The 56,344-nt window shown below is 72.2% G+C and carries 41 protein-coding genes, 2 tRNA genes and 1 riboswitch (1 of these 44 only partly in view); of the genes, 35 read left to right on the top strand and 8 right to left on the bottom strand.

Annotated elements, in window-relative coordinates:
* The first annotated feature begins 192 nt into the window (after nt 1–192).
* From F8568_RS31425 to F8568_RS31350, 16 genes are all read left to right on the top strand, one after another.
* On the top strand, nt 193–1,650 hold the full coding sequence (locus F8568_RS31425) for an N-6 DNA methylase (RefSeq protein ID WP_328601111.1): 1,458 nt from the start codon (nt 193–195) through the stop codon (nt 1,648–1,650).
* A gap of 4 nt (nt 1,651–1,654) precedes the next feature.
* Nucleotides 1,655–2,707, top strand: a complete 1,053-nt coding sequence (locus F8568_RS31420) for a restriction endonuclease subunit S (protein ID WP_151597301.1) — start codon at nt 1,655–1,657, stop codon at nt 2,705–2,707.
* Entirely contained in the window at nt 2,704–2,865 is a 162-nt protein-coding gene (locus tag F8568_RS31415) for a hypothetical protein (RefSeq protein WP_202125574.1), read from the top strand. The genes F8568_RS31420 and F8568_RS31415 overlap by 4 nt, the downstream gene beginning before the upstream one ends.
* Nucleotides 2,866–3,028: 163 nt before the next feature.
* Entirely contained in the window at nt 3,029–5,254 is a 2,226-nt protein-coding gene (locus tag F8568_RS31410) for a hypothetical protein (RefSeq protein ID WP_151597300.1), read from the top strand.
* Between the two features lie 125 nt (nt 5,255–5,379).
* Nucleotides 5,380–5,886, top strand: a complete 507-nt coding sequence (locus F8568_RS31405) for a hypothetical protein (protein WP_202125573.1) — start codon at nt 5,380–5,382, stop codon at nt 5,884–5,886.
* A complete protein-coding gene (locus F8568_RS31400) occupies nt 5,886–7,292 on the top strand; it encodes a hypothetical protein (protein WP_151597299.1) in 1,407 nt (468 codons plus the stop codon). The genes F8568_RS31405 and F8568_RS31400 overlap by 1 nt, the downstream gene beginning before the upstream one ends.
* Entirely contained in the window at nt 7,289–8,728 is a 1,440-nt protein-coding gene (locus F8568_RS31395; RefSeq protein WP_151597298.1) for a VWA domain-containing protein, read from the top strand. The genes F8568_RS31400 and F8568_RS31395 overlap by 4 nt, the downstream gene beginning before the upstream one ends.
* A 142-nt stretch (nt 8,729–8,870) precedes the next feature.
* On the top strand, nt 8,871–9,992 hold the full coding sequence (locus F8568_RS31390; RefSeq protein WP_151597297.1) for an ATP-binding protein: 1,122 nt from the start codon (nt 8,871–8,873) through the stop codon (nt 9,990–9,992).
* Entirely contained in the window at nt 9,989–12,808 is a 2,820-nt protein-coding gene (locus F8568_RS31385; RefSeq protein ID WP_151597296.1) for a DUF5682 family protein, read from the top strand. The genes F8568_RS31390 and F8568_RS31385 overlap by 4 nt, the downstream gene beginning before the upstream one ends.
* 326 nt (nt 12,809–13,134) lie before the next feature.
* A complete protein-coding gene (locus F8568_RS31380) occupies nt 13,135–13,653 on the top strand; it encodes an ATP-binding protein (RefSeq protein ID WP_160573816.1) in 519 nt (172 codons plus the stop codon).
* The gene (locus F8568_RS31375) at nt 13,650–14,477 is read left to right on the top strand and encodes an SAM-dependent methyltransferase (RefSeq protein ID WP_151597294.1); all 828 of its coding nucleotides are present in this window, start codon (nt 13,650–13,652) and stop codon (nt 14,475–14,477) included. Before F8568_RS31380 ends, F8568_RS31375 begins: the two co-directional genes overlap by 4 nt.
* A gap of 118 nt (nt 14,478–14,595) precedes the next feature.
* The gene (locus F8568_RS31370) at nt 14,596–15,642 is read left to right on the top strand and encodes a hypothetical protein (RefSeq protein WP_151597293.1); all 1,047 of its coding nucleotides are present in this window, start codon (nt 14,596–14,598) and stop codon (nt 15,640–15,642) included.
* A gap of 99 nt (nt 15,643–15,741) precedes the next feature.
* Nucleotides 15,742–16,524: a class I SAM-dependent methyltransferase gene (locus F8568_RS31365; protein WP_151597292.1), complete on the top strand. Its 783-nt coding sequence runs from the start codon at nt 15,742–15,744 to the stop codon at nt 16,522–16,524.
* Nucleotides 16,525–16,710: 186 nt separating this feature from the next.
* Complete coding sequence (locus F8568_RS48805; protein ID WP_236009585.1) at nt 16,711–17,322, top strand: class I SAM-dependent DNA methyltransferase; 612 nt, start codon at nt 16,711–16,713, stop codon at nt 17,320–17,322.
* Between the two features lie 186 nt (nt 17,323–17,508).
* A complete protein-coding gene (locus F8568_RS31355) occupies nt 17,509–18,645 on the top strand; it encodes an FKBP-type peptidyl-prolyl cis-trans isomerase (protein ID WP_151597291.1) in 1,137 nt (378 codons plus the stop codon).
* A gap of 237 nt (nt 18,646–18,882) precedes the next feature.
* Complete coding sequence (locus F8568_RS31350; protein ID WP_202125572.1) at nt 18,883–21,618, top strand: transglycosylase domain-containing protein; 2,736 nt, start codon at nt 18,883–18,885, stop codon at nt 21,616–21,618.
* 96 nt (nt 21,619–21,714) lie between these two features.
* Here F8568_RS31350 and F8568_RS31345 read toward each other — a convergent pair whose 3' ends face one another.
* On the bottom strand, nt 21,715–22,098 hold the full coding sequence (locus tag F8568_RS31345) for a hypothetical protein (protein ID WP_151597290.1): 384 nt from the start codon (nt 22,096–22,098) through the stop codon (nt 21,715–21,717).
* A 50-nt stretch (nt 22,099–22,148) separates the two neighbouring features.
* A riboswitch (SAM riboswitch) is annotated at nt 22,149–22,265 on the top strand.
* A 44-nt stretch (nt 22,266–22,309) separates the two neighbouring features.
* On the opposite strand from F8568_RS31345, the gene F8568_RS31340 reads away from it, so the two are divergent.
* The 4 genes from F8568_RS31340 to F8568_RS31325 all read left to right on the top strand — a co-directional run bounded on the left by F8568_RS31340 (nt 22,310) and on the right by F8568_RS31325 (nt 28,714).
* Nucleotides 22,310–23,608 (top strand): aminotransferase class V-fold PLP-dependent enzyme, encoded by a 1,299-nt coding sequence (locus F8568_RS31340; RefSeq protein ID WP_151597289.1) that lies wholly within the window; start codon nt 22,310–22,312, stop codon nt 23,606–23,608.
* Between the two features lie 148 nt (nt 23,609–23,756).
* The gene (locus F8568_RS31335) at nt 23,757–27,215 is read left to right on the top strand and encodes an SseB family protein (protein WP_151597288.1); all 3,459 of its coding nucleotides are present in this window, start codon (nt 23,757–23,759) and stop codon (nt 27,213–27,215) included.
* The gene (locus F8568_RS31330; protein ID WP_151597287.1) at nt 27,212–27,580 is read left to right on the top strand and encodes a hypothetical protein; all 369 of its coding nucleotides are present in this window, start codon (nt 27,212–27,214) and stop codon (nt 27,578–27,580) included. The genes F8568_RS31335 and F8568_RS31330 overlap by 4 nt, the downstream gene beginning before the upstream one ends.
* Before the next feature lie 267 nt (nt 27,581–27,847).
* The gene (locus F8568_RS31325; protein ID WP_151597286.1) at nt 27,848–28,714 is read left to right on the top strand and encodes a hypothetical protein; all 867 of its coding nucleotides are present in this window, start codon (nt 27,848–27,850) and stop codon (nt 28,712–28,714) included.
* Nucleotides 28,715–28,754: 40 nt separating this feature from the next.
* Here the strand turns inward: F8568_RS31325 and F8568_RS31320 are convergent, their stop codons facing one another.
* The gene (locus tag F8568_RS31320) at nt 28,755–29,570 is read right to left on the bottom strand and encodes a TrmH family RNA methyltransferase (RefSeq protein WP_151597285.1); all 816 of its coding nucleotides are present in this window, start codon (nt 29,568–29,570) and stop codon (nt 28,755–28,757) included.
* Nucleotides 29,571–29,900: 330 nt separating this feature from the next.
* Between F8568_RS31320 and F8568_RS31315 the strand changes: the two genes are divergently transcribed.
* From F8568_RS31315 to F8568_RS31305, 3 genes are all read left to right on the top strand, one after another.
* On the top strand, nt 29,901–32,213 hold the full coding sequence (locus F8568_RS31315; protein ID WP_151597284.1) for a substrate-binding domain-containing protein: 2,313 nt from the start codon (nt 29,901–29,903) through the stop codon (nt 32,211–32,213).
* Nucleotides 32,214–32,478: 265 nt separating this feature from the next.
* Nucleotides 32,479–33,987 carry an RNA polymerase sigma factor gene (locus F8568_RS31310; protein ID WP_151597283.1) on the top strand — a complete coding sequence of 503 codons (1,509 nt, stop codon included), beginning with the start codon at nt 32,479–32,481 and terminating at the stop codon, nt 33,985–33,987.
* Between the two features lie 213 nt (nt 33,988–34,200).
* Nucleotides 34,201–35,691: an RNA polymerase sigma factor gene (locus F8568_RS31305; RefSeq protein ID WP_151597282.1), complete on the top strand. Its 1,491-nt coding sequence runs from the start codon at nt 34,201–34,203 to the stop codon at nt 35,689–35,691.
* 21 nt (nt 35,692–35,712) lie between these two features.
* On the opposite strand, the gene F8568_RS31300 is transcribed toward F8568_RS31305, so the two are convergent.
* Complete coding sequence (locus tag F8568_RS31300) at nt 35,713–36,798, bottom strand: phosphotransferase family protein (RefSeq protein WP_151597281.1); 1,086 nt, start codon at nt 36,796–36,798, stop codon at nt 35,713–35,715.
* Between the two features lie 456 nt (nt 36,799–37,254).
* On the opposite strand from F8568_RS31300, the gene F8568_RS31295 reads away from it, so the two are divergent.
* Nucleotides 37,255–37,989, top strand: coding sequence for a hypothetical protein (locus F8568_RS31295; protein ID WP_236009583.1), 735 nt, complete (start codon nt 37,255–37,257; stop codon nt 37,987–37,989).
* A gap of 45 nt (nt 37,990–38,034) precedes the next feature.
* Here the strand turns inward: F8568_RS31295 and pdxR are convergent, their stop codons facing one another.
* Nucleotides 38,035–39,459, bottom strand: a complete 1,425-nt coding sequence (gene pdxR / locus F8568_RS31290; RefSeq protein WP_328601110.1) for a MocR-like pyridoxine biosynthesis transcription factor PdxR — start codon at nt 39,457–39,459, stop codon at nt 38,035–38,037.
* 69 nt (nt 39,460–39,528) lie between these two features.
* Here pdxR and F8568_RS31285 point away from each other — a divergent pair, with 69 nt between their 5' ends.
* The 5 genes from F8568_RS31285 (at nt 39,529) to F8568_RS31265 (ending at nt 41,389) form a co-directional block, all read left to right on the top strand.
* Nucleotides 39,529–39,708 carry a hypothetical protein gene (locus tag F8568_RS31285; protein WP_151597280.1) on the top strand — a complete coding sequence of 60 codons (180 nt, stop codon included), beginning with the start codon at nt 39,529–39,531 and terminating at the stop codon, nt 39,706–39,708.
* A gap of 56 nt (nt 39,709–39,764) precedes the next feature.
* Nucleotides 39,765–40,361, top strand: coding sequence for an oligoribonuclease (gene orn, locus F8568_RS31280; RefSeq protein WP_151597279.1), 597 nt, complete (start codon nt 39,765–39,767; stop codon nt 40,359–40,361).
* Between the two features lie 70 nt (nt 40,362–40,431).
* A tRNA-His gene (locus F8568_RS31275) sits at nt 40,432–40,507 on the top strand.
* A gap of 152 nt (nt 40,508–40,659) precedes the next feature.
* Complete coding sequence (locus tag F8568_RS31270; RefSeq protein WP_151597278.1) at nt 40,660–41,232, top strand: response regulator transcription factor; 573 nt, start codon at nt 40,660–40,662, stop codon at nt 41,230–41,232.
* Between the two features lie 84 nt (nt 41,233–41,316).
* Nucleotides 41,317–41,389: transfer RNA gene (locus F8568_RS31265), tRNA-Lys, on the top strand.
* Between the two features lie 455 nt (nt 41,390–41,844).
* Here F8568_RS31265 and F8568_RS31260 read toward each other — a convergent pair.
* Nucleotides 41,845–42,993 carry an alpha/beta hydrolase gene (locus F8568_RS31260; RefSeq protein WP_151597277.1) on the bottom strand — a complete coding sequence of 383 codons (1,149 nt, stop codon included), beginning with the start codon at nt 42,991–42,993 and terminating at the stop codon, nt 41,845–41,847.
* Between the two features lie 520 nt (nt 42,994–43,513).
* Here F8568_RS31260 and F8568_RS31255 point away from each other — a divergent pair.
* Genes F8568_RS31255 through F8568_RS31240 form a run of 4 tightly spaced genes read left to right on the top strand, consistent with a single transcriptional unit; the run spans nt 43,514 to nt 48,754 of the window.
* On the top strand, nt 43,514–44,926 hold the full coding sequence (locus F8568_RS31255; protein ID WP_151597276.1) for a CapA family protein: 1,413 nt from the start codon (nt 43,514–43,516) through the stop codon (nt 44,924–44,926).
* A gap of 8 nt (nt 44,927–44,934) precedes the next feature.
* Nucleotides 44,935–46,041: an extracellular solute-binding protein gene (locus tag F8568_RS31250; RefSeq protein WP_236009642.1), complete on the top strand. Its 1,107-nt coding sequence runs from the start codon at nt 44,935–44,937 to the stop codon at nt 46,039–46,041.
* A complete protein-coding gene (locus F8568_RS31245; RefSeq protein WP_328601109.1) occupies nt 45,933–47,723 on the top strand; it encodes a thiamine pyrophosphate-binding protein in 1,791 nt (596 codons plus the stop codon). The genes F8568_RS31250 and F8568_RS31245 overlap by 109 nt, the downstream gene beginning before the upstream one ends.
* A 53-nt stretch (nt 47,724–47,776) precedes the next feature.
* Nucleotides 47,777–48,754, top strand: a complete 978-nt coding sequence (locus F8568_RS31240; RefSeq protein ID WP_151597273.1) for a LysR family transcriptional regulator — start codon at nt 47,777–47,779, stop codon at nt 48,752–48,754.
* Between the two features lie 212 nt (nt 48,755–48,966).
* Here F8568_RS31240 and F8568_RS31235 read toward each other — a convergent pair whose 3' ends face one another.
* The 3 genes from F8568_RS31235 to F8568_RS31225 all read right to left on the bottom strand — a co-directional run bounded on the left by F8568_RS31235 (nt 48,967) and on the right by F8568_RS31225 (nt 53,505).
* The gene (locus F8568_RS31235) at nt 48,967–50,220 is read right to left on the bottom strand and encodes an ABC transporter ATP-binding protein (RefSeq protein ID WP_151597272.1); all 1,254 of its coding nucleotides are present in this window, start codon (nt 50,218–50,220) and stop codon (nt 48,967–48,969) included.
* Between the two features lie 23 nt (nt 50,221–50,243).
* The gene (locus F8568_RS31230) at nt 50,244–51,980 is read right to left on the bottom strand and encodes an ABC transporter permease (RefSeq protein WP_151597271.1); all 1,737 of its coding nucleotides are present in this window, start codon (nt 51,978–51,980) and stop codon (nt 50,244–50,246) included.
* A gap of 130 nt (nt 51,981–52,110) precedes the next feature.
* Nucleotides 52,111–53,505 carry a CapA family protein gene (locus F8568_RS31225; RefSeq protein WP_151597270.1) on the bottom strand — a complete coding sequence of 465 codons (1,395 nt, stop codon included), beginning with the start codon at nt 53,503–53,505 and terminating at the stop codon, nt 52,111–52,113.
* Between the two features lie 723 nt (nt 53,506–54,228).
* On the opposite strand from F8568_RS31225, the gene F8568_RS31220 reads away from it, so the two are divergent.
* Together F8568_RS31220 and F8568_RS31215 are read left to right on the top strand one after the other, a co-directional pair.
* Nucleotides 54,229–55,845, top strand: coding sequence for a carboxylesterase/lipase family protein (locus F8568_RS31220; RefSeq protein ID WP_151597269.1), 1,617 nt, complete (start codon nt 54,229–54,231; stop codon nt 55,843–55,845).
* On the top strand, nt 55,833–56,344 hold the 5' end (the start) of the coding sequence (locus tag F8568_RS31215) for an MFS transporter (protein ID WP_160573815.1). Its footprint extends 730 nt past the window's final position; 512 of the gene's 1,242 nt are visible here — the first part of the coding sequence; its start codon is at nt 55,833–55,835; its stop codon lies off the right edge, out of view. Before F8568_RS31220 ends, F8568_RS31215 begins: the two co-directional genes overlap by 13 nt.

The raw sequence follows: 56,344 nt of genomic DNA, 5'->3' as shown, positions 1-56,344 counted from the left end.
TGCTCCCGGCGCCCTGACCAGCTTGAACCGTCCCATCAACACCAGGAAGGAGAACCCCCGGGCCCGTGGAACCCCGCCCACCCGACGCGACAGTCGGGCCCAACGGCTGACCCACCGCCGAAATCGACGCGTCGGTTGGGTCGCTCCGCGACCCAACCGACCTCACGAAAGATCGAGGCTAGAGTCGCCGATGTGACGGAGACGGGGATCGCGGAACTGCAGGACGTCCTGTGGAAGGCCGCGGCGAAACTGCGCGGGTCCATGGACTCCTCCCAGTACCGGGACTTCGTGCTCGGGCTCGTCTTCCTCAAGTACGCCTCGTCCGCGTTCGGCGCCGTTCCCGAATCGGCGCGGTGGCCCGCCGTCGTGTCCGGTCCCGGGCCGATCGGCCCGCGGATCGACGCGGCCATGGCCGCGGTGATGCGGGCGGAGCCGTCGCTGGACGGCGCGCTCCCGCTGATCTTCGGCGCGGACGGCGTCGACCAGCGGCGGCTCGCGGACCTGGCGGCGGTCATCGGCGACGCCCGCTTCACCGGCCGCGACGGACCGGACGGCGGCGCGGCCGCGCGGGATCTGCTCGGCGAGGTGTACGAGTACTTCCTGGAGACGTTCGCCCGCGCGGAAGGCCGCCGGGGCGGCGAGTTCTACACGCCGAAGAGCGTCGTGAAACTGCTGGTCGAGGTGCTCGAGCCGTACAAGGGGCGGGTGTACGACCCGTGCTGCGGTTCGGGCGGGATGTTCGTCCAGGCGGAGAAGTTCGTGCTGAGCCGGCGGGGCCGCAGCGGCGACATCGCCGTGCACGGGCAGGAGGCCAACGCCCGGACGTGGCGGCTGGCCCGGATGAACCTCGCCATCCACGGGATCGCCGGGGACCTGTCCGCGCGGCACGCCGACACCTTCTACGAGGACGCGCATCCCGGTCTTCTCGCCGACCATGTGCTGGCCAATCCGCCGTTCAACATGTCGGACTGGTACCGCGATCCCGCCGATCCGCGCTGGCGGTTCGGCGTGCCTCCGGCGGGCAACGCCAATTTCGCGTGGATGCAGCACATCGTCGCCAAGCTCGGCCCGCGCGGCGGCGCCGGAGTGGTGATGGCGAACGGCTCGATGTCGTCCCGGCAGTCCGCCGAGAGCGGGATACGCACCGCCTTTGTCGAGGCCGATCTGGTCTCCTGCGTGGTCGCGCTGCCGCCGCAGTTGTTCCGCACGACGCCGATTCCCGCGTGCCTCTGGTTCTTCTCCAAGGACAAGGGGCCGGACGGCGGCCGTGACGACCGGCGAAGGCAGGTGCTCTTCGTCGACGCCCGTTCCATGGGGACGCTGCTCGACCGCACCGAACGCGTCCTGACCGGCGACGACATCGCCAGGATCGCCGGCGCCTACCATTCCTGGCGCGGCGGCCCGAGCGCCCGCGGACCCTATGCGGACGAGCCCGGTTTCTGCCGCTCGGTCGCGCTGGAGGAGATCCGCGACCACGGCCACGTCCTCACTCCCGGCCGTTACGCCGGTGCGGCGGAAACGGCGGACGCGGCGGACGAGCCGGTGCGCGACCGGGTCGAGCGGCTGACCAAGGAACTGCTCTCCCGGCTGGAGGAGTCGGCGCGGCTCGACGGCGTCGTCCGGGCGCGGCTGGAACGGCTGGACGGCTGAGGGAATGGTCCGGCTCGGCGAGGTCGTCGCCTTCACGAACGGCAAGGCGCGGCCTTCGCCCGGCACCGGTTACCCGACGTACGGGGCCAACGGCGTCATCGGCACGGCGGGGAGTTTCAACGCCGAGAAGGAGAGCACCATCGTCGGGCGCGTCGGGGCGTATTGCGGCGCCGTCCATTACGCCCGTGAACGGTGCTGGGTCACCGACAACGCCATCATCGCGACGGCGCGGGAGGGCGTGCACCCCCGGTACGTCTATTACCTGCTCAAGGGGCTCGGCCTCAATCACCACCGCATCGGGTCGGGGCAGCCGCTGCTCACCCACGCCATTCTGAACGGCCTCCCGGTCCGGGAGGTGCCGCGTCCCGGCCAGGAGGCCGTCGCGGAGATCCTCGGCGCGCTCGACGACAAGATCGCCGCCAACGACGGCGTCGCGGCCGCCGCGGACGACCTGGTCAGGGCCCGGTACACCGAGCTCGCCGCGGCCGCGCCCGGTTCGGTGCGGCTGGCGGCGATCGGCCGGCCGGTGACCGAGAACGTCGCGGCGGCCGACCTTCGCTCCGGCGAGCACTACATCGGGCTCGAGCACATCGCGAAACGGCACATGTGGCTCTCCCAATGGGCGGGCGCGTCCACCGTGCTGAGCACGAAGAAGCGGTTCCGGGCGGGCGACGTGCTCTTCGGGAAACTGCGTCCCTATTTCCACAAGGTCGGCCTGGCGCTCGTCGACGGCGTCGCCTCGACCGACGTCCACGTCGTCCGCCCGGTGGACGCCCGCCACCGCGGCTGGCTGCTGGCGGCGCTGTCCAGCGACGAGGTGGTGGCGCACGCCTCCGCGCTCGGCGACGGCACCCGGATGCCGCGGGTGAAGTGGCCCGACCTCGCCCGCCGCGAGGTCCCGTGGCCCGGCGAGCCGCGGGCCCGCGAGTTCGGCGCGCTGGTGGACGCGCTCGCCTTGCGGGTCGAGGCCGCCGCGGCCGAGAGCGCCGCGCTCGCCGCGCTGCGGGACGCGCTGCTCCCCGACCTGCTGACCGGAAGGATCGAGGCGACCACATGACCGATGACCGCGGATACCTGCTGGACAACCGGCGCGCCGAGGCGGGGACCCGGTTCGAGGCGATCTCCGAGCTGTTCGACCCGTGGACGTTCTGGCACCTCGACGCCCTCGCCGGCGGGCGGCTCGACATCACCCTCGCGCCGCTGATCTCCGCCTGAGGTGTGAAGGCGGTGTGAGCGGCGTTCCGGCATCGCGGCGGACTAATCCTTTGCGCCGAAATGGCGGCGGTCTCTAATCTGGGGCCCGACAGCGTGTAGCTCAGCAGTAGAGCATCGGGCTTCAGACCCGAAGGGCGCGGGGGCGGAACCCGCCACGCTGGCTATGAACAAGGACGTACAGGCGAATCCCGGTTACGCCGCGGGACAGCTGGCGAAGGCCTTCGCGACCGCACTCACGCACGAGAACGCGGAGACGCGCGAGCGGGCGGAAAAGCGCCTGGAGCGCTGGCGCCGCGTCCTTTCCGGAATGGTGTCCGGGTCCCTGTCCATCGGATCGCGGACGCCCGTCGAGGGACTCCCCGCGTGGGTGACGCCCGAGGTCGTCAAGGGCGGATTCGCGACCGGAACAGCCGCTGCGGGCGGCCCGGCCCTCCCGCACGAGCAGGACGCGGCGCGGCGAGCCGGCATCGCCTTCGACCGGCGCTCGCTGTTCCTGCATTACCTGACTGACGAGGGCCTCAACGAGCTGTATTCGCTTCTGGACAGCGGCGAGTACGACGTCGTCCTTCCCGAAGAGGGCGCGCTGCTCGCGGTCGCCTGGCTGCTGCGCGCGGGCGACCGCGCGGGCGCACTGGAGATCCTCGAGGCCATCGGCCCATTCGCCGGCCGGCTCCGTTTCTCGCCCCGTCCGGGAAGCCCGCTCGGCGACGCCTCGCTCGTGCACCGGCAGACCGTCGGCGAGGTCCGCGCGCGCATCGAGGCGAAGCCGAAGAACAAGGCCGTCGCCGCGATGAACGAAGCGCTCACCGTGTGGAACCCGTTCGCGGACGAACTGCTGGAGCACTGGCTCGAGACCGTCGAGGACGGGCGGGTCTTCGCGGTGCTGCCGGACGGCTGGGGAGAGCGCGGAGCGGAGCTTCTGGCGCGGTACCGGCGGCTGGCGCGGTACCACACGCTCTGCGGAAAGCACCGCAATCCCAAGGAGAACCTCGCCATTCTCCGGTCGTCCCTGGAGAGCCTTTTCGCGGGCAAGAGCGTGCCCGGTCTGCTGCAGCACGCCGTCGACTCGATGGTCGCCAAGCGCGGCCTGCCCGGATCCCCGGAGCACGCGGCGCTGCGCGCGCGGCAGGCGGCCGACGGCGCGCACCCCGCGCACCACACGGTCGCGCAGATCGTGCTGGCGCGGCTCGCGGACGCCCGCGAGGACTCCGGCGTGCCGTCCATCGACCCGTTCGTCGCGCCCATCACCGAGGACGAGGCGCGCCGTACGGGCGTCGCGGCGGGCGCGGAACTGCCCGGCTGGCTGCGCGACATCGTGAAGAACGCGCTCCGCGCCCCGGTGCCGACGCTCATCGAGCGCGGGATCGTCCCGTCGGCGGAGGTGCTTGCGGAGCTCACCCCGCAGCTCGTGGCGGCCACCACCGCGTCCGCCTATCCGGACCCCGCGCTTCGCCGCCTGATGGCGGCGCAGTACACCGCGTTCCGCAACAGGCGCACCCTGCTCCTGCTGAACCTGGAGAGCCAGGTGCGGATGGAGGAGCTGCCGTGGGTGCGCGCCGTGCAGCGCTACCGCCGCACGGACGCGACGGGTGAGCGGGAGGCGCGCGCCGTCCTCGTCCAGCTCGCCGAACTGGCGCTGCAGGGCTTCCCCGGCACCGCGCTGCCCAACCCGCTGCTGAGCGAGCTGGGCGCCCTCGCCGAGCGCGCGGGCCTGCGCGTGCCGTTCGTGGAGGAGCTGGCGGCCGACATCTTCATGGGGACGTTCTCCACCAAGTACCTCCGGGCCGCGCAGCTCGCCGCGGACGTCCTCGAAGGCACCCTCTACGAGCGCTACTACGGCATCGACTACGCCGCCGTGCGCGCGCTGAGGCGCGGCGGGCGCACGTCCGACGCGTTCGACGCGCTGTGCCGGACCCGCGCCGGCGACCTCTCCCGGGGCTCGTGGGTCGCCGCGAACGGCAAGGTCATCGAGCAGGCGCAGATCCTGACGACCCACAACCTCGCCGCGCTCGTCCACCCCGTCGGGGTGAGCCCGTCGCCCGGCTGGGACGACCTGGCGCGCCGCGCGTTCGGCACCGCCTGCCGCCTCGTCCAGCGGGTGCACGGCAACCCGCGTCCGCTGAGCACGGTCAAGGACGCGGCGTACGCGTGGCGGCAGGCGGTCTTCTTCCTCGCCCTGTGCGGGCTCAAGGAGCAGATCTCGGCGATCGCGTGGATGCAGGACGAACTGGACCGCCGGCCGCCGCACACCGCCGCCCGGCTCGACCCGGCCCTCGCGGGGCTCCGGCACGTCCTCGCCGGCGGGAGCCTCGACGACGGGACGGCCCCCGCCGCGCGCCGGTTCACCGGCTGGACAACGGGCCGCCACTGGCTGCTCAAGGCGCACTGACCTGCGGGTTCTCTCGTCGCGCCGGATTGTCGGTGGCCGGTGCAAGGCTTTCACCGCCTGCCCGCTCCGGGCGGGGGAACTGTGCGCGGACCATGATCATCCGCGCCGAGGTGGAGGTCGATGCGTTGGACGCGGAAGCAGCCGCCGAGCCCGCGCCGGACGGCGGGGAGCGGCGCAGCGTGGTGCGGGTGGTGCGGCCGGTCCGGCCGCGCAAGCTGGCTAAGGTGCCGTTCGTCGAACTGGCCGAGGGCCGCCTGCAGGGGGTCGTGTCGAGCGGGTCGGACCTCGCTCGGGTGTACGTGTCGTCCATCGCGGCCGGCACCCACGACTTCAGCTGCAGCACCAACAACAACCGGCCGTGCGGCGGGCTGGGCGGCTCGTCGATGTGCAAGCACCTGCGGTCGCTCGTCGACGAGGCCGTCATCCAGTACGGGCTCGAGCGGATCGCGCGCTACCTGAAGGCGGAGGCCGCCGACGACCTCGCCGGGGCGCTGCGCGGATCCAGGGCGTCCGCGCCGGCGGCCGGGGTGTTCAGCCGGTTCCTGCGCCACCTGTCCTACCTGGAGGTGCCGGGCGTGACAGAGCCGCTCCCGGAGATGCACTGGTTCCCGGCGATGGGAGCGGCCCGCTGATGCTCGCAACGCACCTGGGCGAGCTGCTCGGCGCGAATCCGCCGGGCGTCGGCGAGGCCCTCGACGTCGTCGCCGGGTTCGACCGCGCGCTCGTGGACGGCTTCGGCCGCCTCGGCGAGGACGGCACCGCCGCGCTGGCCGCGCTCGCGGGCGCGCTCGGCGGATCGCCGCTCGGCGGGCCCGCCGCCGAGGCGGCGGAGAAGATCGCGGCCGGCTCGGTCGCGGACGCGCACCTGGCCGCGCTCGCCGGCGGGCGCGCCGCGCTGCTCGGCGCCGTCCACGACGCGCTCCTCGCCCACCTCGACACCGCCCTCGGCCGCTCCCGGGCCGGCTTTGCCCCGGGCGGCGACGTGCCCGCCGCGGCGCCGAACCTGCTCGCCGGATGCCGGTCCTGGCTCGCCGAACTCGCCATCGCCGGATGGCGCGGCGTCGACCACGACCTGGTGTCCGCGTCGGACCAGGCGATCGAGGCGCTGCTGGCGGAGCCCGCGCTGCGCCGCCAGGCCGTCCTGCTCGACGGCCTGGCGGCCGAGCTGCGCGCCTGCTCCCCCGTCGCGACCATGGCCGAGATCCCGGCGCGCCGCTGGGCCGACCTGTGGACGCGGGGCGTGCTGCTGGCGCAGCCGGGCGGCACCGCGTCCGAGCGCGAGACCGCCACCGCGCCCGCGCGCGAGACCGTCACCGGGCGGCTGCTGCTGCTCGGCGTCGACGTCCACGAGCACGGGACGGCCGTCCAAGTGCAGGCGCACTGGCTGCTGGAGCCGGACGGCGACGGGCCGCATCGCACCGTCCGCACCAGCGCCTCCGCCGCGAAGGTCGACACCATCGCCGGCCCGGCCGTCTGGCGCGTCCTCGCCGACCGCCCCGTCCTGCTGCGGGCGCTGGCCGAGCAGCGCGCCGTGCAGGTCGACGGCGTCGCGCTGGCGGGCGGCGACCTGCTGTGGGAGGAGGACAAGGCCCGCCTCGGCTTCGTCGCCGACCCGTTCGCCACGGCCCGGCTGCACCTGGCCGGCGCCGTCGCGGCGGCCGTCCCGCCGCTGGAACGGCATCCCGCCCGCATCGGCGAGCCCGTCTTCCTCGAGAACTACACGGTGGACGGGGCGTCGCTGCGGCTCGGCGAGCACGCCCTCGAGATCGACATGGACCGCTTCCCGGCCTGCGGCCCCCTCACCCCCGACCTGGTGACCGCGTCGTCGGCGTGCATCGGGCTCGTCCGCTGGGACGCGGGGCGGTGGGCGCTGCAGCCCCTCGCCGTCCAGGCGACCGTGAAGAAGAAGCAGGTGGACGCGCACAACGGCGACTGGGCCCTCGGCCCCACCGATCCCAAGGTCGAGAAGGCCATGGCGAGGTCCGGCGACACGGTCCTCGTCCTCCAGGAACGAGCGGGACGGCTGCTGCGCGCATGACCGCGATCGAAGCGAAGGCCCACGAGAACCGGCGGCAGGTCCTGTACTGGCGGCTGCTCGCCCGCCTCTTCGACCCCGAGGAGCAGGCCTCGCTGGAGGCCGCGAGCGTCGCCGTCGTCGACGACCTCGGCCTGCCCGCCGCCCTCCTCGACCCGTCGGTCTCCGTCGACGCCCTCGTCCAGCGCTTCCCCGACCTCGCCGCCGGCTTCGACGGTCTCTTGGCGTCCACCGAAGCGCCCGATTCCTCCTTCCAGGAGGACGGGGGCGAGCAGGTGCGGCGGGCCGCGCTGGTCTCGAAGCTCCTGCTCAACGTGTTCGCCGCCAGGCCGGGGAGCATCACCGCGGCCCAGCTGTCGCAATGGCAGCGCGACGCGGGATGGCTGCGGCGGGCGCTCGGCGACGACGGCGGAGCCGGAGCCTGCGGCGCACCCGGAGCCGGCGACGGAACCGGCACCGGAGCCCCGGCCGCCGGGGATTCGGGCGCTGGAGCCCCGGGCGCCGGCGCCACTGGCCCGGGTGCCGGTGGCATCGGACGCGGTCTCGAGCCCGGAAGCGGGCTGCGACCGGTGCTCGCCGAGATCGAGGGCGATCTCGTCCGGCGGATGCGGCTGCGCGAGGTGCTGTCGGACAACCGGCTCGCCCGGCAGCTCACCCCGAGCATGTCGCTGATCGAGCAGCTGCTGCGCGACAAGGCGAACCTGTCGGGCGTCGCGCTCGCCAACGCAAAGGCGCTGATCCGCCGGTTCGTGGACGAGGTCGCCGAGGTGCTGCGGACGCAGGTGCAGCAGTCCAGCGCGGGCACGATCGACCGGTCGGTGCCGCCGAAGCGGGTGTTCCGCAACCTCGACATCGAGCGGACGATCTGGAAGAACCTGACGAACTGGAGCCCGGAGGACGAGCGGCTCTACGTCGACCGGCTCTTCTACAAGCGCACCGCGAAGCGCACCACGCCCGCGAAGATGATCGTGGTGGTGGACCAGTCGGGCTCGATGGTCGACTCGATGGTGAACTGCACGATCCTCGCGTCGATCTTCGCGGGGCTGCCGAAGGTGGACGTCCACCTGGTCGCCTACGACACGCGGGCGCTGGACCTGACGCCCTGGGTGCACGACCCGTTCGAGGTGCTGCTGCGCACGACGCTCGGCGGCGGCACCGACGGGACCGCCGCGATGGCGCTGGCCCGCCCGAAGATCACCGACCCGCGCAACACGGTGGTCGTGTGGATCTCCGACTTCTACGACAACCGGGCGCTGATGACCGACTTCGAGGCGCTGCACCGGTCCGGGGTGCGGCTCATCCCGGTCGGGTCGGTGAACGGCTCCGGGCAGGCGATGGTGGACGGCTGGTTCCGCGACCGGCTGAAGAGCCTCGGCACGCCGGTGATCTCCGGCCGCATCCGCAAGCTCGTGGTGGAGCTGAAGACCTTCCTCGCGTGACCGGCGCGAACCGACCGACCTGACGAACGAACGACCTGCCGGCCGAACGAACGGGCCGGACGACCGCGCGCGAGCGCGGGTTCCCGACGACCTTCCGGCCGCGCGGCCTCCCTCCGCGCGGCGGCGACCGATGAGGAGAGCGATGACCGACGACATGCTGCGCGCCCCGGCCGAGGTGAAGTACGCCGAGGAGCTGGACTACCTCGAGTCGATCGACGACGGGCCGAAGCCGTTCTCGTGGCGGCTGAGCCCGCGGATGGTGCGGCTGTTCGTGCTCGGCTCCGAGCGCGCCGACGGCCTGGACCGGGAGATCCCGCAGAAGTGGTTCGGCGACCGGAGCTTCGTCGAGCGGAGCATCGTGACGCTGGCGTCCGACCGCGGCCTGCTGCTGATCGGCGACCCCGGCACCGGCAAGAGCTGGCTCGCCGAGCTGCTGGCCGCGGCGATCTGCCGGAACTCGACGCTGGTGGTGCAGGGCACCGCGGGCACCACCGAGGACCACATCAAGTACTCCTGGAACGTCTCCATGGTGATCGCCAAGGGGCAGTCGCGGGAGTCGATGATCCCGTCGCCGATCATGACGGCGATGGAGGCCGGGATGATCGGCCGGTTCGAGGAGCTGACCCGCTCGACCAGCGACGTGCAGGACGCGCTGATCTCGATCCTGTCGGAGAAGTACGTCTCGATCCCCGAGCTGGACGAAGACAACACCGTGTTCGCCAAACCCGGGTTCTCGATCATCGCGACGGCCAACAGCCGCGACCGGGGCGTCAACGACCTGTCGTCGGCGCTGAAGCGGCGGTTCAACTTCGTCCGGATCCCGGTGGTGACGAACAAGCGGAGCGAGGCGGAGATCGTCCGGTTCCGCACCGCTGAGCTGCTGCGCCGGCACGCGATCGAGCTAGAGGTGCCGCCGTCGCTGCTGGACGTGCTGCTGCAGAGCTTCGCCGACCTGCGCGCCGCGGCGGCGTCCGCGACCAGCGACGACGAGCGGCTGGAGTCGGCGCTGTCGACGGCGGAGCAGATCGGGGTGCTGGAGGACGCGATCCTGCACAGCCAGTTCTTCGGCGACCGGACGCTGAGCTCGCAGACGCTCGGGAGCTCGCTCGTCGGGTCGCTGGCCCGCCGCAGCCCGGAGGACCTGGCGATCCTGAACAAGTTCTGGCACGGGGTGGTGGAGCCGCGCAGCCGGGACGACGACGGCGACGGCCCGTGGCGCGGCTTCCTCGACGGCGGCCGCCAGGCGATCTCGACCCTGTCGTGACCGTCTTCGAGCCGCTGCGGGAGCAGCTGACCGATGCGGCCCGCGCGTTCGGCGGGGACGCGGTGGCGGGGATCCTCACCGGGATCGTCGACGACGTGGACCGGGCGCTCGCCGAGGAGCCGGAGATCTTCCCGGTGTGCCACCACTCGCCCGCGTCGGCGCTGGCGATGGCGCGGCGGCTGCGCGAGAAGCGGCCGTCGGTGGTCTACCTGGAGCTGTGCGAGGACCTCGCGCCGCTGCTGGCGGAGCTGCGCAACTGCCGGCTGCCGGTCGCGCTGCAGGCGTTCGCGAGCCGGGTCGAGGGGTTCCCGGCCGCGTGGGCGCCGCTGAGCGTCGTCGCGCCGATCACCGAGGCGTCGGCGGAGTACCAGGCGATCGCGTACGCGCTGGACACGCCGGGCGTGGAGATCGTGCCGGTCGACCGGTCCACCGACCACGTGTTCCAGTGGGCACCGCGCGACGGCGACGCGGCCGCGCCCGCGTCCGAGCCCGCGTCCGGGTCCGGCTCCGGGGAGGGCGGGGAGCCGAAGGAGGCGCTGCACGGCGACGCGGTCGGCATCGAGATCGGCGGACTGCGGCCCGGCTTCGCCGAACTCGAGGAGCACCTGCTGCGGCACGGGAAGGTGCGGCACTGGTCCGAATGGTGGGACCAGTACGTCGAGCAGCCGCTCGCGGGCGCCGACTACGCCACGTACCGGCAGGTCATGGTGCTGATCGGCAGCCTGTTCCGGCGGCTGCGCCCGCCGGACGCCGAGCGCCGCGACCGCGACGAGGACCGCGAGCGGTACATGTGGACGCGGATGCGCGAGCACCTCGCCGCGACCGGCGCCGACCCGGCGGACTGCCTGTACGTGTGCGGGGCGTTCCACGCGGCGAGCCGCGTCGAGCAGTTCGGCCTCGCCGCCGACGCCGAGCCGTTCGAGATCACGCCGCGGACGGCGACGAGCTGGCGGTACGGGCTGATCCCGTCCAGCCATTCGGCCATCGAGGCGCAGTTCGGGCTCGCGCCCGGGTCGGTGTCGATCGCCGCGGCGACCTGGGAGAAGGCGGTCAAGCGCAGCGGCGTGAAGCCGTTCCGGCTCAGCGGGCAGGCGGGCAAGGCGCCGCGCGGCAGGAAGACCCCGCAGGTCAAGGGCGGGGCGGTGCAGGACGGGCCGCCCGCCGACCGGCTGACGGGGTTCCTGTCCGGGCCGCCCGCACTCGACGGCCTGGACGAGGCGGAGCTGCTCGGCTGGTGCGTCGACATCGTCCGGCTGGCACGCCGCAACGGATACCTGGCCGGCACCGCCGACGCGATCGCGGTATTCGAGACGTCGGTGCTGCTGGCGGGGATGCGCGGGCGGGCGTGCCCGACCCCGTACGACTTCCAGGACGCCGCCGTCACCTGCATCGAGAAGGACCGGGTGCCGGGCCGCCGGGACGTCGCGCGGCTCTGCGAGATCCTGCTCGGCGGCGACCGGATCGGCGCGGTCGGCTACGACGCGCTGCCGCCGCTGGCCCGCGACGTCCACGACCGGCTCCAGCCGCTCGGCCTGGACCTGCAGAAGCGGACCGTGCAGCGGGCGCTGCTCGACCTGCACGCCGAACCGGACCTGCTGCCGTGCTCGGAGCTGCTGTGGATCCTGCGCCGGCTGCTGCCGGACGGCGCCGTCCGCCCGATCATGGGGTCGCGGGAGCTGGGCGACCGGCCGATCCAGGAGAGCTGGGACCTCGCGATCGGCCGGCACCAGCGGGCGCTGGTCGAGCTCGGCTACGAGGGCGTCAGCGTCGAGCAGGTGCTCGAGCAGCGGCTGCGGCGCGCCGCGTGGGGGCCGGACGCGACGGTCGTGACGGCGCTGGAGGCGGTCGAGGACGCGGTCCTGTACCTCGGCGGCGGCCGGTTCGCGGGCGAGCTGGGCGCCCGCGCGGTGGAGCTGCTGGCCGCGGAGCGGACCGTGGACGAGGCGCCCGAGGTGGTGCGGCGGATCCGGCGGCTGCTCGCGCACTACCGCGCCGCCGAGCCGGCGCTGCCGCGCTGGTGCCAGGCGTTCGTCGTGGAGGGGTACGCGCACTACTGCACGCTGCTGCCGACGGCGTTCGCGGACGAGGCGGGCGGCGTCCGGCAGGTCGCGGCGATGCTGGGGTTCCTGTTCGGGATGGAGAGCCTGGCGCTGTCGCTCGGTTGCGACCACGCGCAGCTGGAGCTGGCGGTCCGGCAGTCGCATCCGGAGGCGCCCGCGAAGGTGGCGCTGCTGTGGGCGGCGAAGGCGCAGCTCGGCCTGATGACGCGGGACGAGCTGCGCGCCCGCTGCGACGAGCTGCTCGCCAATCCGCTGGTGGTGCCGTCGTTCCCGCTGTACATGAGCGGGTTCGTGCAGGCGCTGGACCCGGCGCCGGCGCTGGCGCCGCTGGTCGTGGAGGCGATGTCGAAGGCGTTCGGGCGGCTGCCGGACGCGGTGCTGCTGCCGTGGCTGCCGAACCTGGTCGCGACGCTGCGCGAGCACGCGCGGGAGCTGGTGCCGACGCTGGTGCGGGAGGCGGCGCGGACGTTCCCGGCGTCGCTTCCGGCGCTGGACGCGTGGACGCCGCCGTGGGAGTCGCGGGCGGCGCCGGCGGCATCCGCCGCGCCGGCCGCGTCCGGCCCGGTCGCGGACCTGCTCGCCGCGCACCCGATGGCCTGCGACGCCGTGGCGGCGCTGCTCGGCCACCCGGTGGAATGGGACGAGCCCGCCGGCGGGGACGGCGGCGGCGAGGCGCGCGGCCTCCTGGAGCGCCATCCGGCCGCCGCCGAAGCGGTCGCCGAGCTGCTCGCCCGGGCGGGCGCCGCCTCCCGCTAGCGGACCGCGGCGGGACGGGCCGGGCCGCCCGTCCCGCCGCCGACCCGCTGTCCGGCGGCGGCCTGACAGCGCGTCCGCACCCGCCGTGACGTGGCGGATCTTGGACGGACGGTGACGGCCCGCAGCGTGGCGCAGGGCCCTTGCACGCGCGCAAGCGACGGTGACTGCCCACCGCTCCCTGCGTAAGAGTGTCAGTCGTGTGAGGCGTGCCACGGTGCTCGACGGCCGCGGCATCTCGCGCGTTCCACGTCCACGACCGACTCCCACCAGGCCGAGAGCACATGTTCGCTTACAGCCCGACACGGAGACGTGAAGCCGCCGCCGCCATGAACGCAACCGACGCGGGGACGCCCGCGCTCCTCCCGGCCGCCTCCCCCGCGCCCTCGCTGGAGCTCGGGAGCACCGCCGCCCGCAACGGCACGGCCGCCGGCCGGCTGCTCGGCGAGATCGACCTCGCCGCGACGCCCGCCGCCGTCCGGCTCGCCCGCGGCTACGTCCGCGAGCTCGTCGGCCAGTGCTTCGGCGCGAGCCGCTCCGAGCTGGCCGACCTCGAGCTGCTGACCAGCGAGGCGATGACGGAGTCGGTGCTGCGGTCGCGGCCGCGCCGGGACGGCACCGTGACCGTGGCCGTGGTGCACCTGGACCGGTTCGTCCGGGTGGAGATCACCGACGGGGGCGCCCCGCCCGGCCCGCCCCGGCCGCCGGACGAGCACTCGCCCGGCGGCGGGCGGGGACGGGTGCTGATGCAGGCGCTGGCCGCCGACCTGGGCGTCCACCGCAACCGCAACGGGACGACGACGTCCTGGTTCGGCGTGCCCGTAGGGGAGCGGTGGAGGCGGCCGTGATCCCGGGACCGGTGCCGGGCCCGAGCCGGTGGGCGGAGGCCCCCGGCGACGGGCCGGACGGCGCCGCGTCCGCCTTCCCGCGCTTCCCCAGCGTCGCGCGGATGTACGACTACTTCCTCGGCGGCAAGGACAACTACGCCGCCGACCGCGCCATGGCGGACAAGGCGCTGGACCGGGCACCGGTCGTCGCGCGGCTCGCCCAGGTGAACAGGGGCTTCCTGGAGCGCGCCGCGACCGTTCTCGCCGAGTCCGGGCTGCGGCAGTTCGTGGACGTCGGGTGCGGGCTGCCGGCGCGGCGCAACGTCGGCGACATCGTCCGCCGCGTCGAGCCGTCCTGCCGGATCGCCTACGTCGACAACGACCCGCTCGTCCTCGTGCACGCGCGGGCGCTGCTGGCGGGCGGCGCGGGCACGGGCGCGTTCGGCGGGGACGTCCGCGTCCCGGCGGCGCTGCTCGGCCATCCGGGGCTGCGCCGGCTGATCGACTTCGGCCGGCCGGTCGCGCTGCTGCTGCTCGGCGTGCTGGACTTCGTGGCGGACGCCGACGACCCGCGCGGGATCGTCCGGACGCTGCTGGACGGCCTGCCCGCCGGCAGCCACATGGTCATCACGCACACCGAGCGGACGGCGGAGCTGGCGGCGCTGGCGGCGACGGCCCGCCGCGCCGGGCTGGCGTTCACGCCGCGCGGCCGCGGGGAGATCGCGGAGATCTGCGCGCCGCTGGAGCCGGTGGGCCCGTACCCGGCGGCGCTCCCCCTCGCGGACGCCGCGGGCGCGGCCGGCCCGCTGCCGCTCGTCGGCTGCATCGGGCGCAAGCCGGGCTGATTCCGCGATGCTCACCACCCTCGGTCACAACGCGGCCGCATATCCCCGCGAACCGGTCCCGCCGCCGCGCGTTTCGCTACGATCGGACCGTCGGCGACCGGCGGTTCTGGGGCGAGTGATGACAGCGGACGGCGAGCCGAAGTCCCTCTCGGAGATCACCAGGGACATGGGCTTGAACATGTCCGACGTGGCCGCGTTCTCGGGCCTCGACGAGAGCACCGTCTTCCGACTCTGGGACAACGCGGAATGGCTCGACCGGGTCAGCGGGCGGTCCCTGCAGAGCCTGATGGCGTCCATTCCCGGAATAGCGGAGTACTCCAGGGCGCACGCGGTCCGCAAACGCCTCGACGGGCTCGTCACCGACCTCGGCGCGGAGGGCCTCGCCGTCGACCTGGACGCGCTCGAAGGGTCCGCGGTGCCGCAGCCGCTGCTGCTGAACGCGCTGGAGGCGGGGCTGCGGATCGTCCGGGGCGAAGCGAACCAGCGGACGTCGTCGTTCATCGCCCGGTTCTGGGGCCGCGAGCCCGACACGGCGCTGACGGCGCTGTACTCCACCGAGCGCGGGCAGGGCCTGCTCACCGATCCCGCCAGGCTCTTCGAGTCGTCGGTCGAGCTCGCGCCGAGGCTGAACCGAAAGACCTACTCCTTCCATTCCATCCTGGCCCTGAACATCCTCACCCACCAGGTCAGCAAGGTGACCGGCGCGCTGGAGGCCGACCTCGGCTTCGAGGTGCCGGGCCGGCAGACGGCGTTCATGATGCGCGGCGTGGTGATGGGCTCCCTGATCGGTTCGGGCGACTTCGAGCTGGCCGAGCGGTACCGCAGGGAACTGGACGCGACGCCGGTGTACGCGGCGCTCGAGGAATGGTCGTTCCCGACCTACATGCGGGACGGCCGGATCAGTTCCGACTTCACCCTGCCGAGTTCCCTCTCGCTGCGGAACACGGCGAACGAGGTGCTGCGGGAGATCGCCGACTACAACGACGCCTACGTGTACTACCTGGCGTCGACGTACATTCCGCTGGCGCTGAAACGCGACCCGGCTTTCGGCGGGCGGCTCGCCGAGCTGACGCACGCGCTGGAACTGCGCGGCGCCGACTGCGAGGACCGGAGGATCAGAGAGACGTGCAACACCCTGGTGCGGCGGCTGAAGGGGCTGCCATAGCGGGTGCTGCGTTCTCGGGGGTACCGCGCGGCGCATGGGCCGCGCATCGCAGATCGTTGAGGTGAAAGGCCCGCGAGCGGGCCGGGGAATGGGGAGCCGGTGGAAGAGACGGCGGAAGCCATCGCGAATCTCACCAGGGAGCGGTGGGAGGCCAACGCGGACTACTGGGTGAAGGTGATCAGGGAGGGCCGCGACCGGTACCGCACCGAGCTCACCGACGCCGCCATGCTGGACGCGATCGGGCCGTGCGCGGGGCTGCGGGTGCTGGACGCCGGCTGCGGCGAGGGGTACATCGCGCGGACGCTGGCCGCCGGGGGCGCCGACGTCGTCGGCGTGGACGCCTGCCAGGGGCTGATCGACGCGGCCCGGGAGGCGGCCGGCACGGCGGTCGCGGCGGGGGGCGCGGCGGGCTCGCTGTCGTTCACCCGGGCGAGCGTCGACGCGCTGCCCGTGGAGGACGCCGGGTTCGACCTGGTCGTCTGCAACCACCTGTTCAGCCACCTGCAGGACCCGTCGCGGGCGATCGGGGAGTTCGGCCGGGTGCTGAAGAGCGGCGGGCGGCTGATCTCGCTGACCCTGCACCCGTGCTTCTACGTCGAGAACTCCGAGCGCGGCGCCGCGCAGAGCGTGCCCGCGGCGCAGTACTTCGCCTCGCGCGGCGTGGACCAGCGGTTCCTGGTGGACGGCCTGGAGTCGCCGTCGATGATCACATCGTGGCTCCGGCCGCTGGAGTTCTACTCTGGAACGCTCCGGGACAACGGATTCGTCATCGCCGACCTCCGCGAGCCGCACCCGACGCCGGAGCAGCTGCGCGACGACCCCTGGTGGCGCGAGGGCTTCCCGACGGCCCTGTTCATGCTCCTGATCGCCGAACGCCGCTGACCCTCGTCGAGTTGTGGGGGGGGGGGGGGGGGTGGGGGGGGGGGCGGGAACCACCACACCACCCCACCCACCCCGCCCCGCGCGGGGGGGGTGTGGGGGGTCGTCCCCCCCGCCCCCCACCCCCCCCCCCCCCCCCCCACAACTCAACGTGAGGTCAGGGGTGGGGGCGCGCATAGGGTCGTGCGTATGGGAATGCGTGGGGGCGGGGTGCCGGAGGGGCTCGCCGGGCATCCCGACCGGCTCCGGTGGAACGCCAAGTACGAGAGCGCGCCCGAGCCGTCGTTCGAGCCGCACCCGCTGGCCGTGCACGCGCTGGCCGAGGCGCCGCCGGACGGGCCCGTCCTCGACCTGGCCTGCGGGACGGCCGGATCGGCGCTGCTGGCCGCCGAGGCGGGACGGCACGTCACGGCCGTGGACGTCTCCGAGGTCGCGCTCGACCGGCTCGCCGCGGAGGCGCGCCGCCGCGGCCTCGACGGCCTGATCACCTTCGTCCAGGAAGATCTCGGCGCGTTCCGGCCCGGAACGGCCGCGTACGCGATCGTCCTGTGCACGGGCTTCTGGGACCGTGCCGTGTTCCTGCGGGCCGCGGGGGCGGTCGTCCCGGGCGGGCTGCTGGCCTGGGAGGCGTTCACGACGGAGGCGCAGCGGGTCCGCGACGCCCTGCCGGCCGAGTGGTGCCTCGGCGAGTGCGAGCCCGCGTCGCTGCTGGACGGGGGCTTCACGGTGCTGGAGCAGACCGACCTGCCGGACGGGCAGAAGCGGCGTTTGCTCGCCCGGGGACCGGCGGCAGTATCCTGACGGGTCCCGGTGTCCTGCGGAGACCGTCCCCAGGGGCGGGCCCCCCGGCAGGATCGCCCTTGCACGACGAGTGACCGGTAGATTGCAGGTCGACCTCCTTTGCGCCGTTTTCACGCTGTTCTTAGCCCGGTGCTGGAAGGGTGGTCACTTTCGTGATGTCGTCGACCCCGGAGCGAGTGAGGAACCATGGCCGAGGATGACAAGCCGGCGGTCAAGGCGAAGATCCCTAACGCCAAGAACATCCGCAGCCCGGAGTTCACCCCGCACGGGATCAGCGCCGGGCGCGGCAGCGGGCTGAACCGGCCGTCCGCGCTGACCGCGGCCCAGGCCCGCAAGCGGCGGATCGCGACGATCGCCGGCATCGTGGTGGCCGTGCTCGTCATCGCGGGCGGCGTCGCCTACCTCGTGACGCGGCCCGGGCCGAAGATCGAGGTGTCCGGCAAGTTCGGAACCGAGTCGAAGGTGAAGATCCCGACCAAGCTCGCGCCGAACAAGTCGCTGAAGACCCGGACGCTGATCAAGGGCACCGGGCCGGCGATCGCCGACGGCGACACGATGTTCGTGCAGTACTCCTTCTACCAGTGGGCGAAGCAGACCGACGCCGACGACTCCAAGAAGAAGAGCACCAGCAAGAAGATCGGCTCGTCCTACGAGCAGCAGGCGCAGGGGTCGTCGGGCGGCCCGCAGGCGCTCACCGTCGGCAAGAGCGGCGTCAAGGGCCTCGACAAGGGCCTGCTCGGCAAGACGGCCGGCAGCCGGGTGCTCGTGGAGGTCCCGCCGTCGATGGGCTTCGGCGACCAGGGCTCGCAGCTCGGCCTCGGCAAGAACGACTCCGTGGTGTTCGTCGTGGACGTCCAGGCGGTCGTGAAGAAGAACGCCGGGCCGCAGGGCACCCCGCAGAAGCTGGACGACAAGAACCTGCCTAAGGTCGAGGACCAGGGCGCCGGCAAGGCGCCGAAGGTGACCGTCCCGAAGGTGGACGCGCCGGACAAGCTGCAGTCCAAGACGCTCGTCCAGGGCACCGGCCCGGCGCTCGCCAAGGGCGACGACGCGGTCGTCAACTACCAGGGGCAGATCTGGAAGGGCGGCAAGGTCTTCGACTCCAGCTGGAAGAACGGCCAGCCGGCGCTGTTCCCGATCGGCACGGGCGCGACCGTCCCGGGCTTCGACAAGGGCCTGACCGGCGCGAAGGTCGGCAGCCGCGTGCTGTTGGTCCTGCCACCGTCCGAGGGCTACGGCAAGAACGGCAACTCCCAGGCCGGGATCAAGGGCACCGACACCCTGGTGTTCGTCGTCGACATTCTCGCCAAGGTGCAGAAGTGAGCGCCCGCGCCGCGTGACGGCGCGGGCGGAGACGAGCGGCGGGCGGCCCCGGCAGGGGTCGCCCGCCGCTCGTGTTGCCGGGGAGGGCGGGTTCCCGGCGGGCGTGCGAGATCCGTCACGACAACCCGGAGGGGCCTTTGGTCGTCCTCTTATCGGGAAGCCAAGGATGTGCATTGGGCGGCCCATCGCATGGATCCCCTCAGGTATCGTCGGTAACGCAATAATCACGGGGGGCTTGTGAGCAGCACGGAAAAAGGCCAGGAAGACGGCGCACCGGGCACCGCACACGATCTTCGCCAGGACGGTGCGAAGGCCGTTCCGGCGGGCGAATCGGGCGGCGGCGCGGAGCGTCCGGCGCCCGCCGACGGCACCGCCCGGCCCGCCGACCCCATCCCCGACCAGGACGGGGACGAGACGGCCGGGCGCACGGCGCCGTCCCCCACGCCCCGGGCCGCGACGCTCACCGTCGACTCCGGAGAAACCGTCCCGGACCCGAATTCCTCCCCGAACACCGACATATCTCAGAACGGCGACAAGGCCCGCGCGGACCGCCCGGCAGAGGCCGCGACCGCGCAATCCCCCGCGGCGGGCGCGCGCTCTCCGGCCCCCGAAAACGGCACGTCCCCCGATAACCCCCGGCCCGGGAAGGACGATCCGGACGGCTCCGGAACCGCTGGTGTGAGCGGCTCCCCGGCCGGAGATACCAAGACCATGCCGGCTGCGTCGTCGAGGCAAGGAGGCCCGCCGGGGCGCGGCCCCGGCGGCGGCCCAGGCGGTTCCGGCGGCGGCCCCGGCGGCCGGGGCGGCGGCAAGGGGCCGAAGAAGCCGCGCAGCCGCCGCGTCCGCTACCTGCGGCGCATCCTGTTCACGCTGCTCGGCATCCTCGGGTTCCTCGTCGCGGCGTTCGCGATCGCCTACATCTTCACGCCCGTCCCCTCGCCGCAGGAGCAGGCGCTCGCGCAGGGGCCCGCGTTCTACTACTCCGACGGCAAGACCCTGATCGCCAAGACCGGGATGAACCGGGACGCGGTGAAGTTCGACCAGATCCCGAAGAGCACCCGCGACGCGGTCATCGCCGCCGAGAACCGCAGCTTCTACCAGGACCCGGGCGTCTCGGTGCAGGGCACCGCGCGGGCGTTCTGGTCCACCGCGACCGGCGAGCAGCTGCAGGGCGGCTCGACGATCACCCAGCAGATGGTCCGCAACTACTACGGCGGCATCGGCAAGGAGCGCTCGGTCACCCGCAAGCTCAAGGAGATCATGGTCTCCCTGAAGGTGGGCCGGGAGAAGTCCAAGGACTGGATCCTCGAGCAGTACCTCAACACGATCTACTTCGGCCGCGACGCCTACGGCGTGCAGGCCGCCGCGCACGCCTACTACAACAAGGACGTCAAGGACCTCACGCCCGCCGAGTCGGCGTACCTGGCCGCCGCGATCCAGCAGCCGAGCAACTTCGCCGACCCGACCGGCCAGCACCGCGTGTACGCCGAGCAGCGCTGGCACGCGGTGGTGAACAACATGGTCCGGGACGGGGCGCTGTCGCCCGCCGACGCCGCGGCGATGCGGTTCCCGCTGCCCGGCAAGGAGAAGATCACCGACGTCCTGAAGGGCCAGAAGGGCTACATGGTCAACCTGGCCAAGAAGGAGCTGGAGGAGCGGCGCGGCTACACCGAGGACGAGATCAACCGCAGCGGCCTGAAGATCACCACGACGTTCGACCGGCGGCTGATGGACGCGGCGAAGAAGGCCGTGGAGAACAACGTCCCGGCCGGGACGAGCAAGAAGATCCGGACCGGGCTGGTGTCGGTCGACCCGAACACCGGGCAGGTGCTGGCCTTCTACGGCGGCCGCAACTACCTGACGGAGGCGGCGAGCAGCGCGTTCTACGACACCGCGCAGGCCGGGTCGGGCTTCAAGCCGATCGCGCTGGCCGCGGCGCTGGAGGACGGCAAGAGCCTGTCCGACACCTACGACGGCAGCTCACCGCAGTACTTCGGCGACCACTCGATCAAGAACGACAGCGGCGAGAGCTTCGGGAACATCAACCTCGTCACCGCGACCGAGCACTCGGTCAACACCGCCTACGTGAACCTCGGCCAGGACATCGGCAACGACAAGATCGCCGCGATGGCGGAGAAGCTCGGCATCCCGGCGTCGCAGATGACGCCGGCGCAGCGCGCCGCCGCGTCGTTCCCGCTCGGCATCGTGTCGCTGCACCCGGTGCAGCAGGCCGGGGTGTACGCGACGTTCGCCGACGAGGGCGTGTTCCGGCAGCCGTACGTGGTGAAGTCGGTGACCGACAACGAGGGGCGGGCCCGCAAGTTCGCAGAGAAGGGCGACCGGGCGTTCGGCACGCAGGTGGCACGGGACGCGACCTACGCGATGCAGCAGGTCGTCCAGGGCGGCACCGGCACCGGCGCGCAACTGCCGGACGGCCGCGACGTCGCCGGCAAGACCGGCACCACCGACGAGGGCCGCGCGATCTGGTTCAACGGGTTCGTCCCGCAGATGGCGACGAGCGTGGCGATGTTCCGCGAGGACAACAAGGCGCTGAACATCCCCGGGTACGGCTCGTACGGCGGGCAACTGCCCACCCAGATCTGGCGCTCGTACATGACCGACGCCGTCGACATCAAGGGCTACGACCCGAAGTCGTTCGGGTCGCCGTCGGAGACGCCCGGCAGCGGCTGGGGCAGCCCGCCGGCCGGCGGCGGGCAGACCACGGAGGGGCCGCGCACCGGCGGCCCGTCGCACCGCCCCTCCGGCGGGACGGAGGGGCCGGAGGGCCCGAGGCCGCCGACGGACCTGCCGACCATCATCCCGACGCTGCCCGGCGGCGGTGGCGGCACCGGCGACGGCGGCGGCGGCAATGACGGCGGCGGGAACGACGGCGGAGGCGGCGACGACGGGGGCGGGAACGACGGCGGCGGCGATCCCGGCGACGGCGGCGGCACCGGCCAGATGTTCAACTGAACGCTAGGCGCCCGACCGAACGCACGAGGCCCCGGCTGAACGCGAAGGGGGCCCGGCGGCGAACCGCCGGGCCCCCTTGCGCGTCTCGCCCTCGCGCTACTGCGCGCACGCCTTGCCGATGCGGACCGGCGCGTCGTTCATCGCGGCGCTGAGCTGCGACGCGTCGCCGGTGCCGACGGTCGCGGCGGCGGAGCGCAGCCGCTGCGACTCCGCCTCCAGCGCCTTCTTCAGCGCCGCGTCGTCGGCCTTCTTCGCCAGCGCGTCGAGGCGGGCCGCGAGCCGCTGCGTCGCCTGCCCCCACTGCGCGGGCTCCGCCGCCGGCACGCTCCTGACCTGGGTGACGTACTGCTGGAACGCCTCCTTCGTGTCGGTGCAGACCTGGCCGGAGTTGCCTCCCAGCGCCCCGCACGCGCCCAGCAGGCCGGACGCGCCGAGCATCACCACGCCCCCGGCCAGCGCCCGAACAACCCCGTACCGCATCGCACCCTCCCGCTTGATCTGCCACAGGCTCCGCATATACTTCCGCACTAGGTCATGAGCGCCAGCGCCAAGCCCCGGCTCGCTGGTCGGCAACCCTTCGTCCGCGATGGGGTGCCCCGGGTGAGGACCTGGCCGGACGCGGGACCGCGTTCCGGCAAGCGCGGATCCCGCAGGCACGCCCCCGGGGTCCCTGACCCCGGAAGGAACCGGCATGCCCGCCACGCTCGCCCCCGCACCGTCCCGCTCCCCGTTCACGCCTGCTGAGACGTCCGGCACCGCGCGGGAAGTTCGCGCCTTCCCGCGCGTCGTCGGCGCGGACGCGCCCGTACCGCTGGACGACGGCCGCCAGGTCCCCTACGCGAACCTCGACTACGCGGCCAGCGCGCCGTGCCTGGAGGCGGTGCACGAGGCGGTCACGCGCGCGCTGCCCTACTACAGCAGCGTGCACCGCGGCGCCGGCTACGCCTCGCAGGTCACGACGGAGGCGTACGAGAGCGCGCGCGAGACCGTCCGCGGCTTCCTCGGCGCGTGGCGCCGCGCCGCGGTCGTGTTCACCCGCAACACCACCGACGCGATGAACCTGCTCGCGCACGCCGTCCCGTCCGGGACGAGCGTCGTGGTGTTCGAGTCCGAGCACCACGCGTCGCTGCTGCCGTGGAAGCGGCCCGTGCGGCTGCCCGTCCCCGCCACGCCCGCCGAGGCGATCGACGCCGCCGACCGCGCGCTCGCCGCGACCCCGGTCGGCGCGCGGCTGCTCGTCGTCACCGCCGCGTCCAACGTCACCGGCGAGCTGTGGCCGATCCGCGAGCTGGCGCAGGTCGCGCGGCGGCACGGCGCCCGCATCGCGGTGGACGCGGCGCAGCTCGTCCCGCACCGCCCGCTCGACATGACCGCGCTCGGCCTGGACTACGTCGCGTTCTCCGGCCACAAGCTGTACGCGCCGTTCGGCGCCGGCGTCCTCGCCGGGCGCGCCGACTGGCTGCGCGCCGCCGGCCCCTACCTGAAGGGCGGCGGCGCGAGCGCGTCCGTCGCCGAGACCGTCCGGTGGGCGCCGTCCGCCGAGCAGCGGCACGAGGCCGGCACCCCGAACGTCCTCGGCGTCATCGCGCTCGCCGCGGCCTGCGAGGCGCTCAACGCCGCCGGCTGGGACGCGCTCGCCGCCCGCGAGGAACGGCTCCTCGCCCGGCTCCGCGCCGGACTCGGCGCGCTCCCCCACGTCCGCGAGCTGAATCTGTGGGGCGACCGGGCGCCGCGCGTGGGAATCGTGTCTTTCACCGTGACCGGCTGGAACGCGCGCGACGTGGCGCTTACGCTGTCCGGGGAGCACGGCATCGGCGTGCGGGACGGCAAGTTCTGCGCGCACCCGCTCGTCCGGCACCTGCTGGGCGGGGACGACTCCGCCGGCTGCGGCGGCGAGGGGGCGGCCGTCCGCGCGAGCTTCGGGATCGGCACCACCGAGGAGCACATCGACCGGCTGTGCACCGCGCTGGGACGGCTGGCACCGCGCTGACCTGCGGACTCGCCCGCGAGCACAGACGTTTATGGCCTTTGGTCCTGTTCGCCCCTGTAGCGTAGGCAGCCGCGCTACTTCCCGCCGGACCTCCCACCGGAACCCGGCGGGTCGGGGACGAGCACGGACGAAACAGGGGGTGGCGGCGGTGGCCGACGCGTGGCGACCCACGTCGGAACTGGAACGCCGACTGGAGGAGAGCGTACGGGCCGGAGACCAGGAGGGCTACTTCCGCATCCTCGCGGGCGCCGAACTCGTGGTGCCCGTCCCGGACGACGCCGTCGACGGCGTCCTCGCCGGGCGGGCGCGGCCCGTCTGGCCGACCCGCGAGGAGGACGGCCGCGTCCACGTCCTCGCCTACACCTCCGCCGCCGCGATGCGCGCCTGCCTCGGCCCGTCCTGGCGGCACTTCATGACGCTGCGCCTCGGCGACCTCGCCGAGACCTGGCCCGACGCGCGGTGGTGGCTGGCCGTCGACGCGCCCGGCCACCCCGGCGGCGTCCCGCTGCCGATCGAGGCGCGGATGCCCGCCTGGTTCGTCCGGCAGGTCGCCGACGGCGACGGCCGCCCGCCGCAAGTCGGCCGCGCCGCCGCGCCCGCGCCCGCTGAGCCCGCGCCGTCCGCGCCCGCCGCACCGGCGCCCGAACCACCGGCCCCCGTGACGGAGCCCGCCGCGCCCGCACCCGAGCCCGCGGCCCCCGCGCCGGCCGCGGCGCAGGACGAGTCGCCCTGGGAGGAGCTGCAGGGCCAGCACCGCGAGCTGCCCCGCGAAGCGCCGCGCGAACCGTCCCGGCCCGAGTTCCGGCCCGCCAACGACGTCGAGCGCGAACTCCTGCGCGCCGCGGCGAACAACGACCACGACCTGTTCCTGCAGACGATGGCGGACACCGAGATCCTGCTGCCCGTCCCGGACGACACCGACTACACGCTTCGCCCCGGCCGTCCCGGCTTCCCGTGGCGGACCCGCGAGGTCGACGGCGGCACCGTCGTGCCCGTCTTCACCTCCCCCGAGCGCCTCATCGAGGCCGCGCACGCCGCCGGGACCGGCACCGAGTACATCAAGCTGCCGTTCACCGTCGCGCTGCGCTACTGGCCCGACCACGGCTGGCAGCTCGCCATCAACTCCGGCTCCCCCGCCGGCGGCACCGTCATGGCCGCCCAGCTCCCCGGCCTCGCCACCTGGGCCGACCAGCGCGCCGCCGCCCGGATGACCGACCGCTTCGAACCGCAGAACGACATCGAGCAGCGGCTCTTCGACGCCGCCCGGCGCCGCGACACCGACACCTTCTTCAAGGTGCTCCTCGGCGCTCAGGTCCTCGTCCCCTCCGACCCCGACACCCCGTGGGGCATCGCCCCCGAGGACCCGGCGTTCCCGTGGCGGCCCGTCACCGTGCACGGCCGCACGTCCGTGCAGCTGTTCACGTCCCTGAAGTGGATGAACGAGGCCATCGGCTCGTCCCGCTTCGTGATGCCGAGCCTGCTGGACGTCGTGTCGGCCTGGCCCGACCCCGACTGGACGCTCGTCCTCAACCCCGGCACCCCGATCGACGCCACGATGCCGGGCGAGCAGGTCCGCGCCCTCAGCGGCCCGCCGCGCACCGCGCCCGAGAAGTCCGCCACCCCGCCGTCCGCCGCGACGCCCCCTCCGCCGGAGAACCCGGCCGTTCCGGTCGCCCCGGCCGTCCCGTCCACGGACGCGCCGCCCGTGCCGGACGACTCCACCGGCCCGCAGCGCCCCGCCTACACCCCGTCCGCCCCCGTTGGCGACCACGACCCCTCGGCGGAGGCCGCCACGGGCCCACCCGAACCGGCGCAGCCCGCTGCCCCGGATCACGCGCCCGCGGCACCGTCCACCACCTCCGGCGAGCACCCGACGCCGCCGGCCGAACAACCGGCGCCCTCCGCCCTGGAGCCCGCGGTCAGCGCGCCGGCGGCACCGTCCACCGCTTCCGGCGAACACCCCGTCGTGCCGGCCGAACAGCCCCCCTTCGGCGGCTCCGACCCCGCCGCCGCGCCGGGAGACGTTCCGCGGCACACCGGCCCGCAGCCGGCGGTCGGCGCGCCCGCGCCGTCCACCACCTCGGGCGGGCACTCCACGGTCCCGGCACCGCCGGACGAGCAGCCGGGCTTCACCTCCACGGGCCCGCAGCCGCAGGTCGGCGGTCCCGTGCCCGGTCAACCGGCGGCGCCCCCGGTCCCGCCCGGCGCGGGCGAAGAGCCGCCGCAGGCACCGGCCCCCGGCGCGCCCTCCGCAGGAGACACCGGCCCGCACGCCCAACCGTCCGCCGCCGCGGGAACGTCCGGCGATCCGGCGGGCCCGAGCCTGCCGGGAGCGACCAGGGCGCAGCGTCTGCCCGGCCACGTCCCGGACGCGCAGGACGCGGCAGGCGTCCAGCATCCCGAGCCGCCGGCACCGGCCGACGCGTCCACCGTGACCGGCGGACACGCCATTGTCGGCCTGGGGACGGCGGGCGACTCCCCCGCCCCGCAGCCGCGCGCCGGGACGGCACCGGCCGGCGAGCAGCAGGCGCCGGAGCGGCGGCTGCGGCCCGTCGCCGCGCCCGAGAGCGAGTTCGAGCCCGGCAACCGCATCGACCAGGAGCTCTACGAGGCGGCGCTCGGCGGGGACTCCGACGCGTTCCTCCGCGTCCTGCTGAACGCGAACGTCCTCGTCCCGATCCCGGCGGACGCGCCGCTCGAGGTGACGCCGGTGCAGCGCGAGTTCCGCTGGGACGCGGCGCTGCGCGACGGCGCGGCGGTCCGGGTGTTCACCTCCCTCGTCCGGCTGCGGGAGGTGCTGCCGGAGTCCCGGTTCGTGTACGCCGACTTCCGTGAGCTGATCGGCGCGTGGCCGCGCGACGACTGGGCGCTGCTGCTCAACCCGGGGACCCGGATCGGCGCGTCCCTGCGCGGCGACCAGGTGCGGGCGCTGAGCGAGTGGGCCCTGCGGGTCGGTCTCGTCCAGGCGCGCCCGCCCGCGCCCCCGGCGCCCCGCGAACCCGCCCCGGACATGACGGTGCAGGACGTCGTCGCGGCCGCCGCCCCGGCGCGGGCCGAGGACCTCGACGACCGCGTGGTCCAGCCGACGATCATGCAGAAGGTCGTCCCGCACGGGCACGTCGGCTGGTACCTGGAGCAGGGCTACGACCGGGTCGGCGGGTTCGTCCACGCGACGGGCGACGTCGCCGAGCTCCAGACGCCCGTCCAGCTCTACGAGGCGCTGGGCCTGCTCTACGAGGGCACGCCGTTCTCGCCCGCAGACGAAGGCGTGTACGTCATCCGGTGGCCCGCGTACTGCCCCGAGCTGTACCGGATCCCGTTCGGCGGACGCGACGCCGAGGAGATGGCCTCCTGGGGCGAGGCCGGCTGGGTGATCGAGCGGCCGCCGTTCGTCGGCGGCGGGTTCGCCCCCGGCAGCGCGGGCTCCATCCGCGAGTACAAGGTCGACAGCGTCCGGCTCCCGTACGGCGCCGAGATGTACTACCTGGGCATGGATCGCTCGGAGCGGTTCATCGCGATGTACGACCCCGACCGGCTCGCGTGGCTGCGGCCCGACGCGACCACCGGCCCCGAGGGGCGCGACGGCCGGACGGGAGCGGCGCAGTGATCAGGGACGGCTACGTGGCGCGCTGGCTCGGCCGCGACTTCGAGGCCGCGCCGGGCGCCGACGGCGAGATCCGGCTCTACACGCCGGGTCCGACGGACGGGTTCGAGGAGCTGCGGCCGGGCCGGTTCCGGCGGATCGTCCCGGCGTCGGAGGTCGAGGAGCTCCGGTACGTCCGGACGACGTGCCGGTGGCGCGGCGAGCGGTTCGTCATCGTCGGCGAGCACGAGACGTGGCTGCGCGTCGAATATGTCGGCGGCCGCGCCCCGGTGGCCGAATCGCTCGGCCTGGAACGCATCGACCAGGGCGTTTGGCAGGCGTGGGCGCCCGCGACGGAGATAGAGGACGTCCGAGAGGAAGTCACGTGAGCGTCCACGGGGTTGCTTTGGCCCGTTCATCCGTGTTCGCATGAGTTCTGGGACGATCTCCCGAGTACAGCGGGCACATGCGCTCAAAGGCGACGCGACGGAGGTGCTGGGGCGGTGTACTGCCGACCGGCGGTGAAACCGATCTTTGTTGGGCTCGGAGTGGCGGCGATCCTCGCCGCGGGAGGCGCAGCGGCCTCCGCCGAAGACACCCCTTCGCCGACCCCCTCCGACTCGTCCTCCGCGTCCCCGACGCCCGGCACGCTGACGGTGGGCGTCGATCCGGTCTCGAACCCGGCGAAGCCCGGCGAACGCGTCCAGGTCGACACGCATATCACCGCCACGGGCGGCGACGTGTCAGGGGTGAAGGTCGTGGGCGTGTCGGCGTCCCCCGGCAAGGCGACGGTGGGAGGCGAGTGCACGGCGCCCTACACCTCCACCGGGTGTTCCGTGGGCGATCTGACCAGCGGGCATCGCGGCACGGTCGTCTCCACCGTGTCCGTGCCGGCGACCATCGAGGACGACCTGACGGTCACCTTCTCCATCGAGGTCAGCGCGACCGACATTCCCGCGAAGACCTGGACGGCCAAGATCAAGTTCCTCGCGCCCACGCCCACGCCCACGAAGACGCCCACCAAGTCACCGGCCAAGTCACCGACGAAGTCGCCGTCCAAGTCGCCGCCGCCGTCGAAGAGCGCGACGCCGTCGGCGTCGTCGTCCGGGAGCGGGAGCGGGTCGTCGTCCGGGAGCGGGAGCGGCTCGTCGGGCGGGTCGAGCGGGACGACGTCCGACACCGGCTATGCGCCGACGACGAACTCCTCGTTCCAGGCGAAGAACCCGCAGGTGGCGTTGCCGCCGATCGCGGCGCCGAGCCCGTCGGTCGCGCCGAACTCCGCGGCGGTGACGCCGGAGAGCAGGTTGCGCGGCAACAAGGCCCCGGTGGCCCAGGACCTCACCTTCGAGCGGGTCGCGAGCACGCAGGTGGCGTGGCTGGCGGCGCTGATGGTCGCGATCGCGGTGCTGCTCACCCAGTTGCGTCTCGGCAGGCGCCGCGCCCCGGCGGGCGCCGCCTCGGCCGCCGCGCGCCGCGCGCGCGGCATGCACCGCCGCACCCGCCGCGGCATGTTCAGCAGGTAAACGGAGAACGACCGATCCTCCGAGCCCGAACGGTGGCGGGTCAGGGGCGGAGGAGGGTGTAGCAGGCTATGGCGGCGGCGGCCGTGACGTTGAGGGAGTCGACGCCGCGGGACAGGGCCGTCTCGTTCATCGGGATGCGGACGCGCTCGTCGGCCTCGTCGAGCCAGCGGGAGGAGAGGCCGTCGCCCTCGGAGCCGAGGAGCAGGGCGCGGCGGTCGGCGGACGGGACGGCGTCCAGCGCGATCGCGCTCGCGGACGGGGTGAGGGCGAGGATCTGGAAGCTGGCGGCGCGCAGCTCGGCCAGGCCGTTGCGCCAGTCGGTCATGCGCGCGTACGGGAGGGCGAACACGGCGCCCATCGAGACCTTCACCGAGCGGCGGTAGAGGGGGTCGGCGCAGCGGGGGGCGAGGACGGCGGCGTCGACGCCGAGGGCGGCGGCGCAGCGGAAGATCGCGCCGACGTTGGTGTGGTCGACGACGTCCTCCAGGACGAGGATGCGGCGGGCGTCCTTCACCACGGCGTCGACGGGCGGCAGGGGCAGGCGTTCGAGGGAGGCGAGGGCGCCGCGGTGGACGGGGAAGCCGGTGACGCCTTCGAGCACGGCGTCGTCGGCCACGTAGACCGGGGCGTCGACGGTGTCAAGGATGTCGGCGAGGGGACCGGTCCAGCGCGCCGCCATCAGCAGGGAGCGGACGGGATGCCCGGCGGCGATCGCGCGGCGGATGACCTTCTCGCCCTCGGCGAGGAAGAGGCCGTGCTCGGCTTCGAGGCTTTTGCGCAGGTTGACGTCGCGCAGCCGGGTGTAGTCGGCCAGCCGGGGGTCGGCCGGTGAGGTGACGGTGACGAAGCTGGCCATGCCTCGATTGTGGCGGAGGGGGCGGGGTGCCCGGGCTGGGGCAAGGGGGTGCGGCGGCCGGTTCCGGCCGCGCGCGCCGGTTCCGGTTTGCGGGAAAATCACGCACGGTCCCGGCGCCCGGCGGGCCCGGTCCACCCATGATCGTGGCCGCGGCGCCGCCCCGTGGCGCCCCGAACGCGGGGCGTGACGGTGCGGGGACGCATGCCAGGATCGTCGGGACATACGCTGATGACCTGCGTCATCATCGATTTTGAGCTCTTTGTAACCTTCAGTTCGTACTACTACAGTGCCGGGGAACATCGGCGGGTTTCTGGTGAATCGAGGGCAGCCATGAGCGGACGTCATCGCAATGACTTCCCTGAGGGGGACGGGGACGGTCTCGACCCGTCCACGCCCGTGTTCGGACCCGCGAACGACGGGTCGTCCGACTGGTTCGGCACCAGGAACCCGCAGAGCCCCCTGGCGCAGGAGCCGCCGGCCGGGCCGCCGCCGGGCGCGCCCGCGGGCCCGCCCCCCGGTTCGCCGCGGGCGCCGGGCTCGGGCGAGACGCCCGAGTGGTTCGCCCCGCGCCGCTCGGCCGAGGAGCCGGTCTACGGCGCCGGCGGGTTCACCGGCGCGTCGGACGCCGGCGGGTACGGGCTCGGGCGGTCCGGCCCGTACGGCGCGGAGCAGCAGGAGCCGATGGCGGCGCCGATGCCGCAGGAGCCGCCGCCCGGCCGGTCATCGTCCCCGCTGGCCGGGACGGGCTACAGCGAGTACGACGCGATCCGCAGCTCGGACGAGACGCCCGCCGGGTTCTTCGGCGGCGGGTCGGCCGGCTCGGGCGGGTCCGGCGGGTACGGCGGCGGCTCGGGCGGCGGCGGGGGTTCCGGCGGCTACGGCGGCGGGACCGGCGGCTACGAGTACGGCAAGCGCAAGCGCAAGCGCAGCAAGGCCGCGCTGATCGGGCCGATGGCCGGGGCCGTGGGCCTGGCGCTGCTGCTCGGCGTCGGCGTGTACGCGTTCGCCGAGAGCGGCGGCGGCTGCTCCGGCGACGACGCGATGAGCCTGTCGGTCGCGGCGGCGCCCGACATCCAGCCGGCGATCGTGAAGGCGGCGGGCCGCTTTAACGACGCCAAGCACAAGGTCGGCGGCAAGTGCGTGCGGGCCGACGTGAAGAAGACCGACCCGGCGTCGGTGGCGACGCTGCTGTCCGGGCAGGGCGTCGCGAACTCGGCGAACCAGCGCCCGGACGTGTGGATCCCCGACTCCTCGCTGTGGACGGCGCTCGCCCGCGGCGAGGGCGGCGACAAGAGCCTGGAGTCCGCCAAGACCTCGCTCGCGAGCAGCCCGATCGTGGTGGGGCTGCCGAAGACGCTGGCCGTCCAGCTGAAGAAGCAGGGCGTGACGGCCAGCCCGTCCTGGGACAACCTGCTGAAGGCGGCGGGCGGCGTCGCGGGCGGCGCGGTCACCAAGAACCAGATGATCCCGGCCGGCTCGGTGCGGATGGTGGTGCCCGACCCGACCAAGAACGCCGCCGGCATGGGCTCGCTGATGATCACCAGCATGCTGCTGGCGAACGACCCCAACCGGGACTCGATCTTCACCGGCATCGTCCGGACCGTCCGGGAGAACCTCGTCCCCTCGACGACGGCGGAGTTCACCCACTTCAGCAAGGACCGGACCGGCAAGCAGCCGATCTCCCTGTCGTCGGAGCAGGCGCTGTGGAGCTACAACCAGACCAAGCCGGCCCAGCCCGCGGTGGCGCTGTACCCCACCGAGGGCACGCTGTCGATGGACTACCCGTTCACCGTCACGACGCAGAACGGCGATGAGCAGAAGGCCGCGCGGCTGCTCGAGAAGGCGATGACGACCGACGCGACCCGCAACGACCTGCGGGAGCTCGGTTTCCGCACGTCCGACGGGAAGGCGCCCGCGAGCTTCACCGCGGCGACCGGGGTCAGCCCGGCGCGCCCGCGGCAGCTCCCGACGCCGAAGAGCGGCGACGTCGCGCAGGTCATGCAGGCGTGGTCGAAGCTGACGCTCGGGCTGCGCATGCTCACGCTGATCGACGTGTCCGGCTCGATGGCCGAGCAGGTCGCGCCGCACACCAACCGGCTGCAGGCGATCGCGCAGGTGTCGCAGGGCGGCCTGGCGATGATGTCGAACGACACCGAGCTCGGCCAGTGGCTGTTCTCCACGAACATGAACGGCAAGTCGCCGTACAAGCAGACGGTGCCGATCGGCGCGCTCGGCGACCGCATCGGGTCCACCACGCGGCGCGGGCTGGTGCTGTCGTGGCTGAACCAGATGAAGCCGAAGACGAACGGCGACACCGGCCTGTACCGGACGATGCTCGACGCCTACAAGCTGATGAACAAGACCTACAAGCCGGAGTTCGGCAACTCGATCCTGCTGCTCACCGACGGCCAGAACGACGACCCGGACGGGCCGACGCTCAACGAGACCCTCTCCGAGCTGAAGCAGCTGAAGGACCCGAACAAGCCGATCCAGGTCAACATGATCGGCTTCGGCAAGGGCGTCGACAAGAACGAGCTGGAGAAGATCGCCGCAGCCACCAACGGCAACGTCCAGGTCGCGATGACCCCGCAGGAGATCTCCAAGATCTTCCTGAAGATGCTGTCGCGGCGCATCACCTCGTGACGCTGCGACCGCGCCCGGTAGTTCCGAGGATTTTCTCGGCATCGGCGTCAACCGGGCGCGGGGGTCGACCGTCATTCTTGTGGAGGCCCGACGGGGAGCGGGGCCGTCGGGCCTCCGACCTTCTCCCCTCCCCGGCCCGCGACGGGGAACCGCCCGGAGCGCGGGCCGGGAGAGCGAACCGCTCCCCTGACTTCCTGAGCCCGTCCCTGACGCTGCGGACGAGGACCGCCCCAGAGGCAGCACCCTGATCCCGCGGGAGGACCCTGTGTCCAGTTGGCCCACCCTCGACCGCGCGGACGACGAACGTCTCGCGCGGGAGCTGGCGGCCGGCGACCCCGGCGCCCTCATCCAGGTGATGGATCGCTACGCGGCCCGCCTGTACGACTACTGCCACGCGCTGCTGCGCGACCAGGAGCCCGCCGCGGGCGCCCTGCACGACGCCCTCGTAGCCGCGTACGCGCAGGTGTCGGTGCTGCGGGAGCCCGAGCGGTTCCGCGGCTGGCTGTACGCGCTGGCCCGCAACGAGTGCATGCGGCGGCTGCGCGACCCCGACCGGCCCACCGAACGCCACGAGGCGCCCGAGGTCGGGGACGGCTTCCTGGACGGCGAGGAGCTCACCCGGCGGCTGGAGGCGCGCCGGCTGGTGCACGGCGCGCTGTCGGGGCTGCGGGGCCGCGAGCGCGAGGCGCTCGACCTCATGCTGCGGCACGGCCTGGACGCGGCGGACATCGGCGCCGTCCTCGGCCTGGACGCGCAGGAGGCCACCGACCTGACCGGCACCGCCCTCGCCCGGCTCGACGACGCGCTCGCCGCCGCCCACATCGCGCACTCCGGGCGCGACGACTGCCCGGAGGTCGCCGGCCTCGCCCCGGACGGGGAGTGGCCGCTGCCGCCGCCCGCCGTCCGCCGGCTCGTCCACCACATCCAGGAGTGCGGGGTCTGCTCCGCGCGGCGCGAGCGGAACGTGTCCGCGGCGCGGCTGCTGAACGTCCTGCCGGTCGCGCTGACGCCGACGGACCTGCGCGGGCACGTCATGGCGACCGCGACGGACGCGGCGCTGGCCGCCGACCTCGCCGCCATCGCGCACCGCGCCGGGCCGTTCGACGCGTGGGGCTGGCCGGAGCACCCCGGGCAGGGGCACGCGGAGCCGCGCCGGCGCGGCGCGCCGCGCGCCCTGTGGCCGGCGCTCGCCGCCGCGGCGGCGGTCGTCCTGATCGTCGCGGGGGCGTTCTTCCTGATGCCGGGCGGGTCGTCGGGGAACACGAGCGCGCAGTCCACGCCGTCCGGGTCGTCGTCGGTGCCGGACCCGTCGGAGTCGACGACCTCGCCGGAGCCCTCGGACTCGCCCGCGCCGACACCGACCAGCACGTCCCCGACCCCGACGCCGACGCACACCTCGGCGACGCCCACGCCGACGCACACCCGAAGCCGCGCGTCCCACTCGTCCAAGCCGAGCCCCACCCACAGCAAGCCCACCAGGGGCACCCTGTCGGTGACCGGGTGCAGCATCTCCGGTGCCGGCGGCGAATGCTCCGTGACCGTGCGCGCGGTCGGCGGGACCGTCAGCTGGTCCGTCACGGGCACGTCGTCACCTCTGATCAGCGCGGGCGGCGGCGGCACGCTCGCCAGCGGCGGCTCGGCGACCGTCACCGTCTCCTTGTCGGACGACTGCACCGCATCGGACAGCGGGACGGTCTCCTTCTCGCCCAACGGGGCGGCCTCCGTCAGCTGGACCTGCGCTCCGCCGGACGGCCAGGGCAGCCCGACCGGCTAGTGAGACCCACATCACATTCTTTCGCGTAGCCGCTGTTCCGCAAGGCGATACGGCCACGGCGCGTACCGTCTTGGTCACAAAATTCGGACCAATGGGAGAAATTCCAGCAAGTTGGTGGCAAGATCGGGCAACCAGAGCGCGCCTGCAGGCGCCACGGCGCCGGCGCTCACCGGGGGCACGTTCGACAACACCGATTTAAACTGGAGGGTTCCCGTGGCCGGTGAGCCGGGGTCCGCGCGCAACGACGACCTGAGGCTGGCGGAGTCGCTGCGGGCCGGGGACGTCATCGCGCTGACCGAGGTGTACGACGCCTACGCTCCTTTCCTCTACGACTACTGCCACGGCCTGCTGCGCGACCGCGTCGAGGCCGCCGGGGCGCTGCGCAACTGCGTCATCGCGGCCCGGGAGCACGCCGGGCGGCTCGGCGAGCCGGACCGGCTGCGCGGCTGGCTGTACGCGATCGCCCGCAAGGAGTGCATGCGGCGCCGCGACAGCCCGAACCGGCACCTCGGGCAGGAGGCGCCGGAGGCCGAGGACGACCTGTCCGCCGAGCAGCTCGCCCGCCGCGAGGAGCGCCGGCTGCTCGCGCACAGCGCGCTCGCCGCGCTCAGCGGCCGGCAGCGCGAGGCGATCGACCTGTCCGTCCGGCACGAGCTGGACGAGGTGGATCTGTCCGGCGTGTTCGGCATGCCGCTGGAGGAGACCCTCGAGCTCGTGGAGCGGTCCCGGATCGGGCTGGACGCGGCGATCCGGGCGGCGCTGATCGCGCAGAACCACTGGAAGGACTGTCCGAGCGTCTCTGCGCTGACCGAGTCGTGGCCGCTGGCGCCGCAGACGGCGGCGTCGCTGGTCCGGCACGTGGCGAGCTGCCCGGTGTGCGCGGAGCTGGGCACCCCGGCGCTGCCCGCGGACCGGCTGCTGTCGGTGCTGCCGATCGCGGCGATCCCCGCCGACCTGCGGCTGGACGTGCTGACGGCGGCGACGGCCGAGGACCGGGCCGGGAACCGGCGCGCCATCGCGGCGTGGACGGAGCCGTTCGACGAGTACGGCTGGCCGCTGCCCTACGAGCCGACGCCGGCGCGGGCGAAGGACCGCGGCACCGGCGGGCGGCGGCGCGGCCCGATCATCGGGGCGGCCGCGGCGGCCGTCGCGGCCGTCGTGGTGCTGGCCGGGGCGATGACGGCGTTCGGCGGCGAGTCGTCGCCGGTCACGGGGGCCAAGCCGTCGTCGTCCGCGTCCGGCCCGGGCGGCGAGTCGGGCGACCCGGGCGACCCGGGCGTGCCGACCGAGCCGATGCCCACCGACCCGAGCCCGACGGTGTCGTCCACGTCGCCGTCGCCGTCGAAGTCCCCGTCGGACTCGCCGTCGCCGTCCAAGTCCCCGTCGAAGTCGCCGACGACCAGGCCGCCGTCCGCGCCGACCTCGCAGGCGCCCCCGCCGCCCCGCGCGGGCCACCTGGCGGTCAGCGGGTGCGACATGCACGTGGACGACTCCTGCACGGTCACCGTCCGGGCCGTCGGCGGGCCGGTGAACTGGCGCGTCACGGGCACGTCGGGCGAGCTGAGCGCGCACGGGTCGGGCCACCTGTCGGCCGGCCAGAGCGCCGGGGTGACCGTGTCGCGGACGAACGGCCTGTGCTGGGGGTCGAAGAACGGTTCCGTCTCGTTCGCCCCGGGCGGGTCCGCGTCCGTCGGGTACTGCTGACGCGTCCCGCCCGCGCGGCGGCTACCAGGGCGAGCCGGCGTCGAGGACGGCGTGGGCGCGGCCGAGCAGGAGCGGGACCGCGGCGCCGATCTGGTCGAAGCCCTCGCCGACGGTCGCGTTCTGCAGGAAGCGGGCGTGGATGCCCTCCAGGATGACGGCGAGCTTGAAGCACGCGAACGCGACGTAGAAGTCGAGGTCGGCGAGGTCGAAGCCGGTCAGCTCGGCATACCGCTCGGTGAACTCGCGGCGGGTGAAGAAGCCGGGCGCGGCGGTGATCGTGGCGCCGACGGGGAGCTGCTCGGCGTCGGCCGCCTCGGCCCAGTAGACGAGGGTGAGGCCGAGGTCGGACAGCGGGTCGCCGAGCGTGGACATCTCCCAGTCGACGACGGCGGCGATCTCGGGCCGGGGCTCCAGCCGGGCGAGGGCGTTGTCGAGCCGGAAGTCGCCGTGGACGAGCCGGGCGGGGGCGTCGGCGGGCAGCCGCTCGGCGAGCCGCGCCACGAGCCGGTCGTACTCGGGGAGGTCGTGGGTGTTGCCGGTGGCCTTGATCGCCTCCTGCGAGCCGTCCCACTGCTTGCCCCAGCGCTTGAGCTGGCGTGCCATGTAGCCGCCGGGGCGGCCGAAGTCCGCCAGGCCGGCGGCCTTCACGTCCACGGTGTGGATCGCGGCGAGCGCGGCGGCGAGGGCCTCGCTGAGGCCGCGCGCCTGCTCGGCGGTGAGGTCGCCCGCGTCCTCGCGGGTGCGCAGGACGCGGCCGTCGACGAAGTCCATGAGGTAGAAGCGGGCGCCGATGACGTCCTCGTCGTCGCAGAAGGCGAGGGTGCGCGGGACGGGGACGGCGGTGGCGTCGCCGAGCGCGGTCAGCACCCGGTACTCGCGGCCCATGTCGTGCGCGGTCGGCAGCACGTGCCCGAGCGGCGGCCGGCGCAGCACGATCCGGCGGCCCCCGGCGAGCGTGATGCCGTAGGTCAGGTTGGAGCGGCCGCCCGCGATCAGGTCGACCGCGCCGATGCGGCCGGCGCCGGGCAGTTCGCGGGCCAGCCAGTCCGCGAGGCGGGGGACGTCGATGCCGGGCACCCCGGCCGGAAGGTCAGCGTCAACGGTCATGACGCACCATTAGAACGCGGCCCGGTGCGGGCCGTGCGGCCGACCCCCGGCATGCGGGTTCCGGGGCGGCCCAGGGGCCCGGTTTGTGCGCTCGGTAACCCCTCGGCCACATCCGGACACCGCCCAGAGGCGGTAAACCGGACCCCCATCACGGTGGTGACCTGCGACGATGATGTCCGATATGCCGTTAAACCTCCGAGAGCCTGAAACTTGCGGAGAAAACGGGTTTGCACGGGTGGATTCGGAAGACGGCCTGGGTACGCCTTCGCTTCGACTGCCGCGAAGAGTGGGCTTCGCCGCGGTCGGAACGCCGGCCTTTTGTTCCCGGCCCGTGGCGGCAAGCTGGACTCATGGGTCCTGCTGGGCTAAGAGAAGAGGACTAGACCATTCGGGGCTAGACCGCCCGATTGGGGGGACGCAACCGTGGCAGACGCATGGCTGCCGGGAGCCGGCCGCATGCCGGCACGACAGGACGGTGGAGCGCTACGGGGAGGTGCGCCCCGTGCCGTATGGCTGTCCGGTGAGTGCGATCCCCGCAGCGTCTCGGCGCGCTCGGCGGCCGCCGACCTGATCAAGGAGGAACGGCCGCCGCACCTGGTCTGGCACCCCGGCTCCGGGGACGTCGTCCAGCTCGTGCCCGCCACCCGGGCGGCCCTCGCGCTCGGGGCGCCGGCCGGCCGCGAGGGCCGCGCCTGCGTGCAGATCCTGGTGGTCGGCCAGTCGCGGGTGCCGTTCACCGGCGCGCTGCTGATCGGCGTGGAGGCGATCGTGGCGTGGCTGGACACCTGGGGCGTCGCCCGCCGCTGGCCCGCCGGTCCTCCGCTGCCGTCGCCGCAGTCGTACCACGCGCTGCGGTCCCGGCGGGACTGGGCGCGCGGCGGCCACTTCGGCGGCTCGCAGGTGCCGCTGGCCGAGCGTCCCGACCCCGGCGGCATCGACATCCGCCGCATCACCGGCCCCGACACCCCGGTCGCGCCGATCCCCGCGCCCCGGACGCCGATCGGCGAGCCGCCGGCCGCGTCGCTGCTGCTGGCCCGCCCGTCCCGGGCCCACGAGCCCGTGCGGGGGGAGCCGGCCGAGCCGGCGCGCCCGCCGCGGACGGCGCCGCTGCCCGCCCCCCAGTCGAACCCGGACCATCCGCCGCCGCAGGGCGATCCGGTCCCGGTCGGTTCTCCGGCGCTGTCAAACTAGCCCCGGCGACGGCTTCCGGCGCCTGCTCCCCCTGTGCCGCCCGGCTCAGGGCGAGGCGCCGGCCGCGTCCTGCCCGGATTCCGCCGCCGGCTCCGCCTCGGCCGCCAGCTCGCGGACGATCGCGCACCCCGCCCGCAGCTCGGCGGGGCTGCCCGCCGAGCCGTAGCCGATGACGAGCCCGCCGGACGACCGGGGCCCCGCGTGGTGGCGTTCCAGCGGGTCCACCAGGACGCCGCGGTGCTCCGCGTCCCGCGCGACCCGCTCCGCCACCGCGTGCGGCAGCTCGACGACCAGGTGCAGCCCGGCCGTGTCGCCGCGCAGCCGCAGCCCGTCCAGCGCCCGGACCACGACCGCGCGGCGGCGCGCGTACTCCCCGCGCATCCGCCGGACGTGCCGGTCCAGGTCGCCGCGCTCGAGGAACAGCCGGAGCGCGTGCTGCGGGACCGCCGCCGTCCGGTCGTTCAGGTCCTCGCGCCGCAGCGCGATCGCCGCCACCAGGTCGGGGCGGCCCACCAGCCAGCCGACGCCCATGTCCGCGGTGAGGATCTTCGCCGACGTGCCCAGGTAGACGACGGCGTCCGGGTCCAGCCCGAACAGGGCGGGCAGCGGCGCGACGTCGTAGCGGAACTCGCCGTCGTAGTCGTCCTCGGCGATCAGCGCGCCGGTCCGCCGCGCCCACGCCAGCAGCGCCTGCCGGCGCGGCACCGGCAGCACCCCGCCCATCGGGAACTGGTGCGACGGGGTCGTGTACACCAGGCGCAGGCCGTCCGGCAGGCCGTCGACGACCAGCCCGTGCCCGTCCACCGGGCACGGCACGATCTCGGCGCCGCGCCCGGCCAGCACCGCCCGCGCCCGCCGGTACCCCGGCTCCTCCACGCCGACCCGGTCGCCCGGCCTCAGCACCGTCGCGGCCAGCAGATCCAGGCCGTTCGTCGCGCCGCGCGTGATCAGCAGGCCGTCGACCGGGCAGACCACGCCGCGGCTGCGCCGGATGTACTCGGCCAGCGCCGCCCGCAGCTCCGGCACCCCGTGCGGCTCCTGCCGCTGCTGCGGCGGCATGCCCGCCGCGAGCCGCCACGCCCGCCGCCACGCCGGGGTGTCCAGCGCCCCGACCCACGCCATCCCCGGCCGCAGGTCGATCTCTCCCGGCCGCGCGGGCCTGCGCGTGCCCGCCGGCAGGCCGCGCGGCGGCTCGGGGACCGGTGCGGGGTCGGCCGCGACGCCGTCCGTCACGTACGTCCCCGACCCGTGCCGGCCCTCCAGCCACCCCTCCGCGTACAGCTGCTCGTACGCCTCCGTCACCACCGTCCGGCTGACGCCCAGCAGCGCGGCCAGCGCCCGGCTCGCGGGCAGCCGCTCCCCCGCCGCCAGCCGCCCCTCCCGCATCGCCGCCCGCAACTGCCCGACGAGCTGGGCGTTCATCGGCTCGGCGGCGTCCCGGTCAACGCCGAGCGGCAGATCGATCGACAAAGTGGCCTCTGGCTTTCCAATCCGAGTGGCCCTACTGACCAGGCCACTCGCGTCCTAGCGTAAACGGGCATGAAGCCGCTTTCCGCCACGCCCCGCACCAGCCTCGGCCGCTACCCGGAACGCTCCACGCCCGACCGCGCCGCCCTCTACGGCATCCTCGACGCCGGCCTGATCCCGTCCGGCAGGCGTTCGGCGCCCCGGTCCCCGACCCGGCCCTCACCCCGGGCATTCCCGTCCCCGCGCACATAGCCGCCCGGTGACACTCGATGCCCCGCGCAGTCGTCCATGGTCGTAGGGTGAACCCCATGAACGAGCGGCTCGTGTGGATCGACTGCGAAATGACGGGACTCGACCTGCGCGCCGACGCGCTCATCGAGATAGCCGCCCTGGTCACCGACAGCGAGCTGAACATCCTGGACGAGGGCGTCGACGTGATCATCAAGCCGCCGCCCGAGTCGGTCGCGCAGATGACCAAGGTCGTCCGGGACATGCACACCACGTCCGGCCTGCTGGAGGAGCTCCCGGGCGGCATCACGCTGCCCGAGGCCGAGGAGACCGTGCTGAACTACGTCCGGTCGCACGTCAAGGACGCCAAGAAGGCCCCGCTGTGCGGCAACTCGATCGCCACCGACCGCTCCTTCCTGGCCCGCGACATGCCCGCCCTGGACGCCCACCTGCACTACCGCATGGTCGACGTCTCCTCCATCAAGGAGCTGGCCCGCCGCTGGTACCCGCGCGTCTACTTCGCCAGCCCGGAGAAGAAGGGCGGGCACCGCGCCCTCGCCGACATCACCGAGAGCATCCAGGAGCTGCGCTACTACCGCGCCGCCGTGTTCGTCCCGCAGCCCGGCCCCGACTCCGAGACGGCCCGCGCCCTCGCCGCCGACATCTCGGCCGGCTGACGCCCGGCACGGCTGACCCACTCTCCGGGAGCCGCTACACTACTGGGAGCCGGAAGCGATTCCGGCCGCGGTGGGTGTAGCTCAGCTGGCAGAGCACTTGGTTGTGGTCCAAGATGTCGGGGGTTCAAGTCCCCTCACTCACCCCAGGCTAGAGAGCCCCGGTCGTCCTCGTACGGCCGGGGCTTCTTCCTTCCCGCCACCGCCCGTGACGGCGGCGCGCCTGCTCGTTCGTTGGCTCAGGATGATCGGAGGGTTATGCTCCGACCTTATAAACGCCAACGACACCCCAAGGGCGACGATGAGTGTCGATGAGACCGCCCCACTGCGCGTACTGGTGGTGGACGGCGACGCCCACGTGCGGGCGGATGTGATCTCCCTGATCGACGGCAGCAGCGAACTGCAGGTCGTGGCCGAGACCCACGACGCCGCGGCGGCGGTGCCCCTCGCGGAGCGGCTGCGGCCCGACATCGTGCTGCTGGACGCCGGCGCCGCGCAGCACGCGACCCCGCTCAGCCGCTCGTCCCGCGTCTTCGTGCTGGCCTCCGCCGACGACGGCCCCGCCGTCGAGACCGCGATCCGCGGCGGCGCCTGCGGCCACCTGGTGCCCGGCGCGTTCACCGTCCACGACCTCATCCGCAGCGTCCGCGACGCCAACCGCGTCTCGCTGGGCCTGTCCGTGCGCGAGGCCGAGGTGATGGACCTGATCGCCACCGGACGCTCCAACGGCGAGATCGCCCGGCAGCTGTTCCTCAGCGAGAAGACGGTGAAGAACCACGTCAACCGCATCTACGGCAAGCTCGGCGTCAGCTCCCGCGCCACCGCGATCGCGCTGTGGCGGGGCATCGTGAGCGTCCTGCCGGGCAGGGAGTAACCGATTCGCACAGGTCCGCGGGTCCTGCTACTGTTCTTCCTGTCGCCAGGGGCACCGGCCAAGGCCGGAGCCCCCGAGAGACAGGCGCCGTTAGCTCAATTGGCAGAGCAGCGGACTCTTAATCCGCGGGTTCGGGGTTCAAGTCCCTGACGGCGCACCCGTTCTGACCTGGGCAAACGCAAGCAAGATCGCGTTTGCCCACAGTCGTTCTAGGGGCCTTTATCCCTCACGTTCGCTCGATGTTCGCTCGTCGGCGGGACTGGGCACTTTGACCCCTCTCCAGGCTCCCATCAGCATCCCGGACTCCTGCCAGATCGTGCCGCTTCATCCACGCACCCGCTTCGTCGGGCATCAAGCCTGTAACGACACCATCCGGTGCTTCCTGCCGCTCACCACGGAAGCCGGGCGCATCGAGTGGGAAGTCCCCTCGCCACCACTACGACGGCAGACGCCCGGCCGACGTCGGTGGGCTCGCACCAGAATCGGCCTGAGATGAGAAGCCCCACTCCCCCTTGATGCGCATCCGCGTCGCCGTCGGAGCGCAGACTCGGAAGGTCACCTCGCATCCGGTCGGCGCGGTGCCCCTGTGCACGACCGAGTGCTGCTGGAATCTCAGCGTCGATCGCCCGCGGGCGTCAGGACCTTTGAGAAGTACGGCAGCACCTTGTTCTCGAACCTCTCTGGGATTCGATTAGTGTGGTCGCCCTCGTAAACCTCGAAGCTGTGTTTGACGCCGTAACCGGTCAGGACGGCGTCCAGCCGGGTGAGGTTGGCCGCGATGTTCTTGTCGGCGTCGCCGACGTCGAAGGAGATGTTCTGCTGGCGAAGGTTCCCGAGGTACTGGTCGACCATCGCCAGCGGGCGGTTGGCGGTCATCCGGGCGAACACCTGCGGATCGAGCCGACCGTCGACGAACGGTGAGTCGAAGTAGAGCGGCGGCTTGCTCGGGTTCGGCGCCCAGGACGCCGCCGCGGCCACCGCGGTGGCGATGCCGGACGGCGGGCCGTCCGGGTAGTTCTCCGGGTGAGCGGTGAAGTTCTGCATTGCCGCGATCTCCTCCGGCGTGTCCGGGATGTTGCTGTTCTGATCGATGCAGCAGGAACTGAGGATGTACAACGAGGAGAAAACATCGGGATGCTTCATCCCGATGCGCAGCGTGCCGTACCCGCCCATCGAGTGGCCGGCGAGTCCGCGGGCCCGCCGGTCACGGATCGTGCGGTAGTGCGTATCCACGTACGAGACGAGTTCGTTGGATACGAACGTCTCCCAGTCGCCGGTGGTGGCGCCACTGGAGTAGTTGCTGCCTTTACGGACTGTCATGGCATTCGGCGTCACGATGATCATCTTGCGGGACGTGCCGGCGGCCAGCGTGCGGTCTGCCGAGGCCGGGATGTTGGTTCGCGCATCGGAGGCGAAATAGCTCAGGTCCGTCTCGGTGAAGCCGTGCAGCATGTAGAGGACCGGATACCGTGTTGATCTGTCCGCACGGTAGCCCGGCGGCAAGTAGATCGAGACCTCGCGATCCGGTGAGTCGCCCTCAAGGTTGCCGGTGAGGGCCCGCGAGTGGACACTGACGCGCCGCACGGTGCCCGTCTTCTCGTGAGCCGAAGGCCCACCGTCTTGGCTGATGCCGGGCGACTCGGCCTCGGCCGCCGGAACGGCACCGACGCCCAGGGAAGCGAGGACGAGGGCCGCGGCACCCGCGCGTCTTCTCCAGTGGGCGGTCAGAAGTCGTCGTGACCATGAGGGCGCAGTGCTCATGGAGAACCTCCGGAAGTGAGTGGCGATGATCTCGGAGCGGGTTTCGAGATCGGCCCAGCCCGTAGCCGCCGTCGCCGCGATCAGGGTCGTGCCGCCTATTTCGCACCGCATCGACGGCCATGTCGAGCAAAGAATCTGTGATCTAGACATAAGAGAGGCTCACACTGGTGCGATGACCAGCATGATTTCGGTGTCGGCGTCTCGGCATCCCTACCGGCGCAAGCGAAGGCCGGGCCTGCGATCTGTTCCTCAACCGCACCATCGACCAGCCGTCACAGGTGCGTGTCGGGCGCCTGGAGTCCTGAGGCTTCGTGCGGGCGGCGCGGCCCCCCAGTGACATGGTTGTGGCGCCGCTCACCTGACCCCTGTCATCTCAAGGGGTCTCACGGCCATACCGATAAGGCTCACCTAATCGGCTCACTAGCGATCGTGTGGTTTCGGTCGCTCCACGACCCAGCCTATGTTTCTGGTCAGTTACCGGCGTCACACCCGGTGAGGAGCACGAACGCGAGGAGGACACATGAGCGGCGGCACGACCATCGCGATCGCAGGCGAGTGCCTAGCCTCGCGCCCCTTCGCTCAGGTCGCCGACCCGGGTCTTCTTGAGATCCGCGACCTCCTTCATGCCTCCGATGTCACGTACGCGCACTTGGAGATGAACTTCGGCGCTTTCTGCGAGATGCACGCCGGCCGCGGAGACACCTTCGGCAGCTATATGTTGGCCGATCCGCAGGTCGCTCGCGACCTGCGGTGGCTCGGGGTGGACGTGCTGTCGATGGCGAACAATCACAGCCTCGACTTCGGTCAGCACGGCCTGCTCTCGACTCTCGACAACTGCCGCGCGGCTGGCTTGGTGTGCGCCGGTACCGGGCGCGATCTGGACGAGGCACGCGCCCCGGCCTACACCGAGACACCGGGCGGTCGCGTCGCTCTGGTATCGACGGCGTCAGGCAACAAGGCGCAGGAATGGGCGGGCCATCCCAAAGGGACGATGGTCGGCCGGCCAGGGATCAACCCGCTGCGCGTCAGCATGGAATACCAGGTCGACGCGCGCGCCGCCGCGGCATTGCGCGGGGCGGCGCACGGCCTTGGCATCCTGCGCACCAGTACGCAGAGCGGTCCCGGCAAGACCGGCCCGGTTCTCGACCCTGATCAGTTCCAGTTGCTCCTGCCCGGCGGGCAGTCGGCCGCTGGGGAGTTCGTCTTCCGCGAGGGCTCCGACCACCGGATCGACACCCGCTGCCACCCTGGCGATCTGGAGGCCAATCTCCGGTCGATCAGAGCGGCGGCCGCGCAAGCCGACGTTGTGCTGGTCGCCCATCATTTCAATCTGTCCGAAGGCCCACGCGGAGATCACCCGCCGGCCTTCGTGCGGGAGTTCGCGCACCGGGCCATCGACGAGGGCGCCGACATCTACCTCGGTCACGGTTGGCACAAGACCCTCGGCATCGAGATCTACCGCGGCAAGCCGATCTTCTATGGTCTCGGGAACTTCTTCGCCCAGTCCGCCTTCATCGAGCATGTTCCCGCGGACGGCTACGAGACCTGGAGACACGATCCGGACCTGCTGCCATCCCAGACGCCGGAACTCTGGCCCCTGCACCCCGGCCTGGAGCCGCATCGCCGGACCTGGTGGAGTTCCGCTGTGATCTCGGTGCGGTTGGAGGCCGGACGAGTGGAGTCGATCCGGCTGCACCCGGTCGAACTCGGCCGGGACGTCTCGCCCGAGGCGCCGATCACCCGCCGCACGGGCGGATCAAAGGAACACCCGCTGACGGAAGGTCGGCCACGGCCCGGCACCGGCGACAACGCGACCCGAGTGCTGGAGCGCCTCCAAGGGCTCTCAGCAGAACTCGGGACCCACCTCGAGATCGACGATGGAGTCGGCAGCATCCATCTCGGCGCCCGTTCTGCTGTCGGCATTGGAGACTGATCGCAGTGATGCGAAGGAAGTGGCTCGTCGCCACGGTGGTCGCAGGTTCGCTCACCCTGGCCGGATGCGGGTCGTCGGGAGATGCCAAGAACCTGCCTCAGGACGTGACCGCTGCGGGCGGCATGGACCAGTTGGTGAAGAAGGCGCAGTCCGAGGGGGAGCTGAGCCTGTACGCCGGGACGACAGAGGAGGCGACCACCGCTTGGGGCAAGGCCTTCACAAAGAAGTACGGGATCAAGGTCAAGCTCTACCGCGACGGCAGCACCACACTCTTCCAGAAGTGGGCGCAGGAGGCGCAGGGCGGTGTCAACAAAGCCGACATCGTGATCCAGAATGTCTTCCAGCTCTGGGAAGACGCCGCCGACAAGGACTGGATCACCAACTACAAGACCCAGAACTTCGGCGGATACGACTACGACACCGTCTTCCCCGGCGACGACCTCGTCGGCAAGGTGTACCCGCTGCATCAGAGCATCGGAGCCGTGGCCTGGAACACCAAAGTGGTGACACCCCAGCAGCAGGCCCTGCTGGAGAAAGACCCCGTGGCCGCGCTCACGGATCCGTCGTTCAAGGGCAAGATCGCGCTCGGTGACACCGGCGGCGCGACGACCGCCGGCAATTACGCGAACGCGATCATCAACCAGGCCGGCAAATACGGCTGGAAGTGGCTCGAGGGTGTCGGCGCGAACGACCCCGCCCTCTTCGAGAGCCAGATTCCGATCGCCGCCCAGCTCGTCAAGGGCGAGTACGCCGTCACCTTCGGCACCGACACCCTCTACAACGATTACGTCGACGAGGGCGCACCGATCCAGTACAAGTACCCCGACCCGGCCGCCTCGGCGCTGTGGAGCATCGCTCTGCCGACGAAGACGCCGCATCCCTATGCCGCGCGGCTGTTCATGGAGTGGGCCACCTCGGCAGAGGGGCATGACCTGATGGCCAAGCTCGGTACCGGTACCGGTACCCGCACCGGCTGGAAGGACGACCGCAAGGTCGCCAAGGAACCGTGGTACGCGCCGCCGAAGCCCTGGTACGGCATGAGCGAGCTGCCTCAACTGGAGGGGAAGAAGTTCGGCGAGTTCGTCACCAAGGTCAACGAGACCCTGAAGGGCTGAGCGGCCCGCGGATCGAGAGGGGAACAAGTCCCGTGCTAGGGAACAAGGCGGTAGCCGAGTTGCTCGCGTCCCGCGGGTTGGACACCGTGTTCAGCATGTTGGGCGGGACCAACGTGCCGTGGATCGGCGCGGGGGTCGCGAGTGGCCGGCTCCGTCTGGTCCCGACCCGCCATGAGGCCACGTGCGTCTCGGCGGCGGTCGGATACGCCCGATCGACGGGCGGAATCGGGTTGTGCAGCGTGTCTCGCGGACCCGGCTTCGCCAACGCCGTCAACGCTCTGATCGCCGCGGTCCGCAACCACAGCCCACTGATCATGGTGGTCGGCGAGTCGCCCTCGCCCGACTCGATGACCGCGCAGAACGTCGAGCAGCGGAAGTTCACCGAGCTGATCGGGGCGGGTTTCCACCACGCGAACACGATCGCGGAGTTCGCCGATGCCCTCGACGCCGCGGTCGGCGCGGCGAGGTGGAACGGCCAGCCTCAGGTGCTCAGCATGGCCGATGGCGTGCTCGACGAGGATGTGGCGGACCTGCCGCTCGTCCCCACGGCCGGCCGATCTCGCGGCATGCCGGACGACGCCGCCGTCGAGACCGCCATCGACCTGCTCACCCAGGCCCGCACCCCACTCATCCTCGCAGGTCAGGGTGCAGTGCATGCGGACAGCCGCGACGCTCTCGTCGCCCTGGCGGAGGCGACGGGAGCGCGTCTGGCCACCAGCCTGCTCGCCGTCCGGCTCTTCTCCGGGCACCCTCAGGATCTCGGCCTCAGCGGCGGCTGGTCTCCGGTGGCCGCACGCAGAGCATTGCGGGAGTGCGACCTACTGCTCGTCTTTGGCGCCTCCTTCAACCAGTTCACCTACGGACACGGCAAGCTGTACCGCGAGCCGACCGTGATCCAGTGTGATGTGAACCCCGACGCCATCGGGGAGACCGTGCCGGTCGACCTGCCGCTGATCGGGGACGCACGCGTCACCGCCGAGCGGCTCCTGGCGGCGTGGAAGGCTCGCCGCCCCGGCGAGCGCACCGCACCGCCCTCCGTACCGCGAGACGAGATCCAAGCCTCCGTTCTCGCCGTCCCTTTGGGCACCGGTCATGGCCTGGACCCGCGCGAGGTCTACCTGGCACTCGACCGCGTGCTGCCGACCGAACGGCTCATCGTCACCGACTCGGGACGCTCGCTGCCTACGCTCCCCTCGCTCGTCGGCACGCGTACAGCCCGCGATTTCCTCGTCGGCCGCGGCTACGGCTCGGTGGGGCTCGGCCTGGGCACCGCGCTCGGCGCCGCCGCCGCCCGGCCCGACGCCCACGTCGTCCTAATCTGCGGCGACGGCGGGCTGATGATGTCGGCTCAGGAGCTCGACGTGGTCCGGCTCGCCGGCCTGCGGCTCACCATCGTCGTCATGAACGACCTCCAGTACGGCGCCGAGGTGAAGCATCTGCGCAAGTACGGGCTTCCGGACACGATCGCCCGGCAGACGCCCCCCGACCTGGTCCGGCTCGCAGAGGCCTTCGACGGTGTCGGCTCGGTCGTGCGGACCGAGGCCGACCTGGCATCCCTTGAACTGTGCCAGAACGGGCTGCAGATCGTCGACGTCCGGATCGATCCTGAGGTGGAGGGCACGCTCTCCCTCGGGACCAACGGTGAGCAGCGACTCGGCGAAATTCCTTCCTTGGCCCCGTGACCAGCGCTCTTGCACGGCCGTCGTCAGCCGGCGCGCGCGGTACGCTTCGGCGGATGAGCACCCAGGGTCGCGAAGGGCGACACACGAGCAGGCAGAGCCTCATCGCCGGGCTCACGTTCGACCAGCTCTTCACCTTCCAGACCCTGGGCCGCGCCGGCTCCTTCCGCGCCGCCGCGGCCGAGTTGGCCCTCACGCAGCCCGCGGTGTCCCAGCGCATCCGGCACCTTGAGCGGCTGCTCGGAGCCACGCTGCTCGATCGCCGGCAGGGTGCTCGTTCCGAGCTCACGGCCGCGGGGCGCGAGCTGATGGCCTTCGCCGACGAGATGCTCGCTCGCACGGAGCTGTTCCACCAGCGGCTGGAGCAGATGAAGAATCTGAGCGAGAGCTCCACCCTCATCGTCGTCAGCGACACCGACCACATCAAGCACCTGCTGGTCGAGGCGGTCGCCGCCATGAAGCAGGCCGCGCCGGGCGTGAACGTGGTGATCCGGCACGCTCCCTCGCGCGACGCCTGCGTGCGTGAGCTCCAGGAGGGGCGAGCCGACCTCGGCGTCTGCCGCGCCCCCGGACCGAGCGGGTTCGGCGTGCTGGGAACCATCGAGGAGCGGATGCACCTCTACGCCCGTCCGGATGACCCGATCCTCGCTCTCGATCAACAGGAGCGGCTGGAGTACCTCGCGGGGGCGGCCTTCGCGACATTCGCCGACGGGATGCGCAGCCGGGAACTGATCGAACGCTGGGCCAAGAAGGTCGGTGCCTCCCTGCGCGTCGTCCTGGAGTCCCGCGGCCTGGAGGCGATGCGGACCTACGTCACCCGCGGTCTCGCCCTGGCGATCCTGCCGGACTTCTGCGCCACCGAGGATCAGCGCCTCGGTCTCCTGGAACCGGTGCCGATGCCGGGTCTGCCTCTCGTCCGGGGTGCGGTGATCCTCACACCACCCGACCAGGAGGTTCCCCACCACGCCCGGGTCTTCGTCAATGTGCTGCCGGCCAAGGTCGACGCCACGCTGAGCCCGGCGACGTCCGGCTGACGGTTACCCCGGCCCGCCGGTCGTGCCTAGGCCGTTTCCACGCCGACCATGGGTCCGCCACTACCAACCGGGGCTCCGCGGACACCTGACGTGAGGCTCCACCACGGCTCTCCTGCGTCCGCCAACGGTTCCAATGTGCCGAACCGCTCTGGGAACACCGAAGGCCCGGGCCCGAGGCGAGAACGCTCTGGGCCCGGGCTGCCTGGTCAGGGTCAACCACGCATGGTGACGGTTGGGGACTCTCGTATGCCCTCAGCAGCGGCTCCTCCCCCGGTCGACGACCCACCGGCCGACGACTCCGGGACGAACCAGGTGAGGTTGTCCGGGGTGATCAGAAGGATCTGCTCGCTACCCGCCTGCCGTGGAAGCGAGGTCGGGCCGGTGACGGCCTGAACGCGTAGTTCATGCTCACCGGCGCGGTAGGTGCGCTCGAAGTGCGACCCGAGGAACTCGCTTGAGAGCAAGGTCGCCCGAACCTCGTTGCGCCCCGCCCGGGACACGGCCTCCTCCTGCTCGTCGTCGGCCACGGACACCCACTCCGGCCGGAAAACGATCGAGACCGCTTGTCCCGTGCCGGGAGGCTGCTCCGAGGCAGAGATCGCGACGTCGAACACCGTGCCCGCGCCCAGACTCGGAAGCGAGACGGTGAACGTGCGCTCCCCCACCTCGGTGACGGTGCCCCTGGCAACGTTCGCCTCACCGACGAAGTTCGCCACGAAGCCGTTGGCCGGCCGGTGGTACAGCGACCAGGGGTCGCCGATCTGCTGGATCACCCCCTGGCGCATGACCACGACGCGGTCGGACATCGACAGGGCCTCGGACTGGTCATGGGTGACGTAGAGGACCGTCGTTCCCGTGCTCTTCTGAAGCTGGCGGACCTCGTCGCGCATGCGCGCCCGCAACTGGGCGTCGAGATTGCTCAACGGCTCGTCCATGAGAACCAGGCCGGGCTCGGTGGCCAGGGCTCGCGCGAGCGCGACCCGCTGCTGCTGGCCACCGCTCAGGTCGGTGGCGTGACGTTTCTCGAAGTCGCCGAGACCGACGAGCTCGAGCATGGTGCGTGCCTTCCGCCTTGCCTTGGCGCGATCCATCTTCTGCGCCCGCAGGCCGTACATGACGTTCTCCAGCGTGGTCATGTGCGGCCAGACTGCGTAGGACTGGAACACCATGTTGATGTCCCGCTTGTTCGGGGGCACGTTCACGCTGTCGCCGTAGACGCGCCGTCCTCCGAGCCGGATCTCTCCGCCTGTCGGTGTGTGCAGGCCCGCGACGCATCGCAATGTCGTGGTCTTGCCGCAGCCGCTCGGTCCGAGCAGCGTCACGAACTCCGACCCGGCGATCTCCAGGTCGAGGCTGGACACGGCGACCGACTTGCCGTAGGTCGCGACGAGCCCCGTGATCTGGAGCCCACGGTCCGCCTTCCCACTCGGGTGCTGGCCGTTCACCGATCTGTTCACCTTCTTCATTCCTTGACCTCGTCACCCGGTTCTCAGGCGCGCTTGTACGGGTTGCCGGGGCGCAGCAGCGCCATGGCGAGGACGATCCAGACGATCATCAGCGCGGTCTCGATGAGGCCGACCACCGCCGCGGACGGCAGCGACGCCTGCGAGGCGAAGTTGAAGGACAGGATCGAGAGCAGCATGGTGTCGGGCGTGTACAGCAGGATGGCCGTGTTGATCTCCCGCACGGTGAACAGGAAGACCATGATCAGCGCCGAGGAGATCGACGGCTTCATCAGCGGCAACAGGATCGTGTACATGGCCCGCGCCCGGGTCGCTCCGCACATCCGGGACGCCTCCTCCAGCGAGGAGTCGATCTGGACGAAACCGTTGCCGGTCACTCGCGTCGCGTGGGGAAGATAGGACGCGACGTAGGCGATGACCATGATCGCCAGTGTTCCGTAGAGCGGCGTGCCGAGGTACATGGCGAAAACCCCGGTCGCGAAGACGATGCCGGGTACCGCCAGCGGCGCCATGGCCACCGAGTTGAGCAGGCCGGACCCGCGGAATCTCATCCGCTCGGTGACGTAGGAGGTCAGCAGGCCCACCACGACCGTGAGCACCGCCGTGGCAGCCGACACGATCACCGTGTTGACCAGGGCGGTCTTGAGTTCGGGCTTGGCGAGGACGTCACGCACCACGGAGGTGGTGAGGTCGAAGTCCCCGATGTTGGTCGACTTGCTGAAGGCACGCAGGCACAGCGCGGCGTACGGCAGGATGGTGGTGATCAGCGCGTAGAGCACCAGCAGCAGCACGACGGCGTACTTCATCCGGCCGAGCTCGATCCGCTTGCGGCTGCGAGCCTTACCGGTCACCGTCACGAACTTCGACGACTGGCGCAGGCCGCGCTGGTAGAGCCACAGCCCGACCACGCTCAGCAGGACCATCATCGTGCCGAGGGCCGCCGCGAGGGCGTAGTCCGCCGGGTAGCCGTTCGTCGCCCGGTAGACCGTTACGGCCAGCGGCCTGAAGTCCGCCTTCGCGCCCAGCAGCGCCGGCACCGAGAACATCCCGGTGGCGCTGATCGTCACGAAGATGATCGACGAGAGCATGGCGTGCTTGATCGCCGGGAGAGTGACCCGCAGCGCCGTCTGCACGGTGCCGCGGCCGTTGATGTGCGACGCCTCCTCAAGGCTTGCGTCCATGTTCTGCAGGCTCCCTGACACCAGCAGGTAGCCATAAGGCACGTAGTGCAGAGCGAGGATGATGATCAGCCATTGGAAGGTCATCACGTCGATGGAGATCCACGAGGGCAGTCCCGCCTCGCGCGCCAGCTGGTTCAGCAGGCCCGTGCGCGGTGCACCGAGTTCCAGGAACGCCAACGCCCCGATGAACGGTGAGAGGAACAGCGGGGCGATGACGACGAGCTCGAAGAATCGCTTGAACGGAACGTCGGTACGGGCCATCACCCATGCCAGGAGGGCCCCGATGGCGGTCGCGACGATTCCGCACGCGACCGACATCGCCATCGTCTCACCCACGACCCCCCAGATCTCGAGAGAGCCGTAACTCTCGCGCACGGCGTCCAGCGAGAAGGTGGACAGCGGGGCGCGGGGGTCCTCCGACAGCGCCCGGATGAACACGAACGCCGTCGGAAGGAACACCAGGAAGGTCAGGACGATCACGAGGACGCCGACCAGTACCCGACCGGGCATCGCGCCCCGGCCGCGAGCGGCGGCGACGTCGGCCTTGGGAGCGTCCTCGCGATCCGGCGCCATCACCACCATGGCCGTTCACCTCCGCTCGGTTCGACCGCCGGCACCCACCAAGCGGCACACTTCTCGGGCCTGCGGCCCTGCCGGCTCGTCATCAGACCTCCCACTTCCGCATCCTCGTTGCCCTCGGCCCTCGTAAGGGTCAGCCCTCGACCCGCACCCGGCCGACGCCGTCCGCGACCTCGACGGTGGTGCCGTAATCCGCCGACAGTTCGCGGAACCGCTCGATGACGCGTTCACCGTTGACCTGGTCGGCCATTATCGGACGTCCCTCGGTCAGCGTGTGCTGCGCGGACTTGCCCGTTCCCCGAGTGATCTTGGCGGCCTTGGTGACCTCGCGCCCCATCTCGACCGGGTGCAAGGTGATGTCGGTGAGCCGTCCCTCGCTGAGGTGGACCTTGATGATGGCCGAGCTCCACCAGGTTTCCGACGGGCCGTCCAAACCCGGGTGCAGCGGCCACATGTCCGGCGTGAGCGTTGGCAGCCGGTCCACGTCGTGCCCCCAGGTCTCGTAGCTGTCGGAGGGGACATGCTCCAGGAACTCCGACTGCGCGAAGAAGTTGCCGAGACCGTAGAAGATCGGCTTGCCCTGGTAGATCTCGATCCCGAGGGTCTTGTGCCAGCCGTGCCCGACGAAGACGTCGGCCCCCTCCTCGATCGCGCGATGGGCGAACTCGCGCACGAACGCGGGAGGACGGTCGCCGCGCGGGCCCTCGGAGATGTTGAAGTGGTGAGCGACCATCACGACATCCGCCATCGCGGCGGCGGACCGGATCGAGCGCAGGTTGCCCTCGAGGTCGCCCGCGTGGCAGCGGGTCTCGATGCGGTACCGGTCCGACTCCTTGAAGACCAGTTCACCGGAAGCCGACTGACCGCCCGGCAACGTGTACTGGAACTCGTCGTCGGCCAGAACGCGGCCGGTCTTGCCCGGACCGCACTGGGCGCTGGTGCGCAGGATGCCGAGCCCCTCGGCGGACTCGCGCAGCCGGGCCGCGGCCTCGGCGGGCACATGGTAGGTCCACTCGGTGCGCAGCGAGTTGACACCGGGACGCCCCACCATCGTCTCCTTGGGGCGGCCGGCCCACTCGTGGGGACGGTTGCCGGAGCTCGTCGAGATAAGGGCCATCCGGCCGCGCGGGGTCTCGACGTAGACAGGGGCGCGGGCGTCGTCGAGGTCCTCGCCGGTGCCGGCGCAGGCGAGACCAGCGGCACGGCAGGACTCCAAGGTGGACCGCAGGCCCATCTCGCCGAAGTCGAGGCTGTGGTTGTTCGCCGTCGACATCACGTCGACGCCCAGCCAGCGCAGTTCCTCGGCAAGCCGCGTCTCGGCGAGCATGTAGCTGCCGTACCAGTCACCGCGACCCGGGTGCAAATGACGATGATCGCCGAAGTTCATCTCGAGGTGGGCGTAGGCCACGTCCGATCCGGCGAAGAGCTCGCGGATCCCCAGGAACTCCTTTTCGGTGTGCATCGAGAACGGACGGGTCACCATGCACTCACCGGCGATCGCGATCGACCAGTCGAAGGGCTTGGACATGGGACGGGCACTCCCTTTCAGAAGAGCCACCGCGCCGGGAGAGAGCCGGGAGCAGCGAGCGTTGCGAACAGGTGTCGGCCACATTAGGTGGCGGGCGTCACTTCAAAAAGTGCACACTTGCTGCTCAACCGATTAGGGCGACTTATCAGATGAAGCCCCACCGGCTGTACACGGACAGCACAAGACCGCCACCGGGCGAGGCCGGGCGGTCGGTCATCAGCGAGGCCGTCCTGCTGTAGGACCGCAGAGAGCCATGGACACGGGACGAAACACCGCCATCAGAATCCCGGCCGGGGATAGGGGGTGACCCCCAGGCCACGTCCGAGCCTTCCTGGAGCCGATAAGCCGGGAACAGCGCCGCCTCGCTGCCGGAGCGCCGGTGTGCCTGGGACTCCGGAGCCTTCGATGCCGCCCTCATCGGTGACGACACCGCCGGGAGTCCCCGGGCCCCACCTTGCTGATCAGCGGACGGGCACGAAGGGCGCTCAGGATCACTTGAATGGCGCTCAATCGCTTAAGTATTCACTCGCATGAAGGCGACGAACACTCGATCCTGATCACCTCTTCACGAATCCTTATCGCTCATTCCATTGACGCACGTCTGCGCGCTTTCTAGCGTCCGGCCTCGTCAGCGACCCCCGTACGACGACGAGGTCGGACGGTAGCCGACGCCAGGTGCTCACCTTCTCTGAACAACTGCCCCGGCAGTAGAAGGGTCTCGACGTGACGACGCCGCTTCGCCCATCCCAGCTCCTGACCACACCCGCTATCGCCCTCTCGCTGCTCCTGTTCGCGCCTCCCGCCGCAGCGGCAACCTCCTTCCCCGCGAGCCTGGCAGGGAGTGATCGAGGAGACACCGGCGCCGCTGTGCGCACGAAGGAAGGCGTCCTGCGCGGCGTGGTGAAAGAGGGGTACCGCGTCTTCAACGGCGTCCGGTATGCCGCCCCTCCAACGCGCTGGGGACGGCCTCGACCGGTCGAGTCCTGGAAGGGGACACGGTCTGCGGTCAAGACCGGCGCGGACTGCGCCCAGCCGGCGGTGTTCTGGCGACCGGGCCAGCCTTCCAGCACAGCCGAGGACTGCCTTTTCATGAACGTGTACACGCCGCGGAAGGCCACGGGCAAACGCCCGGTCCTTGTCTTCTTCCACGGTGGTGGAGGCATCAACGGCGCCGCGACCGACGTCGAGCCGGTGCGCATGGCACAGTGGGGTGACTCCGTCGTGGTCACCGTGAACTATCGCCTCGGTGTACTGGGTGGACTTGATCTGCCTGCCCTCGACGCAGAGACGGCCGGTGGGACATCCGGCGGGAACTATGCGAATCTGGACAAAGTGCAGGCCCTCAGGTACGTCAGGCGCAACATCGCCGCGTTCGGCGGCGACCCCGGCCGAGTGACCATCGCGGGCCAGTCGGCAGGAGCCGGAGCGGTCTGCTGGCTGCTCGCCTCGCCCTCCGCCGCAGGACTGTTCTCCGCAGCGGTCGTCCAGAGCGCCGGCGCGTGCGGGAACGCCCCGACGCGCGAGGAATCGCACACCGCCGGACTCCGATTCGCCGAGGCAGCGGGTTGCTCCGACCCGAACACAGCCCTGGCCTGCCTCCGCGGCAAGAGTGTCGCCGACCTCCTCAAAGTCCAGGCGGCCCAGGGCACCCGGGCCGGAACCGTGGCCGGTGGCGGCGACCTTCCGTTGCCGCCGAAGGACGCGTTCGCCACCGGGCGGTTCAACCGGGTGCCGGTGATCTTCGGCAACGTGCGGAACGAGGCACGCGCCTTCGTCTACGAGAGCAATGACATGATCGGGCAGCCGGTCACGCCCGCGACGTACATCTCCCAGATCCGGAGCACGTACGGGGATCGCGCGCAGCGGATCCTCGCGGAGTACCCGCTTTCGGACTACCCAGGCCCTGGCCTGGCCCGCGCCAAGGTGCAGACCGACGACCGGGTGTGCACGGCGCTTCCGTTCTCCCGATCAATCTCGCGCTACGCCCCCACGTGGACTTATGAGTTCCGCGACGAGACGGCGCCTCTGCGGCCCTACATGACGGTTCCGTCGTCATTCCCCATCGGCTCCGGGCACACCTCCGAAGTCCCCTACCTGTGGCAATCAGAGATCATGGGCAAGCTCAGCGAGCCGCAGTTGCGGCTGAGCCGAACCATGATCGGCTACTGGTCGCGGCTGGCGGAGTCCGGAAGCCCGCGCGCCCGGTGGCTGAACCAATGGCCGCGGTACGGCTCCGGCTCGGGTGAGAAGCGCCTTGCGTTCCTCCCTGGCGGCCGCACTCAGGTGGTGACCGGCGCCGACTACGTGGCCGAGCATCACTGCGGCATGTGGTTGAGCTGAGCAAGTCCGAACGCACCGGACCGTCCGAACGGCCCGGCGTGCCATGGCGTCTGATCGGCCCGACCGTCCTCGTCCCCAACCTGCTCAACTCCCTGGGCCAGAGCGCCACCATCACGGCCGTGCCGCTCGCCGCGTCCGCGCTGACACGCTCCTTCGCCATAGCGGCGCTGGTCGCCGCCTTGATAACGCTGGGGCAACTGGCCTCCACGCTCCCGGCGGGCTGGGTGGTCGACCGGTTCAGCGAGCGGACGGCGATGGTCGGCTCGACCGCCGTGACCGCCGTCGGTGGCCTGCTCGCCTACATCGGTTCGTCCATCCCCCTGCTCGGCTTGGGAGCAGCGCTGATCGGGGCCGGAGTATCGGTCTTCGCCATGGCCCGGCACGCCTGGATCACGGTCACCGTGCCCGTGCCCGTGCGGGGCCGGACCCTGTCCGCTGTCGCGGGCTTCACCCGGTTGGGCAATTTCCTGGGTCCGTTCCTAGCGGCGGCAGCCTTCCA

It is taken from the genome of Actinomadura physcomitrii (assembly GCF_008923205.2).
Classification (GTDB): Bacteria; Actinomycetota; Actinomycetes; order Streptosporangiales; family Streptosporangiaceae; genus Spirillospora; species Spirillospora physcomitrii.
Note: the sequence above shows the minus strand (reverse complement) of the source record. Positions and strands in the feature narration are given on the sequence as shown.

Coding starts and splice junctions, on each gene's coding strand:
- F8568_RS31410 (WP_151597300.1), top strand. CDS start 3,029: ATGAACAAGGACGTACAGGCGAATCCCGGTTACGCCGCGGGACAGCTG.
- F8568_RS31390 (WP_151597297.1), top strand. CDS start 8,871: ATGACCGACGACATGCTGCGCGCCCCGGCCGAGGTGAAGTACGCCGAG.
- F8568_RS31240 (WP_151597273.1), top strand. CDS start 47,777: ATGAGCACCCAGGGTCGCGAAGGGCGACACACGAGCAGGCAGAGCCTC.
- F8568_RS31225 (WP_151597270.1), bottom strand. CDS start 53,505: ATGTCCAAGCCCTTCGACTGGTCGATCGCGATCGCCGGTGAGTGCATG.
- F8568_RS31340 (WP_151597289.1), top strand. CDS start 22,310: ATGCCCGCCACGCTCGCCCCCGCACCGTCCCGCTCCCCGTTCACGCCT.
- F8568_RS31345 (WP_151597290.1), bottom strand. CDS start 22,098: ATGCGGTACGGGGTTGTTCGGGCGCTGGCCGGGGGCGTGGTGATGCTC.
- F8568_RS31315 (WP_151597284.1), top strand. CDS start 29,901: ATGAGCGGACGTCATCGCAATGACTTCCCTGAGGGGGACGGGGACGGT.
- F8568_RS31235 (WP_151597272.1), bottom strand. CDS start 50,220: ATGAAGAAGGTGAACAGATCGGTGAACGGCCAGCACCCGAGTGGGAAG.
- F8568_RS31300 (WP_151597281.1), bottom strand. CDS start 36,798: ATGACCGTTGACGCTGACCTTCCGGCCGGGGTGCCCGGCATCGACGTC.
- F8568_RS31415 (WP_202125574.1), top strand. CDS start 2,704: ATGACCGATGACCGCGGATACCTGCTGGACAACCGGCGCGCCGAGGCG.
- F8568_RS31320 (WP_151597285.1), bottom strand. CDS start 29,570: ATGGCCAGCTTCGTCACCGTCACCTCACCGGCCGACCCCCGGCTGGCC.
- F8568_RS31230 (WP_151597271.1), bottom strand. CDS start 51,980: ATGGTGGTGATGGCGCCGGATCGCGAGGACGCTCCCAAGGCCGACGTC.
- F8568_RS31270 (WP_151597278.1), top strand. CDS start 40,660: ATGAGTGTCGATGAGACCGCCCCACTGCGCGTACTGGTGGTGGACGGC.
- F8568_RS31420 (WP_151597301.1), top strand. CDS start 1,655: ATGGTCCGGCTCGGCGAGGTCGTCGCCTTCACGAACGGCAAGGCGCGG.
- F8568_RS31255 (WP_151597276.1), top strand. CDS start 43,514: ATGAGCGGCGGCACGACCATCGCGATCGCAGGCGAGTGCCTAGCCTCG.
- F8568_RS31395 (WP_151597298.1), top strand. CDS start 7,289: ATGACCGCGATCGAAGCGAAGGCCCACGAGAACCGGCGGCAGGTCCTG.
- orn (WP_151597279.1), top strand. CDS start 39,765: ATGAACGAGCGGCTCGTGTGGATCGACTGCGAAATGACGGGACTCGAC.
- F8568_RS31295 (WP_236009583.1), top strand. CDS start 37,255: ATGCCGGCACGACAGGACGGTGGAGCGCTACGGGGAGGTGCGCCCCGT.
- F8568_RS31380 (WP_160573816.1), top strand. CDS start 13,135: ATGAACGCAACCGACGCGGGGACGCCCGCGCTCCTCCCGGCCGCCTCC.
- F8568_RS31250 (WP_236009642.1), top strand. CDS start 44,935: ATGCGAAGGAAGTGGCTCGTCGCCACGGTGGTCGCAGGTTCGCTCACC.
- F8568_RS48805 (WP_236009585.1), top strand. CDS start 16,711: ATGGGAATGCGTGGGGGCGGGGTGCCGGAGGGGCTCGCCGGGCATCCC.
- F8568_RS31400 (WP_151597299.1), top strand. CDS start 5,886: ATGCTCGCAACGCACCTGGGCGAGCTGCTCGGCGCGAATCCGCCGGGC.
- F8568_RS31285 (WP_151597280.1), top strand. CDS start 39,529: ATGAAGCCGCTTTCCGCCACGCCCCGCACCAGCCTCGGCCGCTACCCG.
- F8568_RS31355 (WP_151597291.1), top strand. CDS start 17,509: ATGGCCGAGGATGACAAGCCGGCGGTCAAGGCGAAGATCCCTAACGCC.
- F8568_RS31370 (WP_151597293.1), top strand. CDS start 14,596: ATGACAGCGGACGGCGAGCCGAAGTCCCTCTCGGAGATCACCAGGGAC.
- F8568_RS31260 (WP_151597277.1), bottom strand. CDS start 42,993: ATGAGCACTGCGCCCTCATGGTCACGACGACTTCTGACCGCCCACTGG.